Here is a 57,671-nt window from a genome sequence, read left to right on the forward strand (position 1 = left end):
CAACCTACGGGGGGGCTGCAGGTCTTTGGCCGACGACCGAGCATCGCCAAGCGCTGGCTGCGTGGCTACTGCAGCATCAGGCAAGACGTGCAATGCCCAGCGGGCGGCGTCGTTCATCTTGTGCATCAGCAGCTGGAGCTTGCCCAGCAAATCGTCGCTCAAGCGCAAGCTCAGGTTTTGGCCTCGGGCCAGTTGCAACACCAGCATCGGCACCTCGCCCTGCAAGCCCGCCTGCAGCGCTTTGACCAATATCGGCTCGGCCCCCAGCGGAAAACGCGCTGCCCCTTCAAACTGGGTGTAAACAGCGCTTTGCTGCAAAGCCTGCTGCTTGAATTGCGCCACCGCCTGGGCCTGCTGCACCTTGTGGTTGGACGTGAGTTTTTTCACTGCCAGGGCCTCGGTTTGCTGCATCAAAGCACCCACCACCGACCGCGTGAGCCACAGCCGATACTCCTCATTGGCCAGGGTGGTAAAGCGCAGCATCACCCTGTCCTCATCGGCCACATAACTCGCATTGATCTGACGGATGCTCATGTGAACAAACCCAGCAAGGCAGTATCTGTCACGCGCTGCCCCAGTCCCTGGCGGGCACGCGCCTTGAACAGGCTGCGGTCTTCGGCTCGCACCGTGGCGCGGTCCTTGCCCCAATCCACTTCCATCAACACGCTGTCGGGCTCATACACATACGCCCCCTGCTGGCGCGCCACCAAGGTCAGTTCCACATCCGCAAAGTGGCTGCGATAGCCCGGAAAAAACAAATCGCCGCCATACACCGTTTGCGCCCAGGCCCGCGAAGCCAAACCAAACGAAGCCAATTGACCATGCCACTTGCCATCGTTGAAGCCCAGCAAGGCGGCCGACGGCTTTTGCAAAGCGCGCAGCGCCAGGGCCATCCAGTCCCGGCCTGCAAAAGCATCTTGGGCCAGATAACCAAACCAGGGGCTTTGAGAAGCTCGAAACACCTGATTGGCCACCGCCACAAAGCCCATGCGCTCGGCATCCAGCACCGCCACCATCAAGCCTTCGGATTGGGCGCGAGAACATGCCAGGGCCATGGCCCGCTGCGCAGCTTGCATATCGGTGCATGGCATCACCATCAAAGGCCCTGGACTGACCAGGTGGGAGGCGGCTTGGGCCAGCTCACGGGCCTCGATCAAGAGCGATTGCACGGCCGACCTCCGAGACAGCGAAGCCCCAAAATCCTGAGCAGGACAAGAAATGTGTACATTGCAAACAAGTTTACCCCTTGGCAATAACCCGATTCATGTCCCAGCCCCTCACCTGCATACAACCCATGACCTTCATATGGAACCGCTTGCGCCGGGCATCACGCCACGGCTTCGATCTGTGGCTGTGCACACTGATGGTCTTGCCCCTGCTCAGCCAGGCACAAGACAGCGAAGCACCCACCGTGCTACCGACCACCAACGCAACACCAGCACAGCCCATGAGCTGGGGCACCGGTTTTGTCGTTAGCGAAGGCTACGTTCTGACAGCGCTGCATGTGGTCAAGGGCCGCACCAGTGTGCTGATCGGCCCTGTGGGCCACAACCCCGTCGGCCAGCCGCGCTGGGTGTTGGCGCAAGTGCTGCAAACGGACGCTGCGCTCGATCTGGCCTTGCTCAAGGCACGCATCGAGCTGCCGCCACTGCCCCTCTACCCGGGCATGCAAGTCCCGCTGGGTCTGGAAGTCAGCGTCATCGGTTACCCACAACCGCGCATCCAGGGCATGAGCAAAAAAATCACCCAAGGCATCATCAACGGCTATCGCAACGAAAACTCGAACAACACCGACAGCGGTTTCATGCAGATCAGCGCCGAAGTCTCACAAGGCAATTCGGGCGGCCCGGTGCTGGGACCCGACGGCACCGTGGTGGGCATGGTGCAACGCAAACTCAACAGCGCCAAAATCGCAGAACGCACCCAGGACCTGCTGGTCAATGTCAACTACGCCCTGCGATCTTCCTTGCTGATCCAGTTCTTGCAAACCACACCGGCCACCATCCGACAGCAAAACCTGTCACTGAGCACCGTGCTGCGGCCCTATCAGCTGTACGAACAAACGCAAGGCTCGGTCGTGTCCATCATCGCCAGAGGCGGCAGCCCAGCAGCCGAGCCCAAAACGACGCCGTAGGTCGGCACTCAAAGAATCCGACGTTTTCGGCTTACCTTCATGGTCGAACATGCCATCGTTGAGCGCGCCCGCATGCGGGTTTGCTTGCATGTGCGCAGGGGTCGGCGACCACGATCACGACTTTATTTTTTACTTAAACGCTCAATGATTTGTCCTGCGACGACGGTCACTAATTTGGCATTGAACTCGTTTTTTTGAAAATGCTCAGAACGCATCATCTGCGTCAAAGCTTGCTCTGCTGACTGACCGGGCAAAGGCTGCAAAGGCAGGGCCTGGGGCTCTGGCCAAAAAATTCTTTTTGCTGCCTCAATATCACCCTCTGAGACCGCAGGCATCCCGACTAAATTGTCTGGAATTTTCTGCCGCACTTCGATGGACTGTGCCACCTCCAACAACAGTTTAACGTGCTCAGGTCTTTGCAAAAACTCCGGCGACATGACAAAAGTGCTCAGCAAATTTTCTCGCGACATGCCCAGTCGCGGCGCAATCACCGCATCCGACTCCGGATCACGCCGCAAGAACAAGCGATACGCTGCGATCACTTCATCTCTACCGATAACCGGCACCACAGGACTGTCAACGACTACCGGTGCTGGCTCGGGTGCTGGCTCGGGTGCGGGTGCGGGTGCAGGTGCAGGTGCAGGTGCAGGTGCTGGTGCTGGTGCTGGTGCTGGTTCGGGCTCGGGCTCGGGCTCGGGCGCTGGCTCCGGTGCTGATGCTGGTGCTGACTCGGGCTCGGGTGCGGGTGCGGGTGCTGGCGCAGGCGTGCCAGCAAAACCGGCCAATACGCCTGCGGCTTCTTGCAAATCAGCGTTGGCTGAAACTCGCAATTGCGCTTGAACCTGAGCCACCGCCTCCTCTACCGGAAATGGTGCTGGCACCTTTTCTTGCGTCGCCATGACAGGGGCCGCAATGGGTGGATTTTTTTTACCAAAAAAAGATGACAAGAAACTCATACACAACCTCTACTTCATCACAGCCAGATGGCCGCAAGACTCATGATGACCCAAACTTGACTTCTGTGGGGGTGATGGCTCTCAAATACTTTTCACACCAGGCCTTGCCATTGGTCTGACTCAAGTACAGGTTGCGGTAATTGACCCAACAGGCCGCCAACCAGGCGGACTGGGTTTTGTGCGCAACATCTTTCATCTCGCGCAACAATTTCAAGTGAACATTCAATTCCCGTTCACGCTCCGGCAAGGCCACTTTGTAAGCCTTCAGTCCCTTGCCCTCGCTGCGCATGAACACCATGAACAAGCGCTCCACAATGAATGGAATGTAAGTTGCCCCGGCGTGCAAAGCTTTGTCATCAGCCACTTTGGAGTGAATCAGATCCCGAATTTTCGGGTCCAATCGCTTGTCAGCCGTCACCAACACCCGCTTCACGAAGGGTATGAACAAACTCCAGAATTTGGGGGAAGCCACAAAATAATTAGCCGCTGAAAAATTGCTCGAAGGCTCAATTGCAATCAATTCCTTGTCATCCAAACCCGCCGCTGCATAAAACAAACGCGCCAGTTCCAGGAACTGAGGGTGAGACACTTCTCCTTGCACCCACATGTTGTGATAAACACCTTCATTATTGGGGTGTGGGTTGCAAAAATAAACGTCATATCCCGGATGGTCCACAATCTGTTTGACCAACTCGGCACCTTGCATGCCCGTCTTTTCTGCAAATCGCCAAGACAGTGCGCCCCAAAGTACAGCACCTTGAGTCGCTGCATTGCGCTGCAATTGTTCAAATACATTGAACTCCATCAACTCCGATGAATTGCGGCTGTTGTCCAGAGGATAAAAAGCCGGGTCCAATAATTCACGCTGCCAACCCTCAAAATAAATCTGAAAAATCCTGATGGGTGAATTCAATGCGCGAGGCGGCTCTTTAGACAGCTTGCGCTCCAACTGCCCATCAACCTCAGGTGTTGGGCCTGGCGCAACAGGTAAATCGGCCACTCTTGTTTTTTCATCCGCTTCTTCAGATTGGGGCGCAGATTCCATCGATGCAAGCGATTTGACCGCAGCGACATTGGATGGAGTGTTAACCGCTGGCGCAACGCTCGAAGCATCTGCAAGGGTGCCGATCTCGCTCACAAGCTGATCGGATTTGGCTGACCCTGCATGAATGGACTTTGCATCAGCGAGAACCGCTTTCACTGATGCAGACTTTGAGGGCGTCTTGACATTTAAAACGGGTTTTCTCGCGCCGGGTTTAACCGCTGATTTTTTCTTGGTAGTGGCCAAATTTTTCTCCTGGCCTGCATGAATTTGTGCAGGCATTGATTCTGATTGCAACGAGTTTAAACCTACACTGACGGCATGAGCAGCACATCCGGTTTCAATCTCGTTGGCTACGCTACATCCCCCATGGGATTGGGTGAAGATCTACGCACCTTTGCCGCCATGCTTGACCACCTTGGCATTCCATTTTCGGTCATTGATGTTCCCACCGATGTGCAAGGACGTGTCCAAGTGGCATGGCAGCACATGACCACCCAAGACTACTCGACCAGCATTTTTTTCATGGCAGCAACAGAGTGTGAACGCCTGGTCAGGTTGCACCCCCAACTGCTGACACAACCGAAAAAAAAGGTCGGTTATTTTCTGTGGGAACTTCCAGATTTTCCCGCCGATCAAGTGCCAGCACTCAAACTGATGGACCACATTTGGTGTCCAACCCGCTTTGTACAGCAATCATTCTTTGCGCAATCGAGACAACTCACCTTGGCATTGCCCCTGCCCGTTGTACAGCACGCGAGTGTTGGCATCGACTTCAGGAAAAAACTCAAAATACCAGCCAATGCATTCGTGTCACTTTTCATGTTCGACCTGCATTCGACGCTGCAAAGAAAAAACCCGCAGGCGGTACTGCGGGTTTTTCTTGAAATGGCCAAAACATGTTCTGATGCTTATCTGATCCTCAAGGTCAGTCGCTGGCAAAACATGGGGGCTGATGCACTGAAATGGCTCCCTCGGCACCCGCGCATCAAAGTCATCAAAGACACCTTGCAACCTGGCGAGCTGACCGATCTGTACCTCTGCGCCAATTGCTACTTGTCATTGCACCGCAGTGAAGGCTTCGGCCGCACTTTGGTTGAAGCATTGCAAAACGGCCTGCACCTGGTGTGCACGAATTTTTCGGGGCCACAGGATTTTGTAACGACAGATAACAGCCTGCTGGTCAACTGGAATCGAATCGAAGTGGGCGTCCATGACTACCCCAACCTCACAGTGACAAGCTGGTGGGCTGATCCCGATGAAACCCACGCCTTACAGCGCCTGCATGAAGCACGAGAGCGGTCTCAAAGAGGACGCAATCTCGCGGGGTTGACACTGACGAAACAGTTTTCTTACGAAGGTCTCGCGAACAAGTACAAACCTGTTCTGCAAACCTACATGTGCTGAGTTTCCTGCGCTGTGCGCATCCACAGATGCTCCCCATCCAACTCAATCGGAGCCAAACAAATCCCGCGTATAGACCTTGGTCGTGACATCAGCCAAATCTTCTGTATGACGGTTAGCGACGATCAGATCGGCTCGCTGCTTGAACACATCCAGGTCCTGGATGACCTCGGAATTGAAAAAGTGGGACTCATTGAGCACGGGCTCATAAACCACCACCTCGACCCCTTTGGCCTTGAGCCGCTTCATGATGCCCTGCACGCTGCTGGCCCGGAAATTGTCGCTGCCCGCCTTCATGACCAAGCGGTAAATGCCCACCACCTTGGGTTTGCGCTTCAAGATATCAAAGGCCACGAAATCCTTGCGGGTGCTGTTGGCATCGACAATGGCACGCATCAAGTTTTGCGGCACATCAGCATAGTTGGCCAACATCTGCTTGGTGTCTTTGGGCAAGCAATACCCGCCATAACCAAAAGACGGGTTGTTGTAATGGTTGCCAATGCGCGGGTCCAGACATACCCCGTCAATGATCTGCCGCGTATCCAGCCCCAAAGACGAAGCGTAGCTGTCCAGCTCATTGAAATACGCCACGCGCATGGCCAGATAAGTGTTGGCAAACAGCTTGATGGCCTCGGCCTCTGTGCTGTCGGCAAGCAACACAGGCATGTCTTTTTTAATGGCCCCTTCGACCAACAAATCAGCAAAGGCCTGCCCCATCTCGGAGCGCTCCCCCACCACAATGCGGCTGGGATGCAAGTTGTCCTGCAAGGCCTTGCCTTCACGCAAAAACTCTGGTGAAAACAACACGTTGTGCGTCATGAACTTCAAGCGCATGCGTTCCGTAAAACCCACGGGCACAGTGGACTTGATCACCATCGTGGCCTGGGGGTTGATGGTCAACACATCCGCAATCACCGACTCGACCGACTTGGTGTTGAAATAATTGCTCACCGGGTCGTAATCCGTTGGTGTGGCAATGATCACAAAGCTCGCCCCCTTGTAAGCCTCTTCCTTGCTCAACGTTGCCTTGAAATTCAGTGGCTTGTTGGACAAATAGTCCTCCATCTCCACATCCTCAATGGGCAACACTTTGCGATTGAGTTGATCCACCTTGGACGCGACCACATCCAAGGCGACTACCTCATGGTTTTGGGCCAACAAAATACCATTGGACAAACCCACATAACCTGTTCCGGCGATTGCAATTTTCATCTGAATTCCATTTTTAAAAACCATCAGCTGAGCAGTTTTAGCTCAAGCACCTTAAAAGACAATTCACGGTCATCGGTAGAACCAGCATCATGCTTGGCAGGCACAAACCCCTGATCCGTCTGCACAGTCCACATCATCAAGCCAGGCAAATCTGTGGCGGGCACCTCGAAGCGCAAAACAAATTCTTCAGGCACCTCAATCTCGGAAACCTGTTCTTCCCCATGAGGGCTACGCACACGCAAAGTCATCGTGCCCGCCTCGGGCCAACTGGCCACACAACGCAGCAACACTGCACTGGCCGCCTTGTCGGTCCAGCGGTATTTCACGGCCACCTCATGACTCACCCAAGCATCGGGCTGCACGGTGGCCATCAAACCAGGCTTGACCAAATTCAAGCGCGTATCCGTTCGCAACTGCAAACCCACGAGCTTCAAATCTTCTGCAGACAAAAACCCCTTCGACTCAAGAATGAAGCTCTGCAATTGCTTGAGCAAAGGCTCCTGATCCGGACCGAAGGGATAGGTCTCACACATTTCGTCCACATGCGTCCAGAACCAATGTTGCGGCGCAACAGTCAAATGCTTAGCAACAACTTTCATTCCGTCCAACGCTACAAGGCGCCGCTGTTTTTGGGTCAAGCATGCTGCGTGCAATCGCGAATAAGCCTGAATCCGTTGGAGCCAAGAAATTTGCCTAGGAAATCTTTTGAAAAATCTGAGCCAGAGATCAAAATCAAATGCGGTTTTGATGGACTCATCCAATGGACCAATGATGTCCAAAGCTTCTCGCCGCAGGAACACAGTAGGCTGGCAAATAAAACTACCATCTGAAAACTTCTCTATCGGTGTTGAAGGCGGCAAGCTCGGGTACGTGTTCAATACATGGCCAGAAGCATCTATGTGCTCTGCCAAGCCATACAACATCTCGACCCAAGGGTTTTTCACAAAATGTTCAACCGCATTTACAACGGCACCTTCAGCATACAAATCGTCCGAATTGAGCCAGCCGATGATCTCGCCTTGAGCCAAAGAAATCGCTGTATTGATGGCCTGCGCAGGCCCCGAGTCTTGTTGGCTGACCCAGCGTAAGCGGTTACCAAACTCACGCTGCAAATGCACCAACAACTCCACGGTGCCATCGGTGGATTGACCGTCCGCAACAACCAACTCCAGCCTGTCATAAGGCTGCTCCAGCACACTGCGAATGGCAGCCTCCAAAAACGGGGCCTGATTCAAGCTGGGCATCACCACCGACACAAATGGCAGTACTTGTGGCTCGTCTTGGGGCACGCTGGGCACTGGTGCTTTTAGCGTCTTGGAAGAGGCATTGGATTTTGTTTGGCGGGCAGAAGATGTTGCGCTTTTGGACACTGCCTTACGCTGTGTCCCTGAAGCCGGCAAATCTGACTGAGCAAGCCCAACTGTTGAATCTGTCTTTTTTTTGGAAACCATATCACCCATCACACACGACCATACTGGTCAGAAAATCTCACAATGTCGTCCTCGCCCAGATACGACCCCGACTGCACCTCGATCAAATGCAAAGGCAGCTTGCCCGGGTTTTCGAGCGAATGCACCACACCCACCGGAATATAGACCGATTGGTTTTCGGTGATCAACTTCGTCTCGTCGCCAATGCGCACCCTGGCCGTGCCCGACACCACCACCCAATGCTCGGCACGGTGGTGGTGCATCTGCACCGACAACTTGGCACCGGGCTTGACCACAATGCGCTTGACCTGAAAACGCGCACCATTGTCCACCGAATCATAAGACCCCCACGGCCTGAACACCTCTCGGTGCACATCCACCTCGGGCCGTTTTTGTGCCTTCAGGCGATCCACTACTTTTTTCACATCCTGGGCTTTGTCTTTGTGGGCCACCAGCACAGCGTCTGATGTTTCTACAACCACCAAGCCATCCACCCCAATCAAGGCCACCAAACGGCTGTCTGCATGCACATAGCTGTTGGTCACGCCTTCCAGCAAAACATCACCGCGTGTTGCATTGCCCTGACCGTCTTGCGGCAACACTTGCCACACCGCAGACCATGCGCCCACATCGCTCCAGCCCGCATCAAGCGGCACCACCACAGCCTTGGCGGTCTTTTCCATCACCGCGTAATCGACCGAATCAGATGGGCTTTGGGCAAAGGCTTCTTTGTCCAGTCGCACAAACTCCAGGTCTTTGCTGCCCAGACGCCAGGCGGCCTCGCAGGCTGCGAGCATGGCCGGATTGTGCTGCGCCAACTCTTGCAAAAACACCGATGCCTTGAACATGAACATGCCACTGTTCCAGGTGTAGCTGCCGTCTTTCAGATACGCCTGGGCCGTTGCCAGATTGGGCTTTTCAACAAACTGGGCCACGGGCACTGCCGCATTGGCGTTCAGCACCTGTGCAGCCTTGACGTAGCCATAACCCGTCTCGGCATGTGTGGGCACAATGCCAAACGTCACCAGCGCCCCTGCTTCAGCCGCCTGCAGCCCCACACGCACAGCATGGTGAAAGGCGGGCACATTGGCAAACGTGTGGTCAGACGGCAGCACCAACAGCACCGGGTCACCCCCCGACTCTTGCGCAGCCAATGCAGCGACGGTGATGGCGGGCGCCGTATTGCGAGCGACAGGCTCGAGCAAAATGCTCAGGGGCTCGATGCCCGCCTCTCGGCATTGCTCGCCCACCAAAAACCGGTGGTCGTTGTTGGCCACCACAATGGGCCGCATGACATCGGCCGTGATGCCCTGCAGCCGCTGCAGCGTGAGCTGAAACAGCGAGGCACTTCGGTCACCCCCAAAAACTGCTTGGGGCGCAAGGAACGCGACAGCGGCCACAAACGTGAGCCACTGCCACCAGACAACACCACAGGAATTAACTTTGACACCTAAACCCCTTTAAAGAAGACGCTCTTCTAATAGTTTTTGCACGATCCCAGCCTGCCGCTGATCCCGCCTACGCTTGATCGGATCACGTGCCTCTGCTTTTTCTGCCAACCAATACTTGAATTCAACGAATGTCTGAGGAGAAACCGTTCTCATCTTTGCCATCCGTCCCGTTGAGCTAACCACCACACATTCAAACTTGGGGGCGCTGGTCAGCACTGACGCTCGCATGGCTTGCACAGGCCAAATGTCATCTTCATCATCCGAGAATCTAAAAGGGTGCGGATCATCGCCTTCTTGCATGCGCCGCAAAAAATCAACTTCAAAACCTGTGTTATTGATTGCTGACTCGTTTTGCCCTTCCTTACGCACAAACGTGCGGTCTGCACGTTGCAAAACGCTTAGAACAGAATCATCCAACTTGGCCATGTCGCTTAAAAACTGCACCTTCTTTCGGGCATCCCACAGCAAATCTACGTCCAAAGTCGCCATTGCAGCCTGCTCTATACGCACACCTGCTGCCATTTCGTAGGCATAAAGGGCATGCGTGCCCACCACAGTGAAGTGATTGGCCAAACCGCTGTCTTCCAACGCCTGAAGTATGTCAATCAAGAGGACTGGAGCGCGACCTACTTTCAGCGCTTTATTCAGCCGTTCTGCTTCTTTTAGAGCGCCACGCAGAGAGCTCAAGCGTGCCTCAATAGCGTTTTTTTGTACGTTGAACTCAGTAGTGTCCGGTTAAAAAGTGAACAAATTCAACTGCTTAGCGCAGTCAGGTGGTGCGGTTGTGTAAGCATCGGTCTGCAAGGCGCATGAAATCGAGGTTTTCTCGAAAACAGACACCGACAAAATCTGTAGGCAAGTGTAGAGCGAGGCCTTCAATTGCAACTCCTTCTTGACAATGGCAATCAGCACGTAAGTGGCCACGGCGCACCAAATTTGCGTCTTGACTGCGTTCTCACTGGTGCCCAGAAACTTCTTGATGCGCAGATGCTGCTTGATCCATTTGAAGAACAACTCCACCTGCCAACGGTTCTTGTACAGGGCTGTGATGGTCAACGCTGGCAGTGTCATGTTGTTGGTCAGAAAGACCAGCACCTTTCCCGTCTGGGGGTCCTTGAACTTGATGCGCCGCAAGTGCTCGGGGTAGTCCTTGCTGGCGTAGTGCCCATTGAGCGCAATGGTCTGATCGCAGACAAGGCCTGTTGTTCTGTCTACAGGCGCCGAGTACACACGCCGGGCGTTCATATTGCTCTTGGCACGGGTCACGAAGAAGGCGGCGCACTGGTGCATGGTGTACAGGCGAGAGAAGTCCAGATAGCCCCTGTCCATGATGTAGAAAGCGCCCGCTTCCATGGGCAGCATGTCCAGCACATGCACATCGTGCATCTTGCCGTCGCTGATGTGGATGAAGGCGGGGATGGAGCCGCGCAAGTCCAGCAAGGTGTGCATCTTCACAGCGGCCTTGGTGGAGCGAAACGGTGCCCAGTCGAACAAACCCAGACACAGGTCGATGGTGGTGGAGTCCAAGGCGTAGACGGTGGCATCCAAATCCACGCCCATGGGTTCTTGGGCGTACAGTCTGCGGGCTCGGTCGATCAATCGCATCGCCAGAGCATGGTAAATGCGCCAGTCTCGAGAATTCAGGGCATCGGCCAGCGTCGAGCGTGCAGGAATGTGGCGCATGCCCATGTGAAAAAGTTTGGACTGATTGGCCGTCAAACACGCTTCGATGTCGCGCAAAGACTCGCGCCAAGTCAGTTGGGCAAACGCCATGATGCGAAACAGCTCGGTACAGCTGAGCGTGCGCACCCCGGTATCGCCTCGATGGCGCTCGATGATGCGGCCAAAGGTCTTCCAAGGCACAAAGTCCATGACCTGCGCGAACAAGGTTTTGCCTGCGTTCATGGGCATCTCCAGGTGATTGAACCCCTGGAGCATGCCTAGTGCGCAAAATCAAATTCAAATCGTGGACACCCATGAAACCTCTGAAACCCTTGCCGTTACTGGCTTGCAGCGGGTTGGCTATCAAATAAACCGGACACTACTGCGTTGAACTCTTGATAGGTGCGTTCAGTCTCTGTGCTTCTCGCACCTACCCGTTGCTGCCGGTTGTCGCGGTACGTTTTCACAAGGTACTCATAGCCACCTTGTTTTTTCCAATACATCCCACCGACATAGCGTTTGGCTTTTAACTTGGTCGCCTGAAACTCTTGGAAAATGGTTGACGAATCAATCCATTGCCTCGCGGCGTTATCGGGTATGTGTATCCAATCCATTGGCCGTATAAAATTAATTTTTTAACATTTTACGGCCAAAATCACCTTATCAAGCCAGCCTTGGGCGGCTGCGGCAGACACGTTGAGTAACTTGCGCGGCACGTTGTAGCCATGTTGCTTGCATGGCCTGCTGGGCATCAGGCGTTTTTCGAATCAGTGGGCAAAACGCCCGCGTGCCCGGCAGGTTGTCGCGCACCCGCCAACGCTTATTGGGCTCAGCCAGCCCCTCACTTGCGGCCACCAGCTTGTGGCTGTCCACCACATCCACATAGCTACCGGCGGGCATCACATCCAATGCCAGCTCTCGCCCTGTGAGCCATTCAAACAAGAAACCAGCACGCCTAGCGTACTGGCCGCTAGGTTCGGCAGATATCCAGCTGGCCAGCTCTTGAGGCTCGATTTGCGCAAACACACGCGACAGAAGCTCTAAATGAAGCACCTCGTGCTTGAGGTGAAACGTCAAATGCCCACGCAAGTCTGAACTTGGACGCATGCTTTCCACATAGGTCTCTGTGGTGATGCCGTCTGCCACATGCGTGGACCGACGCCCCCCTATGCGGCTTTGCACAGCCAAAGGCATCACCAGCTCCACGCCAGTGTGTGTGGCCAACCAGGCCCCACCGATCAGGTTGTGTGTTGTCATCGAGCGATTATGCGAAAAAACACCTTCGACCGCACAAAATCAATTTCAAAACCAGATATTTGCACAAAAATGAATGCAAAGACATGGTTGTCAAACTGCACCATCGGGGGGGCAAACGTTCGATGCGGGCCATACTGAATCGACTGCCCTGATCAAGTTAGCTTCACCACTTCATCATCCATGACAAAGTGGCTAATCAACACGGCAAAACCTGCGGTTTTCCGTAGGTCGGTGGTCGAAGACTCCGACAGGGGCCTGTGTTGCCGAGCATGAGCCACCCCAAAAACCGGGGCATCCCCAAAGATCAGACATTCGATTGACAGCTGCAGCGGCCAAGGACAAATACCCCATCTCCTGCGTCTTATAGAGGCGGCAGCGGCCAAGCATACAAGCCACTGACAGTTTTGACCATAACGCCTGCTTAGCTCTTTACACCCATCTATAGTTCTTTATAGACCATCCAAAAACCCTGAACTTCTCAAAAGCTCTGCGGTAGTGCTTTCTTCTAGGGCATACACCCCTCTTTTTTCGCGCCAGACCAAGCCTTTATCCTGCAGTGCAGCCAACGCTTGCTGAACGTTGGAAACATCAGGCACAAGCGTTTCAGCAGGAGCAATTTTTTTAATTACTGCCGCATACGAATTCATGGCCGCCTCATCGAATGGGGCATATTTCTCTGCCTTCGCGGCCATGACCCGCAAAACAGATGATTGAAGCGGCGTCAGCGCATCAATGACCCGCATCGTTTGAGCATCTGCCATCTCAATCTGGCCTTGCACCGCTTTGACAAATGCCTCACTCACCATATTGGACTCTAAAGCGAAATCAAACCTCACATGATCCGCCGCCGCCGCCAAAAGCTCTGGTCTAAATGCGGCTTGCTCAAATAATCGGTATACCATGTCCACCTCTAACTGAGCAGACAGACCCACCCCCTCACAAAACCACGCGACATAATCTTTTCCTAGAGGAGGAAAGGCCACAAGCGGAGCCCCAAAAAAAGCTTGATCCTTGCTGTTTCTCAGCATCGCCAACTTATCGCGATTTGAACCAGTCGCCACAATACGCAAGCCAAAGTGCGCGCTGCTGTTGAGCTCATCCCTGGCTGCCTTTAGCGCAAACAAAGCTGCGAAACCGGCATCTGTTGTGATGGCGTGTTGCGCTTCGTCGATCAACAAAGCAATAGGCGCCTTGACTTCATCAGACAACGCCGCCAAGGCGGCGCTCAAGGCAACATCTTTTCCTAAACTCGCGTGACTCCAAGAAATGCCTATACCGGCCAAATTCACCTTGTCGATGCCCGCACTTTTAGAAAGCCGCTTCACGACGCCATCGTGTTTTGACAGCTCGTCTCGAATGGCGCTCGCAATCAAGTCACCGGGGTCAGCTTGCTTGTTTGCCCACAAATCCACATAAATCACAACTGCACCAGCCTTTGACAGCGTAGGGCGCAAGTCTTCCCTCATGAATGTGGACTTCCCGGTTCGGCGCGGGGCAGCCAAAAAAAGTCCAGACGACGACGACACCCCGACACCGGTCGCCAGCACCTGCTGCGCCATTTTTTCGGCCAGAGCCGATCTATGAAATACGGACATTGACATGTCGAACTCCTACGGAGAAAGCTATTTATAGTCAACTATAGAGGATTACATCAACCTCCGTATTGCTGACCCACCTACTGTCGGCAAGCGCCAACACCCACACGATGGAATTTTCAAGGCCAACACCCACACTGCCTCGTAGGTCGGTGGTCGAAGACTTCGACAGGGGCCTGTGTTGCCGAGCATGAGCCACCCCAAAAACCGGGGCATCCCCAAAGATCAGACATTCGATTGACAGCTGCAGCGGCCAAGGACAAATGCCCCCACCTGCACCTCTCGCGTTGACCCGTCCACGTTGTAGCCATGTTGCTTGAGCAATGCGTGCTGCTTGGCTTTGCTCAGGTCGTGCGCCAACATCTCTTGCACCATCTCGTCCTGGGTGATTTCTGGCACCCAGCCTAGGCTGGCTTTGGCTTTGCTGGGGTCGCCCATCGTTGCACTTCAGCCAAGTTGGGGGCTTCTGATTTGAGTTGCCCGATGCGGGCTAAATTCGCCAATGCTTCAGTGGCCATCTTGATCGCCTTCAAGCAAATGGATGATCGGCTGCGCCAACACCTTGTTGACAAATGAATCCGGGTCGACCCGACGCATCTCAAACTCCCGGATCGTGTAGCAAGTCGGGTTCACTTTGCGCCCCAGCGCCTCTTCGGTTGTTTGCAGATGCTGCAGCACCTCGGCCAAGGTCAGGTCTACGCCAACCAACATCAGGTCGACATCGCTCGCAGAAGTGTCTTCCTGCTTGGCCACTGAACCATAAATGAATGCACGAGCCAGCTTAGGCCGTAAGGGCTCTAGCGCCTGCATCAGCGCAGCTTGCACACCGCAAGTCTTGTGCGTCAGCGAAACCAACTCGTGAAACAAGGGGCTCTTCGGATTAGCTTGAAACACCCGCAGGTTTCCCATGCGTGTGCTCAGCACCACTCCGCTGAGCGTGAGCCGCTTGAGCTCTTGCTGCAACGATGCACTGCTCAAACCCGACAGCCGCAACAGCTCGTTCAAGAAAAAAGAGCGCTCTGGTTGGCCAAACAGCCAGCGAAACAAACGGGCTTGACGGTCAGTAAAAATGGCATTGGCAAGTGACATACCATCAATTTAGCACAATCATGCTTATATTTGGCACGATCATGCCAATTTAAGGGCCTACCTCTCCACTCCCACTCCCACTCCCACTCCCACTCCCACGGCACGGCACGGCACGGCCACGGCCACGGCCACGTTGTAGCCATGTTGCTTAAGCAATGCGTGTTGTTTGGCTTTGCTCAGGTCGTGCGCCACCATTTCTTGCACCCACGTAATTTGGGGCACCCGGGCCAAGTCGGCTTTGGCTTTGGCTTTGCTGGGGTCGCCCAGCGGGGTTTCCTCCTCAGTGGGGCGTAAATAGCGGGCCTCGACACAGGCATGTCGGGGCTGAAGCCACCGACCTACGAATACCCTGGCTCCCCGCAGGTCACCTCCAGGTCCGACGTTGTCCGCTTCGGAGCAGGCTGCATGTCGGGGCTGAAGCCACCGACCTACGAATACCTTGGCTCCCCGCAGGTCACCTCCAAGTCCGACGTTGTCCGCTTCGGCGCAGGCTGCATGTCGGGGCTGAAGACACCGACCTACGAGCCTCGGCCTCTGAATAAAGGCTCATTTCATGTGTAATACAACGTTTTTTTATCCACATTACAAATCAAAATTTGCAAAAAAAAAGCGCGACACCTCGGTGCCGCGCTTTGTAAAAAGTAAATGCCGCTTAAGCCGCTGGCTGCCCTTGCTTAGCGGGCGCTGCACCTTCGGCTGCAGCTTACAAAATTTTTGCCTATTGAAGACTTTACAGGGCCGGATCAATAGGTTGCTAAATGCAAAACTTAAACGCGACCGTACAAATCTTCGAACCGAACAATGTCGTCCTCACCCAAGTAAGAGCCCGACTGCACCTCTATCAAATGCAGCGGCACTTTGCCTGGGTTTTCTAGCGAATGCGTCACACCCACAGGGATGTAGACCGACTCGTTTTCTGTGACCAGCTTGACCTCGTCGCCCAAGCGCACCGATGCCGTGCCCGACACCACCACCCAATGCTCGGCGCGGTGATGATGCATTTGCAGCGACAGCTTGGCCCCGGGCTTGACGGTGATGCGCTTGACTTGAAAGCGGCTACCACTGTCCACGCTGTCATAGCTGCCCCATGGCCGGAACACTTCGCGGTGCAGGTCTGCCTCTGGGCGTTTTTGAGCCTTCAGGCGGTCTACCACCTTCTTCACATCTTGGGCTTTGTCTTTGTGGGCCACCAGCACTGCATCGGTGGTTTCGACCACCACCAAGTCGTCCACACCAATCAGTGCCACCAGGCGGCTGTCGGCATGCACATAGCTGTTGCTTGCGCCTTCTAGCAGCACGTCACCACGGGTGGCGTTGCCTTGGCCGTCTTGCGGCAGCACTTGCCACACGGCAGACCATGCGCCTACATCGTTCCAGCCTGCGTCTAGGGGCACGACCACGGCTTTGCTGGTTTTCTCCATCACGGCGTAGTCCACGCTGTCGGATGGGCTGCTGGCAAAGGCTTCATTGTCCAAGCGCACAAACTCCAGGTCTTTTTGCGCCTTGGTCCATGCGGCTTGGCAGGCTTGCAGCATGGCTGGGTTGGCCTTGCCAAGCTCTTCTAAAAACACAGAAGCTTTGAACATGAACATGCCACTGTTCCAGGTGTAGCTACCCTCTTGCAGATACGCTTGTGCGGTGGCAAGGTCGGGCTTTTCTACAAACTGTTGCACGGGCACTGCGGCATTGGCGTCCAGGGCCTGGCTGGCTTTGACATAGCCATAGCCTGTTTCGGCATGCGTGGGCACGATGCCAAACGTCACCAGCGCCCCGCCCTCTGCTGCCTTTAGGCCCACGCGCACGGCATGGTGAAAAGCGGGCACATTGGCAAACACATGGTCTGAGGGCAGCACCAGCAGCACGGGGTCAGCCCCGTTGGCTTGGGCGGCCAGCGCAGCGGCTGCAATGGCGGGCGCGGTATTGCGCGCCACGGGCTCTAGCACGATGCTGTGCGGCTCTACACCTGCTTCGCGGCATTGCTCGCCCACCAAAAAGCGGTGGTCGTTGTTGGCCACCACAATGGGCCGCATGGCATCAGCCGTGATGCCCTGTAATCGCTTCAGCGTGAGCTGAAACAACGAAGCATCTTCGGTCACACCCAAAAACTGTTTGGGGCGCATCGCGCGTGACAAGGGCCACAAGCGTGAGCCACTGCCACCAGACAAAATCACAGGCACTAATTGCGTCATGTGTAGTTCTTTAAAAAGTCTTGGTACGCCAGCTGAATGCCATCGGCCAAAGCCACCTTGGCACGCCAGCCTTGGGCGGCGGCGGCTGACACATCGAGCAGCTTGCGCGGTGTGCCATCGGGCTTGGTGCTGTCAAACACAATGCGCCCTTCAAAGCCCACCACTTTCATCACCTGCTCGGCCAGTTCGCGGATAGTCACATCCACGCCTGTGCCAATGTTGAGCAAGGGGCCGTGGTAGCCCGCTGTCATCAGCTGCACGCAAGCGTCGGCCAGGTCGTCTACATACAAAAACTCGCGCATAGGCTTGCCGCTGCCCCACACCACGTATTCGGCATCACCGCGCAGCTTGGCTTCGTGGGCTTTGCGGATCAGCGCGGGCAACACATGGCTGTTTTGCAAGTCGTAGTTGTCGCCGGGGCCATACAGGTTAGTCGGCATCACGCTGGTGTAGCGAGTGCCGTATTGGGCGTTAAAGCTCTCGCACAGCTTGATGCCCGCAATCTTGGCCAAGGCATAAGGCTCGTTGGTTTGCTCTAGCGGGCCTGTGAGCAAGTATTCTTCCTTGATGGGCTGCGGGCAGTCACGCGGGTAAATGCAGCTGGAGCCCAAAAACATCAGGTCGTTGATGCCTGCGGCATACGCGCCTTGAATCAGGTTGGCTTCCATCATCAGGTTTTGATAGATGAAGTCGGCACGGTAGGTGTTGTTGGCATGAATGCCCCCCACCTTGGCCGCTGCGATGAACAAATAGTCGGGCTTTTCGGCTTTGAGAAAAGCCTCTACCTCGGTTTGGCGCGTCAGGTCTAGCTCGGCATGTGTGCGGGTGATGATGTGCTGATAGCCATCCGCCTTCAGGCGCCGCACAATGGCCGAACCCACCATGCCACGGTGGCCGGCTACGTAAATTTTGGAGTCTTGTTTCATCACTTCATTCATTCAACTATGGCAAACAACCTCTGCCATTCATCCTCTAGGGCGTCAAACACAGCCGCTTGCACAGTGTCTGAAAACTTTTTGCGCTGATTCGCAGAAACTTTGCCCTTGTTTTGCAAACAGCTCAGCACCAGTGTTGTTAAATCGCGGCCTCGTACATCAAACCGCTCATCCACGGTCTTGAACAGTGCATCAAACTGTGCCAAAAAATCTGTTTCTTCTTTTAAATCTTTTTGCAGCGCTTGCTGCGCCATTTCCAGCCCAAACGCCACGCATGCTGTAGCGTCCCAATACCGATACACAGAGGCATCTGCCTTGAGCGCAAAGTCAAACGCATCATCACCCAGCCATGTCACATTCCACGCTTGACGGGCTGGCTTTGAATAGCTCTGCAGCGCAGCCAAATACGCACTCTCGTTGCGCTTCATCGCCACTGAAACCGGCAGCAGCAGGCCATCGCCCCATTGCCCCGAGCGGCACAACGCGTGGTGAAACAAAAACCGCGACAAACGCCCGTTGCCATCCATGAAAGGGTGAATAAACACAAACGCAAACGACACCACAGCAGCACACACCAATGGGTTTATTTGCTTGGGCGCTTCATTGGCAAACGCAAGCAACTCATCCATCAGCTCAGGCACCCACTCAGGCGGCGGCGGTACATAGGTAATGCCCACCGCACCACGCAAAGGCCCACGCAGCCAGTTTTGTTGGTGTCTGTACTCGGCCGCATGGTCGAGCTGGTTGGTCATGCACACATTTTGCAAGTCAACCAAATACGCCTCATCCAATAAAGCGGCTTGGCTGGCTTGCCTTAAAAGCGCCACAAACGCCTCGGCCTTAGAGTGCGATGGCAGCTCTTTTTCGATGGCAAACGAACTATGCGTTTCGTGCAAATAAGCCCACGACATGGCGCGCTCTGCCGCCATAGGCGCCAAATCGGCCACAAACCGTTGGGCACTGCCCAAAATATCTGCCGCTAACAAAGCCTCAATGGCAGGCGTGCGCTCTACAGTCACGCAATACCGCAGGCTACCTAAGCCATTGAAATTGACCCGCCATTTGGCGTTGCGCGTACCCTTGGTGGTGATGTAGCGGCGCGTATCAAACACGTCAACCGTTGGCCCCGCAATCGCAGGCAGGCCTTGCAGCTCTGTGTTGTTAAAAAACTCCCACAAAAAACACGCCACGCGTATATAAACCCCTGTTGGCGCAGCGTGAATGGCCGTCACCATGTCTTGGGCTGGAACCTTGGGCAGCGCTTGGGCCAACACCTGCATGTTGACGCCCTCGTGCTTGAGCGCAAACAACACATGGTCCAACAACGTTTGGGTTTTGTTGGCAACTTGAGCGGGCACCAACATGCCATTGGGCACCTCGGTGACCCGTGTGACCGCCCCAAGACGGGCGTGCGTGGCTGGCTCAAATGCTGTCAGCCCCATTTGCATATGAAGTTGGGCGTAGCCTAGGAAGCTCATATTTTCTTTCGGAGTCTAATATTTTCTTAAAATATCATTATCCGCCGGATATTTTCTTAAATCCAGACCAAAATTTAGCGCTCCACCCCCACGGCCACGTTGTAGCCATGCTGCTTGAGTAATGCGTGTTGTTTGGCTTTGCTCAGGTCGTGCGCCACCATTTCTTGCACCATCTCGTCCAGGGTGATTTCTGGTACCCAGCCAAGGTTGGCTTTGGCTTTGCTAGGGTCGCCCAGCAAGGTTTCTACTTCGGTGGGGCGGAAGTAGCGTGGGTCAATCTTGACCACCACTTGGCCAACCTTCAGTGCGGGGGCGTTGTCGCCGGTGATGCTGGCAACCTTGGCCACTTCGTTCACGCCCTCACCTTCAAAGGCCAAGGTCACGCCCAGTTGATGAGCGGTTTTGCTGATGAACTCACGCACAGAGTATTGAACGCCTGTGGCAATGACGTAATCTTGCGGTTTGTCTTGTTGCAGCATCATCCACTGCATGCGCACGTAGTCTTTGGCGTGGCCCCAGTCGCGCAGGGCATCCATATTGCCCATGTACAGGCAGTCTTCCAAGCCTTGGGCAATGTTGGCCATACCACGGGTAATTTTGCGAGTGACGAAGGTTTCGCCACGGCGTGGGCTTTCGTGGTTAAACAAAATACCGTTGCAGGCATAAATGCCATAGGCCTCGCGGTAGTTGACCGTAATCCAATACGCATACATCTTGGCCACGGCATAGGGGCTGCGTGGGTAAAAAGGCGTGGTTTCTTTTTGCGGTATTTCTTGTACCAAACCGTATAGCTCGGATGTGGAGGCTTGGTAGAAGCGCGTTTTCTTTTCTAGCCCCAGCATGCGAATGGCCTCTAGCAAGCGCAGTGTGCCCATGCCGTCTACATCGGCGGTGTATTCGGGTGACTCAAAAGACACAGCCACATGGCTTTGCGCGCCTAGGTTATATATCTCATCTGGCTGCACCTCTTGAATGATGCGCGTGAGGTTGCTGGTGTCTGACAAATCACCATAGTGCAAATGCAAGTTTTTGTTGTTTGCATGTGGGTCTTGGTAAATATGGTCAATACGGTCTGTATTGAACAGCGAGGCCCGGCGCTTGATGCCGTGAACGATGTAGCCTTTTTCTAAAAGAAATTCGGCTAGGTAAGAACCGTCTTGACCTGTTATGCCAGTAATTAATGCGACCTTCTTCATGTTTTTAATCCAATTTTAAATAGTCAATTATTTCTTTACGCCCTGAAAAATCTGGAGAATTAAGCAAAGGTTGAGCATGCAATATCGCACTTTCTCGATCTCCAATATCTAACAAAACCAATACCAAGTTATACCTAACCCAATAGGAAGAAGGCGACTCTTCCAATATGCCTTTAAATAACGAGGCAGCAATTCCCAAGTGCCGTGTTTTTTTAAAAAAAAGACCAAAATCACGAGCCAATGCATTAATATCAGAAAGATTTTGAAAATTTTGATTGATTGACAATACTAAATCCGCCTTCATCTCCTCAAAGTTTAGATTAGGAGCATGATTAACTTTTGAACTTAAATTAAAATACGGAGAGTTACTGAGTACTGAAGAAGCCAAAAAATCAGAAAATTTATTAGAATTATTTGACACACATGAACTAATTATTGCGCTTTCAAAGAAATTCCCATGAAATTTAAATAAAAATCCAACAAACTCCAACTGCTGATCAAGAGAGGAGTCTTGGCTTAACTTTAAGGTATAACCATTCGATATTGGCAATTTCCCAGAAGGGAAAGTTTGAAACATTAATGTTAACTTCCCCCTCGGATTCGCAGTTAAATATCTATTGCTATGCGATATAGTAAAATAATCACCTTGCGACCCCCATTCGGTTGATGATATTGAATTTGAACTCATTTCACCGAAATTACCCATCAAGCCAATAATTTCAATCTTTGAATTAACATTAATGGAATAGCTTTTATTGGGCCTCAATCTCACCGTATCAAAGGCAGCTAGAGAAGTAGACCTGCTGAGTGCCTCAAAATCCCCATTAATGCTCGTAGCACTTATAATGCCGTATTTTTGCTTAAAATTTGAAACCGGATAAATTTTATTCGAGACATCATACATATAGGCTGAATGATAATTGAGCAAAACTTTCACAATCCAGCTATGGAACTCTGGCTTATGATGACCCTTATCATCCCTAAAAAACAACGAATAATCATCGATGCTATATTTTACAGAGAGTCGATCAATGGCATTGTAACAATCAACTACACAACCATCATAATGATTAAAAGCATCGCGCCAAACATTAGATGCTGAAGAAGCCTTCTTGATTGTTTGCGGCCAAGGCAAATCCAACAAATAAAAGGGTTTATTAAGGGATCTAAGAGCACTTACAAAATCGTTAACATAACCCTTTAATAATTCTATTCCTTGTGCACTTCCCCCAAATCGAAGATCGATAATACTGGGCTCAACAACAATAAAATCACACTCCATCAGCCGATCCCAGTTAAGAAGAAACTGATAAATATGTGATGGAGTTGGACTACCACCTAGAGCCAAATTTAATACATCACAATTATTTTTACGAAACTGCGAAGCGATCCCATCAACTAATATGCAATTCGAACTACCAAACAATCCGATCTTGTATGAGTAATTTTTCATAGCATATTAATTGATATCATTCTTGATGTCATAATAATCAAGAACACTTTTATATTGAATCGACAATGCCTTGCGCTTCAAATAATAATCATTAAAATTAAAATTGCAACACTCCTTCATGTCTTCAAGGGACTTTAACTCCAAAAATTTTTCCAGACTTAAGTTTGGCAAAGCCATCGTTTCAACAAGCTCTGAGGTTCTTGAATCATGAGTAATCCATATTGCTGGACAACCTGATTGAAAAGGAACCATGTTGCCGTGTAACCTCAATCCTATTGAGAGATCAAACTTGGACATTTCCTCCAACCATTGATCTACACTAATGTATAACCGAACTGAGGATGTTAAAAATTTACGAAACTGACTTTCATCCATACCGGGCGCAATTGATAGATTAAGTGATTTAATCAACTCTGGAGCACAAGATTCAACTTGGTAAGGATTATTCTCCCTCAATATCCTAACAAACGGTTCTACTGATTGCTGAACATAAACGCCCCCCATTTCCTTAGTTAAAGAAATTAATTTTTGTTCAGCAAGTTTTTTAGTACCATTTTTTGGCCAAGGTTCATCACCAGTAGCAGAAAGTGTCCTAACAGGAGACTTCCATTTCTTTTCTAGCTTTTCATGTAGATTTTCATCTTTATTTAAAAAATTACTAGGACAACCCATAATGTGGGTATTTAAAACTCCATACTTATTCAACACATTTTTAGTATAGATTCCACGAACAGCAACCCTACAATCCATCCCCTTCATTAATTCAATTAACTTTAATATACTAGGATGAAAATTAAAATCTAGTTTATTATAGTCATCAGCCTGTGCACCCAGACCAATAAATACAAGTGGTAAATTACAAGCCTCCAAGAAATTTACATAACCAGTTAGGTCAAAATTCTCACGAATAAAATTAGCAACTGGCAGCACTAACACACGACACTTATCCCGTATGACCTTCGGATCCCACGGAATATCAATGCCAACAATCAGCTTAGGCTCAGTTATTGCATTGTAGACAGCGTACTGAAATACTAAATTACCAGTATTATGTCCAACAGATGATAAAAAATCTGCTGTACTTAAAAATGAGGCTCCTTTAACTACACCTGAAGAACCTAATATCGCAACACTTTTCATTTTAATCCTTAAAAATCAACCCCACTCATTTCGACTTTTTTCATGCAGGTTGAAAGCCTCATCGCTATCTCACTGAATGAGCTCCATGTGCTACCAAGCAAATGTGTACTTTGACTCAGCAAAATTGCATCCGCTAAGCCGTAGAGTATTTGCTCCTTAGAACGGTCGTATACCGTCCGCGGCAAGTACAACAACTTTTCTTTGTAAGTTCCAATAAATACCTCATAGTTTTCAGGCAGATCTGTGGCCAAGAAAATCCTTCTGTCAGGCTCATCTTCTAAGAGGGTATCTATTCGCTTTAAGAAAACTGAGTAATGACTTTTTTCACGCCAATAATGAATCTGCTCATGACTGTCCTTGCTCCAATTCTCCTGAGAGTCATAGGCGTTGTTGTCGCGACCTTGCCCTGCTTCCATACGCACATGCACACCTACAGAATTGGCTGGTAATTGAACGCTATTAACCAAATCCATCACAGCTTTTACGGGTTTGAGTCGTTGTATTTCAGCATTTTCTGTGTCCCAGTTAGATGCTTCATGCTTCAACACAAAAGCAGAACGCACCAAGATATCTTTACCTTTATCTAGGACGATTTCGGCGTCTTTAACACCGCCATCTTCAATCTCCATATAGTTATATCGTTTGATGTCCTGCGGCAAATCTGCATATGATTCGACAACCGATCCGTCATAGTCAAACAAATCGCTAAATCGGCATTCACAATGGACATCCGGCACCCAGACTACCACCAATTCTCTGTCAGTTGCTCTGGCAATTGCTGCAGCAGATCCGAATGCTCTTAAACGATTTCCTAATCCGTGCTGTGCATCGATATACAAACGCTCACGTCGTTTTTTAGAAGTTGTCGGTTTACTTGAAGCTAGCGCATTCAAAAATTCAGAATTAACCTTAATATGACACCCTGATCCATTGGTAACCAAATTCGCTAATTCATGTACGTTTTCTTTATCGACGAATTTCAAACCACTTGATCTGACCCATCGTTTAAGTCGGACTGCTTTATTGCCTGATTCATTTGCAAAACTCTCTGATCCTGCACCGTATGAACTGATAAACACTCCGACACTATCATTCTTAGAAAAATGAAGAATTAAATTCTTCAACGGAGTTAAATCGTATTCTTGTGTATTTATTTCAAACTCTAAATAAATACTGTGTCGCTTAATTTCTTTAGGCTCGTTCAAACCTTGAACAAGCAAATCGACGTCAAACTGAGAAATTTCTGATAATTTCTTAGTTGAAAGTAGCTTTTCCAGATCTGCCCTTTCAAGGTGAAATGCAGATGGGCCTAAGCGCCATGAAAGTATCTCCGTAGCAGAATAGATCTCTGCATCGCGACGCATGGTTGCACTTACATAGTGAGGCATATCGATGACAATTCGCTCAACCGTCAACAAGCCAGTTTCGTGATTTAATATCCTAAAAGGTGCAAATGCCCTGTCTTTATTCCAAAAAGGCATGACAGTCGCAATATAGCGGTTTGCCCTTATTTTGAATAAAGGATCGCCTTGAAGCTCTGTCCATGCATTGCTGTCTTTTTTACTTACGCCATCTAAACGAGAGGCGTCATCATGGGGAATGTGATAGATGCTCTTTGTGTCAACACAAACACGCTGCAAGCCTGATGTAGCTAATCTTGAGTAAATATCATCATCATCCCAGCCATAGGTTGTGATGTACTCATTAAAACCTTTGATTTTTAATAGATCTTTAGAGCGCAGATAAAAGAACCCGTTGATATGTTCTTGACCTTTTTCTGCCTTAGTCCAATCACCAGCAATAAATGTACCGGCCATCAAAGGGTTTTTATCAAAGAAATCAGGTTTTAAGGTAATGTCTGCATCAACCTTCAAGATAAGTTCATGTTTTGCCAACCTAAAACCAAGGTTAAATGCATAAGATAGAATCCATCTAGGCTCGTTATCCACACGAACTACTTTAATACGCTTGTCTTTAAAACCATTTTCATCCAGGCTTTGACGAACAGATTCATCTGAAGTCCAGTCAACAATAATCACTTCCCGAACCGTTTGATGTGCCAACCATGTAGGCAATGCTTTTAGCAGGTTTTCTGTTCTATTTCGACAACAGTTGACAATACTTACACCAGGCAATGTGGCTTCGACACCAGAACCAACCTTACCTGTTAGTTTTTCCTCTGGCGTAATAGCCTCAGCCGTGGCATTTAATCCGTAACGATCTCTGATTAGGTTAATCAGCTTTAAGTTTGAATCGCTTGTTTTATTTCTTTTCTTTAAGATTTCACGCTCAACACCATTAAGCAAATCGTTCGCGTGATTTCTTTCACCATCTTGCGCAGATTTAATGGCTTTTGAAATAATCAAGCCGAGTGGTGAGTTATTTTCGTTTAGTACGTTCATATTGATACATGCATGCTACTAATGCAAAGCTTCTGTAAGAATTTCTGAAATTCGCTTTGGTGAAAAGTTAAATAAAGATTTTTCCGGTTTATTTTCAATTGATTTAATAAGTTGACTGGCAGCTGAAGAGATAGAAACATCGGCCCATACTTGCTTATCTTCTAAATCTGACCATTGATATTCAGAATCTTTGACATTAATTAACTTAGCGTCTACGAGATAGGTTGAACTCTGAGTCATGTAGTCAACATTGCCCGAGTAATTGGTAGCCACGACGGGCTTGCCCAATAACATAGCCTCAGCCAAAGTCCGCCCAAACCCCTCTGCCCTGTGCAACGACACATAGGCATCGCAGGCATTGATCAGGCCCAGCACTTCCGGTCGGTCTAGGGTTTCGGTAATCAGCTGTATGCGCTTGTCGGTTTGGCATTCTTTTAAGAAAGCCTGCCATTCAGGGTTGTTTGGCTTGGTGTTCATGGTTTTCAGCACCAAGCCCACGGTGTTGTCGGTGGGCTTAAAGGCCTGCTTAAATGCCTGCACAGCAGCCATGGGGTTTTTGCGGGCCACGGATGAGTTGAAGTCAAAGATGTACAGAAACAAGAACTTTTTCTCAGGCAGGCCATAGTGCTTGCGTGGGTAGGGTTTCATGCGCGCTACGCTCACGGCCAAGGGCACTAGCTTCACAGGCTTGTCTGTGGACTGCTGATACATGTCATACAAAAACTGGCTGCTGGCCCACACCTCGTCTACCAGATCAAAGGCATAGGGTTTCCATGCTTTGGGGAATACAGCCAGCTCCCACGGCCACCAGCCGATGTTGCGATAGCCTTCAAACACGGCTGCGCCTTTTTGCATAAACACGCGGCTGACGGTATCAAACGCGGGCAGGCAAAACAGGTTGGTGTTGTAAGGGGGCAGCTCTGTGCCGTCGCTCACCTTGCCCTTGAGGTGCAGGTCGGCTTGGCGGGCGTCGCCCGCATCCACATTCACCACATGGTAGGCAATGCCTGCGGCTTCGCAGCATTCCACGGCCATGCGCAGGTCTTCGCCAATACCCAGCTCGCCGTAGGCGAAGCCATAGATGTTCAGGCCAAAGGGTTTGTCAGCCGCGGTGCTTGGGCTGGGTGTGTTTGCTGTTGTTTGCTCTTTGGCATTGCGCAAACTGTTGGCCAATGGCATGGCTGACTGGCCTAAATGCTGCGTGGCTTCTGCGCTTTGCAACCATGACAACCAACGCCCTGCAATCAGTGGCACCAAGCCCAGTTGGGGCGCCACACCAAAAAACCACAGCATGAATGACTGCCGCCCAGCAAGGGTGTGTATGTCTTTGGCCTTTTGGGTGGATTCGTCCAGCAATGACCAAAGCAAATACATGAGCAATGATGCTGCGGGCATTGTGGTGTCTGTATGGGCCGGCAGGGCTTGGTCCAGCATGACAAGCAGGCTTCGGGGGGCGTGTTGCGCCAGCTTGTGTTCGCTCAGCCCACGGGCCAATGCCCAGGCAACAAACTTTTGCGGGTTGAGCTGTCCATTGAGGCTAAGTTCTTTGACAGCATCAGGCCTGTGCTTGGCCAGCATGGACACGACCTTGGGGACCTGAAGGGTCAGCCCGCCCATATTGGCTGTGCCAGCAGGTTCAAACAAAGCGTTCAGCGTGCTTGGTGGCAGGTCGTCTGCCCATGCAGGAAACTCCATGCGGCCTTTGATGAGCCACCATTCGTCAAAACCGGGGTTGTCTTGCGTGGTGTAGACGTCGCGCACGTCCTTGCGCAAGAGCCAGGCAAACTGTTTGGCCAGCTTGACGTCGAGAACGGCTTTGGGCAGCTGTTGTGCAGGCGTTTGCCGCGCTGTGTCCGCTTTGGCGATGGGTTCAGCAATGGCGACAGCAGCGGGCATCAGGCCTTTTGAAACACAAAACTGTTGGAGAGCATTTGGTCTTCTGCCCCGACCATGCCGTCTTCTCGCACTTCCAGGCAATGGCAACCCGCTTCAGTCATGATGCGAAAGACTTCTTGCTGCGGCAAAAAGTGCATCTCCAGCGTGTTGGGGGGGGTGGAGTGCAAGTACCGCTCCACCTCAAAAAAGTAGCCGTTGCGGTAGGTGGGTATCTGTATATAGGCCACCCCCCCAGAGCGCAGTTGAGTCAGCAAGGTTTTCAACATCCAGGCCATGACGGGTGGCGGGTTGTGCTGCAGGGTGATGACCGAAAGGATCGCATCAACCTGCGGCAACTGGTGCATTTGTTGAACCTTGTGCCAGTGTTGAAATTCAACGTTGTGAATCTCTTTGCTTTGCAGGTGGTTTTTGGCGATGGCAATGTGCTGGCTGGAGATATCTGCCGCAATGACCTTGGCAAATGCAGCGGCCAAATATCCGGTCACGCGCCCCACGCCACAACCCACCTCGAGGCAGGTGTGCAGCTGGGCCGGGTTCACACCGCAACGGCGCAAGGTGGCCAAAAAGATCTGGCTGGTGTAATTGCCCGAGGTGTAGAACTGTTCGCGGTGGGCTTCAAACTCTGCCTGGTAGTACTGGGGTTGCGTGACCACGGACCAATAGGGTTCGGTTTGGCCCAAGTGTTCCCACTCTTTGTGAATGCGGTCAAACATTTGGTCCATGGCATCGTCTGAGACGATGGTTTCAACCGGTATTTTGGGCAGCGTGAAGGGGTGGCGTTGGCGGATGGCCTGGGGTTTTTGCAGTACTTCAGTCATGCGCTGAAGGAACTCTGGCGACTTGATGAAAATGTCGCGCAGATGTTTGGGGGTCTGCGCGGTTTGGCAGAGGTTGTTGACCACGTCGGTGTTTTCGGGGTCTCGACCCAAAAACAACTGATAGGCCAAGGTGACTTCTTCTGGAGTGCTCAATTTGAATAGCGAATTTTGGTTTTCGTCAGTCGACTTCTATGAAGTCGACACATTTTGTGATTATCGATTAATTTTGAAGCATTTTTTATGCTTGTCGATTCACTGACGAATGTTTGAATTTTTTTGAGGCGGTTTTTTGGGTCTGCCCTGAGGGGTGTTGAATGTTCAAAGATGTTGTTTGGCGCTGGCAACAGAGCTGACAGGGGTCTTTGCTCAACTAGCCATGTCGGAGCTAAAGCTACCGACCTACGGGGGTCTTTGCTGAACTACCAATGTCGGAGCTAAAGCTACCGACCTACGGGGACAGATGTACTGATGGATTTAAGGTTTACTTTTGCTTGCGGGGCGTTTGGCAGGGGCTGCGCCGGGTGCTTTGCTGCCAACGCTGATCACTTTGGGGCCGCTGGGTCTGTTGGTTTGAATTCGCCGGACAGCATCTTGCGCTTGTGCAGATGGCGGTTCGCCACCAGCATCAGTGGTTTGTGCATTTTGCTTGGCCGTAGGCAATGGATTGGTCGCTTGCTTTTGCAATTCCAGCACAGCGATTGACTTGGCAGCAAAGTCGATCCAGGTGGCCCAGGGGCGATGGATGGAGGCGTGCTGGGCCTCAAGCCGTTTAAGCACTTCTGGAAATGCATAGATCAAACGGACAAGCAGCAAACGATCTGCTTCGCTGAGTTTGGCAAAGACTGCCGCATCAAAAATGTTTTTTTCTATCGAAAAGCGCAGCTCCAGCTTGGCGCCCGAATCGTCTTGCGATTCGGCATACCAGCTGTCAAACGGCTTGTGTTTGCCATCAATGAGTGGGATTTCAAATTTGGGGAACTGAGAGAAACCACCGTCTTGAACAAGGGCCGCGCCTAAACGGGTTTCAAACTTTTTCCATGTGCGGCCGCCATGGGTCATGCCGTGCAACTCGATCCACAGGTGTTCGTAGTCGGGGTTGATGAGTTCGCGCTTGAGTTTGACGGCGTCATAGCGCAGCACGGCTGGCAAAGCCAACAACTGGGTGGACAACAACTTGAGGGATGGACGCCAGAAGTTGGGGTCAAATCCCGCTGGAACGTCGATGCCTTGCCACTGCGTGGTTTCCAGTTGGGCCAATATGCTGGCCCCTGCCGTGAGATGACGAAAATCCGTGGTGCTCAGGCGCAAAAACTTTTCCACTTGCACCGTGCTGGTAGAGATGAGTTTGGGCACGAGCGCCGAGTCGTCTTTTGCCAGGGCTTGCTCATCTGCGACCAAGCCAATGCCCGGCTGGCCTTGCTGCAACACTGTTTGAAACAAAAACTCTGGCAAAACGAGCCCGGCTTGGGCATAGTCTTTGACGCGCCAGGTGATGGAAGGCACCTCGGAAACGCTGTCAAAAGCCAGCAGTTCTACAGAGCCAAAATCCACATAGTTGGGGTGCCGTTCTTCCAGGCGGGTCCAACGGTTTTTATAGGCTTCATAAAGCTGCTCAAAACGGCCTTTTTCTTCGTAATACTCCACCAGCTCTTCTTGTGCTTGCATGAGTTGCAACAGCAACAATTCATTTTCTTGATGGCTGTCTTCGTATTTCGCACTGGCTTGCTTGACTTGCTTGGAAAGTTTGTCGCGCTCTGCCTGAGTGGTGGTCAATTCTTTGGTTTTGGTTTCTAACTGAGATTTGGCGTCAAGCAATGCTTTTTGGGTGGCCTCATCCATTTTGGGCATGGATTGCAGCTTGGCCAGCTTGTTCGCCAAGTCGTCCTTTTCTGCCGCTAATTTGCTTTTTTCCTGCCGCAGGGCATCAGACTCTGCTTTAGATTGAGCCAAGGATTGATGGCTCAGTTGTTCTGCTTCAGTTTTGGCTTTTGTCAGTTGCTCTGCATGGGCTTTGGCTGCGGACAAGGCCTCTTCTGTGCTTTTTTGCTTCTTTTGGTTTGCCTCTAAGTCTTGCGTCAGTTTGTTCAATTGCTCCTGCAATTGCAGATGGCTTGTTGTTTGATTCGCTTTGAGCTTATCGGCTTCTGCCTTGCTTGCAGTCACGAGCGCTTGAGCATCTTTAACCGCTTTTTGACTGATTGCCAATTCCTGGTTGAGCTTGTCGGTCTGTTCTTTCAATTGCTGGCTGACGGCCAACTCGCTTGCACGGGCTTTGTCTGTTTCTGATTTGCTGGCATTGAGCAGCGATTCACTGTCTTTGTGAGCTTTTTGACTTGCTGCCAGGGCTTGGTTGAGTTTGTCGATTTGATCTTGCAGTTGCCTGCTGTTTGCCGACTGATCGTTTTTAAGCTTGTCTGCCTCTGCCTTGCTGGCAGACACGGCGGCTTCGGATGTGTTGAGCTGTGCCTGCAAAGCTTGCAGTTTGGCTTGCTGCGATTGAAGCTGCGACTGCAATGCTTGCATTTCGCTGGTTTGCTCAGCCAGCTTTTGTTCAAGCGCGTCTTTGGTGTCCAGCAGCTGCGCATATTGCGGCTTAAGTTCTGCCAGTTCATGGGTTGCACCCAACACCACAAACTCATTGCTGCGCAGAGTTTGTTGCAAATTCTCGACTTGTTCTTGCAAGCTTTGAATTTGGATGTCTATCTTTTTTTGGGCTTCTTTGCCGATGAGCTTCAAGATCTGTCCTTTTGCACCACTTGATCAGCCATCACTGTTTTGCAAACAGGTAGCGGTAGGTTTCTGTCACTGCGTCTTGGGGGTCTGTTGCCGCCAACAGAATCAAGCTGAGGATGTTTTCTGACTGCGTGGTAGCCAGGGTGAAATAGTCGCTTTTGACCTGAAACGACGTCTGGATTGCGTTGATGACGTCTACTGCTGTGCGCACACCGCCTTGGTAACTTTGGCGGTTGGCTTCCACACTGAGCTCGGCTGCGGCCATGGCTTCGCGCTGAATGCGCAGGGCTTCTATGCCAGTGGCCACCAAGGCGGCCAACCGGTCTGCTTCCAACCGGATTTTGGATTCGGTTTCGCGCAAGCTTTCCTGGGCTTTGACAACGCCGGCTTGCGCGGCGTCCATGCCATACAGGGTGCCTGCTTTCAGTGGCACCGATAAGCCCACACCGACATAGTTGTTGACTGTGGCTGCACCTGTGGTCTTGCTGTAGGAATATTGGGCAGTTACTGCAGGCAAGAAACTGGCCTTGATTTTTTTGACTTCGTATTCGGCAATTTCCACGTTGTAGCGAGCGCCCAAAACGTTGGGGCCGGAGCTCAGCGCCACTTGCGTGTAGTCTTGCAAGGGGCGAAGGCCGTAGGAGCCGTGGGTGGTGGGCAAAACAAAGTCACTGGCCTGTGGCATGACGCCGGTGATGGCTTCATATTGCTTGAGGGCGTTTTGCAGTTGGGTTTTGAAAGTCAGCTGCTGTGCTTTGGCTTGGCTGGCCTTGACTTCAATGTCGCGCAAGTCGGTGATGGTGCCCTGCCCCAGTTCTTGTTTGCGCTTGGCGGCCAGGGCTTGCTGGTCAAGCGCTTCCATTTTGGCGCCGTTGAGCTTGATGTTTTCATTGGCCAGGATGATGGCGTTGGCGGCTTTGACCAAGCGTATGGCCAAGTCTTGGCGCTTGCCCTGCAGGTTGACTTCGGCCAGCAGTTGCTGGGGGGCAGCCTGGCCCAGCATCATCCAGCGTTGTGCATCCAGCAAAGGCTGAGACACCGTGAAGGTGGTACGGCTGCCCGTGTCTGTGGCCAGGCGTTGGGTGCTGAAGTTGGCCTCAGGGAAGAAAACTGAGCGCGCTTGCTTGACATTGCGTTGACCGACTTCAAAGTCAGCTTTGGCTGACTGGTAAGTGGGGTCAAAGCTTTGGGCTTTTTCGAAGTCAAGCGGCAAATTTTGCGCAAACACCTGATTCGCCATAGCTACCGCAGTGGAGAGTGCCACCAGCACTTTTTTCAAAATTACCATATTTTGAATACACCCCAACAAATTCAACAATGATTGGCAAATTTTATAGTATTAAACTAATTTTTTTGAGTTCTCGACCAAAAACCAAAGCTAGATCATCATATTTGAGCGCTCTCGTTTCTAAAATAGATACTTTATAACTAAAAAATTAAGACTTGTAGTGGATGACCAAATGCAAGCCTACATACGCGCAACAAATGATCAATCCTTGAAGGCTCGGGCCATTTTGTCGGACAAGGGCTTGAGCAAATAGCTCATGAATGACCGTTCACCGGCTTTGATGACCACATCGACCGACATGCCAGGCTGTACTTTGAGACCGGCCAAAAGAGCGATGCCTTCGGGTGTTGTTTCGACTTGAGCCAAATAAAACTCACCCTCTTGGGGGTTCGTTGCGGGCTCTTTGTCGGCACCGACCACTTTGACCACGCCGGGAATGACGGGGGTGGTCACCTGGTTGAATCCGGTAAAACGCATGTCGGTGGGCATGCCCACACGGACTTTGTCGATGATGGAGTTGGGAATCTTGGCTTGTACGACGAGCTTTTCATCTTTGGGCACGATTTCCATCAGGACCAGACCGCTGGTGATGATGCCGCCCACCGTAAACACCTTCAGGCCCACCACGCTGCCACTGACGGGGGCTTTGATTTCTGCCAATTCACGGTCAAATTTGGCGGAGTCCAGACGGCTGGACATGGCGTCGCGGTTTTTTTGGATGTCTTGCAGCTGATTGTCGATGTCCTTGAGCAAGGCACTGCGCACTTGGCTGATTTGCAAGCGGGCACGCGAGATGTCGGCTTGGGTATTGGCCAGGCTGGAGTCGATGTCACTTTTTTGCCGCTCGGCCTGGTTGGCCTGGTTCTGCGGCACGAAGCCGTTTTTGGCCAGCTCTCGGGTGTTTTTCATTTCCTCATCAAGCGTTCGGGCCTGGATTTGACGGGATTTGAGAACTGCACTGAGGCCGGTGATTTGCTCGTTGAGGCTGGCCACCTGACTGTTGTACTCGGACCGGCGAGAGTTGAACAATTGAATTTGCAGCTTCTTGGCTTCTTCAACGCGGGCATCTCCGGGTTTGAAGCGTTTGCGCAATTCATCCGACCAGTTGATGCCGCCCAGGTTGTCGCGCTCAGCCTTGAGTCGTGATTCAGAGGCCAGCAGGTTGATGTAGGTGAGCTCTGCCCCCGTCATTTCGACTTCGGTCTTGAGCGGGTTGACACGCAAGAGGACATCGCCTTGTTTGACTTCAGCCCCTTCGGTCACGTTGATTTCTTCGACCACGCCACCCGTGGGATGTTGTACGGTTTTGCGGTTGCCCAGCACAGAGACGTTGCCCGGCACGGTCACACCGGCATCAATCGGAGCCAAAAACGCCCAGGCCAGGAAGACGCCAAAGAAGATCAAAAAGAAGCTGGCAGCTTTGCGACGGATTGCAGACTCTTCGACCTGAACCGGTTGCAGGCCGTGGTGGCTGAGTTTGCTGGGTTCGTAGGGATTCCAGCCTTGGACCCAACGGCTCAGGCTGGCATCGAGTCTGGCCCAGAAGCCGGGCTTGGTCGTGGCATTTGATTGAGCTTCGTTGGGCTCTGAAATATTTGTGGATGAGGTTTGCGGAATAACTGGAGTCTCGGCGCTCATGACTTTGCCACCTGCAAAGTTGGTACGATGGGTGCCCCAGGTACTGGCAAAGGTACATCAGATGCTGTAGCACCTTCAGTGGGGACCACTTGCAGCTTGCGCACAGCGTCGAGCATTTCGCGGGCATCACCAAAGGCGACTTGTCGACCGGCTTTGAGTACGAGCATTTTGTCGACCACCCCGACCAAACGAGGCCGGTGCGTGGTCAGGACCACGGTCGAGCCACTGGCTTTGAGCGCCTGCACGGTTTTGACCAACGCGCTTTCGCCGATCTCGTCGAGGTTGGAGTTGGGTTCGTCCATGACCACATATTTGGGCATGCCATAGACGGCGCGAGCAATGGCCAAGCGTTGACGCTGCCCACCGGACAAGGCAAAGCCTGTTTCACCCAGCTGCGTGTCGTAACCTTTAGGGAAGGTCAGGATTGTTTCGTGCATGTCGATCAACTGGGCGGCCAAGACCACTTTGGCGGGTTCTACCTCGCCCAGACGGGCAATGTTATCGGCCACGCTGCCTTCGAAGAAGTCGATTTCCTGAGGAACATAGCCCACCAAGGGCCCCACTTCGTCGTGACTCCAGTCATTGAGTTCTACGCCGTCAAGGCGGATGGAGCCTGTTGCAGGCTTCCACAGGCCCATGAGCATTTTGGCCAGCGACGACTTGCCCGCCGCACTCGGTCCTACAACGGCCAGCACCTCACCGGGGGACAGGGAAAAATTAATGTCTGCCAGCACAGGTTTGTTGTGACCTGGCGGGATACCAACGGCTTTGGAGACATCCAGCTTGCCCTGCGGTGCCGGCAGTTGCATTTTTTGAGTGTTTTCAAAATCATCGGCCAGCAGTTCATTCAACCGGTCATAAGCTTGGCGGGCTGTGACGATGTCTTTCCAGTGTCCGACCAGTTTTTGGATGGGCGACACAGATTTGCTGATCAACATGCTGGCAACCATGATCATGCCGCCAGTGATCAAGCCTTCCATGGCCAAAAAAACACCCAGTGCCATTTGCAATGAGGGCAATGCCTTTTGTAAGAACCCAGACACGCCCCCCATGAGCCCTGTGGCTTCACTGGCATTGACCTGGTTCGTCAAGTAGGTGCGGTGTTGGTCATACCAGCGTTGTCGCACTGCACCCAGCATACCCAGGGCCAATGTAGCCTCGGCATGACGCAGGCTGTTGCCCGCCACGCGACTGGCTTCAGCATTGGCGTTGTTGGCTTCCTTGAGGATAGGGGTGGTGACTTTGGTGGTGAGGTAGCTGACGACAAGCATCAAGAGCGACGCACAAAATGCAAAAACCGCCAAATAGGGATGAAAAAATGCACCTATGACAATAAAAATCAATGCAAATGGCGCATCAAGTAAAGCAAGTAATGGCGCACCGGTCAAGAACTGCCGCAGTGACTGCAAGTCGCCGAGCAGCTGTTGAACGTTGACATTTTTGCGACCGACATAGCGACGAAATGAGGCGTCGAACACGTCTGCAGCCAAGTCCCAGTCAATACGCAGGGACAAGCGAATCAAAAGACGTGAGCGAATCCACTCCAACGCGGACCAAAACACATAGAAAGCAATGACTACGGTCGTGAGCGACACCAAGGTGACGCCACTGCGACTGGACAGGACGCGGTCATACGCGTTCATCATGTACAGGAGTGGAGTGATGCTGAGTAAGTCGATGACAAAAGTCAGACCCATTGCAAAAATGAAAGCCTGACGCGCCTGCATCAGGACTTTGCGAACTGGTCGTTTGTCACCAGTTGTTTGAATATTGGCTTTTTGATCAGACATGTTCAAATTGTGCGCCAATTTTTAATACTTTAGAAATCAAATTATCAGACAGACTTCTTAACGATATCCATCGCGAACACATCCACCTGTTGCTCACTACCGCCCAAGAACTCGACTGGCGGCAAGACGTACTGTGCCACAACCTTGGTCACGCCCAATTGGGCCAATTGATCGGAAACACCGTTCTCAAGGATCTGCTGCAATGTCTGAACATCGCTGGCACTGATCTGACCAAAATCAAGCTCTGCACCATGATCAAAAATGGCTTTGGTGGTACCTGGCACAGAGTCGCTGGCGAAGTGACCAATCAAATCAACCAAGTCACTGACATTGCTTGTGCCTGCGTCAACATGCACTGGCGAGATTTGGCTGGTCAACACATGGTCAACGCCCAATTCGGCCAAAGCCTTGAATGTGGTTTGCATATGGTCTGCCGCAACAGCGTCGATCTCCACACCTGCTTGAGGCAACGCTTCCAGCATGCCTGCGGCGTGAAGCGCAGAGGCCAAATCGTCACCAACCGTGACCAAATCTGGTGTGGCCAGCTCGATGCTGCGGACACCTGCGTCTTGCAGCGAACGGATCAAATCTCCCATGCTGGCGTCAGACTCCAACATGCCATGCAAAATGTCGACACCATTGTTCATGATGTTGACAACATCATCGAGTGTGGTCATGCCACGTGCATAGGCAGGTACCGAATCAACGATCACGTTGAAGTCAATACCCGCATTGATCAAGGCAAAAGTTGCTGCATCGCTCGTCAGATCTCCCAATTGACCTTGGGACAAAGTGATGTGATCGATGCCCGCATCTGCCAAAGCCTGAGCAACTGGCGAAATATCGTTCAGCGACTGATCAGCAAGATTCAAAGTGACATCCAGCTGCGTATCGAAGTGAGGCAGTGATCCAGAAGTCAATACCCCATGGTCACCCAATTCCAGATTGACCGCACCATGCTGCGTGGTGACGGTATCAACACCCAGCTTCTGAAGGTCTTTCAAACTTGTCGACAGATGTGTACCCGATGCATGGAAATCAATTGCATCGGCCATTGCAAAGTCCAGTCCAGCATGGATCAAGGCGTTGGCCTCGACCTGATCGATGCTCACTGACACGTTGTCGCTGCCGCCCAGATTGATGTGGTCGATGCCCATCGCGGACAAGGCGTTCGCCATGTGTGCAATGCCCGCCACATCGTCTGCACTGGCGTTCAAGGTCACGCTCAAGGCGGCGTTTTCTTCTGCGCTCAGGACGTGGTCGCCGTTGAGGTCACCGAACAGGCCTGGCAGTTGGAAGTTCGCACCGCCTGTGCCATTTTGGCCAAAGGCGCCTGTGCCCAGGTCCACGTTGATGTGGTCGCCGCCTGTCACCTGGATCGCATCCACGCCCAGCTTGCTCAGGTCTTTGAGGCTGTTGCTCAGGTGTGTGCCCGATGCAGCCGTGTCCACGTTCAGCGTGATGGTGTCGCCCGCTGCAAAGTCCAGTCCAGCATGGATCAAGGCGTTGGCCTCGACCTGATCGATGCTCACTGACACGTTCTCGCTGCCGCCCAGATTGATGTGGTCGATGCCCATAGCGGACAAGGCGTCTGCCATGTGTGCAAGGCCTGCCACATCTGTGGCTTGAGCGTTCAAGGTCACGCTGAGAGCGGCGTTTTCTTCTGCGCTCAGGACGTGGTCGCCGTTGAGGTCACCGAACAAGCCGGGCAGTTGGAAGTTCGCACCGCCTGCACCGTTCTCGCCAAAGGCGCCTGCGCCCAGGTCCACGTTGATGTGGTCGCCGTTGACTTGGATCGCGTCCACGCCCAGCTTGCTCAGGTCTTTGAGGCTGTTGCTCAGGTGCGTGCCCGATGCAGCCGTGTCCACGTTCAGCGTGATCACATCACCGGCTGCAAAGTCCAGTCCAGCATGGATCAAGGCGTTGGCCTCGACCTGATCGATGCTCACTGACACGTTGTCGCTGCCGCCCAGGTTGATGTGGTCGATGCCCATCGCGGACAAGGCGCCTGCCATGTGTGCAAGGCCCGCCACGTCGTTTGCACTGGCGTTCAAGGTCACGCTGAGAGCGGCGTTTTCTTCTGCGCTCAGGACGTGGTCGCCGTTGAGGTCACCAAACAGGCCTGGCAGTTGGAAGTTCGCACCGCCTGCACCGTTCTCGCCAAAGGCGCCTGCGCCCAGGTCCACGTTGATGTGGTCGCCGCCTGTCACCTGGATCGCGTCCACGCCCAGCTTGCTCAGGTCTTTGAGGCTGTTGCTCAGGTGTGTGCCCGATGCAGCCGTGTCCACGTTCAGCGTGATGGTGTCGCCCGCTGCAAAGTCCAGTCCAGCATGGATCAAGGCGTTGGCCTCGACCTGATCGATGCTCACTGACACGTTCTCGCTGCCGCCCAGGTTGATGTGGTCAATACCCATCGCCGACAGGGCGTCTGCCATGTGCGCAATACCGGCCACGTCACCCTCTTGAGCGTTCAAAGTCACGCTCAAGGCGGCGTTTTCTGCATCGCTCAAGAAGTGGTCGCCATTGAGGTCACCGAACAGGCCGGGCAGTTGGAAGTTCGCACCGCCTGCACCGTTTTCGCCAAAGGCGCCTGCGCCCAGGTCCACGTTGATGTGGTCGCCGCCTGTCACCTGGATCGCGTCCACGCCCAGCTTGCTCAGGTCTTTGAGGCTGTTGCTCAGGTGTGTGCCCGATGCAGCCGTGTCCACGTTCAGCGTGATGGTGTCGCCCGCTGCAAAGTCCAGTCCAGCATGGATCAAGGCGTTGGCCTCGACCTGATCGATGCTCACTGACACGTTGTCGCTGCCGCCCAGGTTGATGTGGTCGATGCCCATCGCCGACAAGGCGTTGGCCATGTGTGCAATGCCTGCCACATCGTCTGCACTGGCGTTCAAGGTCACGCTGAGAGCGGCGTTTTCGCGCTCGCTCAGAACGTGGTCGCCGTTGAGGTCACCAAACAGGCCGGGCAGGTTGAAGTTCGCACCACCTGCACCGTTTTCGCCAAAGGCGCCTGCGCCCAAGTCCACGTTGATGTGGTCGCCGCCTGTCACCTGGATCGCGTCCACGCCCAGCTTGCTCAGGTCTTTGAGGCTGTTGCTCAGGTGTGTGCCCGAAGCCCCTGTGTCCACGTTCAGCGTGATGGTGTCGCCCGCTGCAAAGTCCAGTCCAGCATGGATCAAGGCGTTGGCCTCGACCTGATCGATGCTCACTGACACGTTCTCGCTGCCGCCCAGGTTGATGTGGTCGATGCCCATCGCGGACAAGGCGTTGGCCATGTGTGCAAGGCCCGCCACATCGTCTGCACTGGCGTTCAAGGTCACGCTCAAGGCGGCGTTTTCTTCTGCGCTCAGGACGTGGTCGCCATTGAGGTCACCAAACAGGCCAGGCAGTTGGAAGTTCGCGCCGCCTGCACCGTTCTCGCCAAAGGCGCCTGTGCCCAGGTCCACGTTGATGTGGTCGCCGTTGACTTGGATCGCGTCCACGCCCAGCTTGCTCAGGTCTTTGAGGCTGTTGCTCAGGTGCGTGCCCGATGCAGCCGTGTCCACGTTCAGCGTGATCACATCACCGGCTGCAAAGTCCAGTCCAGCATGGATCAAGGCGTTGGCCTCGACCTGATCGATGCTCACTGACACGTTGTCGCTGCCGCCCAGGTTGATGTGGTCGATGCCCATCGCGGACAAGGCGTCTGCCATGTGTGCAAGGCCTGCCACGTCTGTGGCTTGAGCGTTCAAGGTCACGCTGAGAGCGGCGTTTTCTTCTGCGCTCAGGACGTGGTCGCCGTTGAGGTCTCCGAACAGGCCTGGCAGTTGGAAGTTCGCGCCGCCTGCGCCATTTTGGCCAAAGGCGCCTGCGCCCAGGTCCACGTTGATGTGGTCGCCGTTGACTTGGATCGCGTCCACGCCCAGCTTGCTCAGGTCTTTGAGGCTGTTGCTCAGGTGTGTGCCCGATGCAGCGGTGTCCACGTTCAGCGTGATGGTGTCGCCAGCTGCAAAGTCCAGTCCAGCATGGATCAAGGCGTTGGCCTCGACCTGATCGATGCTCACTGACACGTTCTCGGTGCCGCCCAGATTGATGTGGTCGATGCCCATCGCGGACAAGGCGTTGGCCATGTGTGCAAGGCCTGCCACGTCACCCGCCGAAGCGTTCAAGGTCACGCTGAGAGCGGCGTTTTCTTCTGCGCTCAGGACGTGGTCGCCGTTGAGGTCACCAAACAGGCCTGGCAGTTGGAAGTTCGCACCGCCTGTGCCATTTTGGCCAAAGGCCCCTGCACCCAGGTCCAAGTTGATGTGGTCGCCGTTGACTTGGATCGCGTCCACGCCCAGCTTGCTCAGGTCTTTGAGGCTGTTGCTCAGGTGCGTGCCCGAAGCCCCTGTGTCCACGTTCAGCGTAATCGTGTCGCCCGCTGCAAAGTCCAGTCCAGCATGGATCAAGGCGTTCGCCTCGACCTGATCGATGCTCACTGACACGTTGTCGCTGCCACCCAGGTTGATGTGGTCGATGCCCATCGCGGACAAGGCATCTGCCATGTGCGCAATGCCTGCCACGTCACCGGTGGCGGCGTTCAAAGTCACGCTCAAAGCGGCGTTTTCTGCATCGCTCAGGACGTGGTCGCCATTGAGGTCACCAAACAGGCCAGGCAGTTGGAAGTTCGCGCCGCCTGCACCGTTCTCGCCAAAGGCGCCTGCGCCCAGGTCCACGTTGATGTGGTCGCCGTTGACTTGGATCGCGTCCACGCCCAGCTTGCTCAGGTCTTTGAGGCTGTTGCTCAGGTGCGTGCCCGATGCAGCGGTGTCCACGTTCAGCGTGATCACATCACCGGCTGCAAAGTCCAGTCCAGCATGGATCAAGGCGTTGGCCTCGACCTGATCGATGCTCACTGACACGTTCTCGGTGCCGCCCAGATTGATGTGGTCGATGCCCATCGCGGACAAGGCGTTGGCCATGTGTGCAAGGCCTGCCACGTCACCCGCCGAAGCGTTCAAGGTCACGCTGAGAGCGGCGTTTTCTTCTGCGCTCAGGACGTGGTCGCCGTTGAGGTCACCAAACAGGCCTGGCAGTTGGAAGTTCGCACCGCCTGTGCCATTTTGGCCAAAGGCCCCTGCACCCAGGTCCAAGTTGATGTGGTCGCCGTTGACCTGGATCGCATCCACACCCAGTTTGCTCAGGTCTTTGAGGCTGTTGCTCAGGTGTGTGCCCGAAGCCCCTGTGTCCACGTTCAGCGTAATCGTGTCGCCCGCTGCAAAGTCCAGTCCAGCATGGATCAAGGCGTTCGCCTCGACCTGATCGATGCTCACTGACACGTTGTCGCTGCCACCCAGGTTGATGTGGTCGATGCCCATCGCGGACAAGGCATCTGCCATGTGCGCAATGCCTGCCACGTCACCGGTGGCGGCGTTCAAAGTCACGCTCAAAGCGGCGTTTTCTGCATCGCTCAGGACGTGGTCGCCATTGAGGTCACCAAACAGGCCAGGCAGTTGGAAGTTCGCGCCGCCTGCACCGTTCTCGCCAAAGGCGCCTGCGCCCAGGTCCACGTTGATGTGGTCGCCGTTGACTTGGATCGCGTCCACGCCCAGCTTGCTCAGGTCTTTGAGGCTGTTGCTCAGGTGCGTGCCCGAAGCCCCTGTGTCCACGTTCAGCGTGATCACATCACCCGCTGCAAAGTCCAGCCCAGCATGGATCAAGGCGTTGGCCTCGACCTGATCGATGCTCACTGACACGTTGTCGCTGCCGCCCAGATTGATGTGGTCGATGCCCATCGCGGACAAGGCGTTCGCCATGTGTGCAATGCCCGCCACATCGTCTGCACTGGCGTTCAAGGTCACGCTCAAGGCGGCGTTTTCTTCTGCGCTCAGTTGGTGGTCGCCGTTGAGGTCTCCAAACAAGCCAGGCAGGTTGAAGTTCGCGCCGCCTGCGCCGTTCTCGCCAAAGGCGCCTGTGCCCAGGTCCACGTTGATGTGGTCGCCGTTGACCTGGATCGCATCCACACCCAGTTTGCTCAGGTCTTTGAGGCTGTTGCTCAGGTGTGTGCCCGAAGCCCCTGTGTCCACGTTCAGCGTAATCGTGTCGCCCGCTGCAAAGTCCAGTCCAGCATGGATCAAGGCGTTGGCCTCGACCTGATCGATGCTCACTGACACGTTCTCGCTGCCGCCCAGGTTGATGTGGTCGATGCCCATCGCTGACAGGGCGTCTGCCATGTGGGCAATGCCGGCGACGTCACCTGTGGCGGCGTTCAAAGTCACACTCAAAGCTGCGTTTTCTGCATCGCTCAGGACGTGGTCGCCATTGAGGTCACCAAACAGGCCAGGCAGTTGGAAGTTCGCGCCGCCTGCACCGTTCTCGCCAAAGGCGCCTGCGCCCAGGTCCACGTTGATGTGGTCGCCGTTGACTTGGATCGCGTCCACGCCCAGCTTGCTCAGGTCTTTGAGGCTGTTGCTCAGGTGCGTGCCCGAAGCCCCTGTGTCCACGTTCAGCGTGATGGTGTCGCCCGCTGCAAAGTCCAGTCCAGCATGGATCAAGGCGTTGGCCTCGACCTGATCGATGCTCACTGACACGTTCTCGCTGCCGCCCAGGTTGATGTGGTCGATGCCCATCGCTGACAGGGCGTCTGCCATGTGGGCAATGCCGGCGACGTCACCTGTGGCGGCGTTCAAAGTCACACTCAAAGCTGCGTTTTCTGCATCGCTCAGGACGTGGTCGCCATTGAGGTCACCAAACAGGCCAGGCAGTTGGAAGTTCGCGCCGCCTGCACCGTTCTCGCCAAAGGCGCCTGCGCCCAGGTCCACGTTGATGTGGTCGCCGTTGACTTGGATCGCGTCCACGCCCAGCTTGCTCAGGTCTTTGAGGCTGTTGCTCAGGTGCGTGCCCGAAGCCCCTGTGTCCACGTTCAGCGTGATGGTGTCGCCCGCTGCAAAGTCCAGTCCAGCATGGATCAAGGCGTTGGCCTCGACCTGATCGATGCTCACTGACACGTTCTCGCTGCCGCCCAGGTTGATGTGGTCGATGCCCATCGCTAACAGGGCGTCTGCCATGTGGGCAATACCGGCCACGTCACCGGTGGCGGCGTTCAGGGTCACGCTGAGAGCTGCGTTTTCTGCATCGCTCAGGACGTGGTCGCCATTGAGGTCACCAAACAAGCCGGGCAGTTGGAAGTTCGCGCCGCCTGCACCGTTCTCGCCAAAGGCGCCTGTGCCCAGGTCCACGTTGATGTGGTCACCGTTGACCTGGATCGCGTCCACGCCCAGCTTGCTCAGGTCTTTGAGGCTGTTGCTCAGGTGCGTGCCCGAAGCCCCTGTGTCCACGTTCAGCGTGATGGTGTCGCCCGCTGCAAAGTCCAGTCCAGCATGGATCAAGGCGTTCGCCTCGACCTGATCGATGCTCACTGACACGTTCTCGCTGCCGCCCAGGTTGATGTGGTCGATGCCCATCGCTAACAGGGCGTCTGCCATGTGGGCAATACCGGCCACGTCACCGGTGGCGGCGTTCAGGGTCACGCTGAGAGCTGCGTTTTCTGCATCGCTCAGGACGTGGTCGCCATTGAGGTCACCAAACAGGCCGGGCAGTTGGAAGTTCGCGCCGCCTGCACCGTTCTCGCCAAAGGCGCCTGTGCCCAAGTCCACGTTGATGTGGTCGCCGTTGACCTGGATCGCATCCACACCCAGCTTGCTCAGGTCTTTGAGGCTGTTGCTCAGGTGCGTGCCCGAAGCCCCTGTGTCCACGTTCAGCGTAATCGTGTCGCCCGCTGCAAAGTCCAGTCCAGCATGGATCAAGGCGTTCGCCTCGACCTGATCGATGCTCACTGACACGTTGTCGCTGCCACCCAGGTTGATGTGGTCGATGCCCATCGCGGACAAGGCATCTGCCATGTGCGCAATGCCTGCCACGTCACCGGTGGCGGCGTTCAAAGTCACGCTCAAAGCGGCGTTTTCTGCATCGCTCAGGACGTGGTCGCCATTGAGGTCACCAAACAGGCCAGGCAGTTGGAAGTTCGCGCCGCCTGCACCGTTCTCGCCAAAGGCGCCTGTGCCCAGGTCCACGTTGATGTGGTCGCCGTTGACCTGGATCGCATCCACGCCCAGCTTGCTCAGGTCTTTGAGGCTGTTGCTCAGGTGCGTGCCCGCTGCCGAGTGGGTGTCCACGTTCAGCGTGATCGTGTCGCCCGCTGCAAAGTCCAGTCCAGCATGGATCAAACCCATCGCCTGGGTTTGATCGATGGTGACTGTTTCGTTGACATTGCCGCCCAGGTTGAGCACGGCGTGCAGACCGGTTTCGCCCAGCAAGGAATTGATCTCGTCGCTGTAACCGGGCACACCCAAGTCGTCCACATTGATTTCGACGCCGTCCTGCACACGCAGGCCCGCGGCAGTGTGAAGTGCTTGGAAGTCTGACAGCGAGATGCTTGGAGCCGTCAAGCTGTGGCCAGAAACATCAAATCCCTGGGCAATATAGGCCTTGGCCGCTGCAATGCTCAAAGAATCGCCGGGTGGTGCAGGCAAAGTCACTCCGTCATTGGCGGCAATCTGAATCTGCGCGTCAAATGACGTGGCAAAGCTTGCTGCCGCTTGCAAGGGGCGCTCACTGTGCAAAACGTTGGAAATCGCATTGAGCAACGATGTTTGGGCTGCTGCAACCGTCGATTTGGCCAGCGCGATGTAGATCTGGTCGTCGACAGACAACTCCAGACCATGAGCGCTGTTGGCCAGTCGAACGGCCAAGGCTTCGAAATTCTTGACCAATGCATCCGTGACATGGTCCAACATGTCACTGACGGCCTGTGTCATCGCAGATTTCAGAGCGTCGGGAATCGATGCCGAATGCGCAACGATCGAGGAGATGACCTCTTCATTGAGCGCATGCAGGAGTGCCATGCGACCCTCTGCAGTTGCTGCATCCGCCATGTGGCCAAGGCTGATTTCGGAGGCCAAATGCGCAAAGGAGCTTTGAATGTCCTGCACCACGCTGCCCGCAGAACCCAGCTTGATGGCTGTCTGCATCAAGGTCATCATGACCTGCTGAGCAGCAAACACCGCAGCACCGGCCTGTTGCAGCGCACTCAGACTCGCGCCATCCATGGGCGACACGATGGCGGCCATGGGGTCAAAATCGGTCACGCTGGAAATGCCTGCATCAGCCAGCAATGTGTCAAGGCCCAAGACCTTCAGCATGCTGGTCTCGATGGCCGCACGTTGCGCATCAGGCCCAAAGGCCAAGAGTGTTGTCAGGGGCGTGATCACCGACGAGCCAGCTGGCGCAAACAGGTAACCAACGACCTCGCCAGAGAATGCGTCTGTACCACCCGTTGAAACCCAGCGGCCACCGCTGAGAGGTGTATCCACGGAAACGCTGTAACGACCCAACGCATCCGTCGTGGCTGTCGCTTCGCCTTCGTCCTGAATCAGGTTGTTGTTCAGGTCGTAGAAAACCGTCGCGTTTTGAACATACCCGTCAATGACTGTGCTGGCACCGTCGATGGTGACCTTGAGCGTACTGGTGGATGTTGTCTCACCATCGAAGACGGTGTATGTGAAAGTCTCTGTGAATTTTTCACCGGCATTCAGGGCCACGCTGGCTGCACCGGTAGCCTCATAGCTATAGCTGCCATTGACACCCAAGGTCAATACGCCATGGCTGGTGACGATGCGGTACGTGTTCGACGCCGCATCAAACGAAACCGCATCTTGGCTCGCGTTGGAGATACCCGATATGGACAAAATCGAACCCTCGACATCGCTGTCGTTGGTTAGCAAGTTATAGCTGCTTTGGCTTGCGCCTTCAGTGATACGCAGGGTATCGGCAACGAGTCGCGGCGCATCATTGACTGCGCTCAGGCTGAAGCTTTGCTCAACCGCTGTATGGCCACCTTGACCATCGTTGATGGTGTAGCTCAGCGCCACCGGGCCGTAGTAGTTGGCATCGGGCGTGAAGCTGTAGTTGCCGTGGCCGTCATCCGTGAGGGTGCCGTGCTCTGCTGTCAGGTTCGTCACGCTCAGCGTGCCACCATCGACATCGCTGTAACCTTGCAGCAGTTGTGCGACAGTGAAGGTGTAGGCGGTGTCTTCAACGCCTGCGCTCAGAATGGCGGGGAGGCTGGTCAGCGCTGGAGCGTCGTTGACGCTGTTCAGGCTGAAACTTTGGCTGGCCGATGTGTCGCCACCTTGACCGTCGCGCACTTGGTAGCTGAGCGTGACGGCGCCGTTGTAGTTGGACGCTGGCGTGATGGTGAAAGTGCCATCGCCGTTGTCTGTGACTGTGCCGTGGTCTGCGCTCAGTGCGCCCACGCTCAGCGTGCCACCGTCCACATCGCTGAAGCCTTGCAGCAGTTGCGCCGCAGAGACTTGGTAGGCTTGGTCTTCTGAACCTGCAGCCAGGATGGCAGGCAGGCTGGTCAATGCTGGCGCGTCGTTGACCGAGTCCAGCGTGACGGTTTGTGTGGCATGGGTGCGACCGCCTTGGCCGTCCACCACTTTGTAGCTCAGTGTCAGCGTGCCGTTGTAGTTGGCATCTGGTGTGATGGTGTACACGCCAGGGGCCGTCAACTGCACTTGACCATGATCGACGCGCAGGTTTTCGACCGCCAGTGTGCCGCCGTCTTGGTCGCTGTAGCCTGTCAGCAGGTCTTGCACGCTCACGGTGTAAGTGCTGTCTTCTTGGCCTGCCGCCAGATGTGTGGCCGTGCCGGTCAGGGCTGGCGCCACGTTGTTGGCCGACAGACCAAAGCTTTGGCTGGCTGCTGTTTCCGCGCCGTTTGCATCCACAACCTTGTAGTTCAGCGTCACCAGACCTGCATAACCCGCATCGGGGGTGATGGTGTAGGTGCCGTCACCGTTGTCAGTGACACTGCCGTGATTGGCACTCAAGGCGGCCACGCTCAGCGCATCGCCCTCGACATCGCTGTAACCCTTGAGCAAATCAGCGGCAGAAACTTCGTAGGCTTGGCCTTCTTGGCCGTTGATCAGGTCAGCTGCTTCGCCGTTCAGTGCGGGTGCATCGTTGACGCTGTCCAAACTCAAGGTTTGTGTGGCGGCGGTGTGTCCACCTTGGCCGTCGGCAATGATGTAGCTCAGTGTGACGGCGCCGTTGTAATTGGCCGTAGGCGTGAAGGTATAGGTGCCGTCGTGGTTGTCCGTGATCTGGCCGTGGTCAGCCAACAGTTCGGTCACGCGCAGGGTGCCCAAATCGGCATCGCTGTAACCGGTCAACAAGTCGGCCGCACGAATGATGTAAGACTGGTCTTCTGTGCCTGCAGCCAAGCTGGCCTTGGAACCCGTCAAGGCAGCTGCGTCGTTGCTGGCGCTCAGGCTGAAGCTTTGCTCCACCGCTGTATGGCCGCCTTGACCATCGTTGATGGTGTAGCTCAGCGCCACCGGGCCGTTGTAGTTGGCATCGGGCGTGAAGGTGTAGGTGCCTTTGCCGTCATCCGTGAGGGTGCCGTGCTCTGCTGTCAGGTTCGTCACGCTCAGCGTGCCACCATCGACATCGCTGTAACCTTGCAGCAGTTGTGCGACAGTGAAGGTGTAGGCGGTGTCTTCAACGCCTGCGCTCAGAATGGCGGGGAGGCTGGTCAGCGCTGGAGCGTCGTTCGTGCCGGTAATCGTCACCGTCACGACCTGTTCAGTGCCGTCTGCTGCTTTGACGGTGATGCTGTCGGTGTAATCCGTGCCTGCAACGAACTCGTTGTGGGCGCTGCCCATCGAGTACGTCCACACACCGGCTGAGCTCACGCTGAAGGTGCCGTAGCCGTGGTTGCCTGCAACGTTTGTTTGCGCCTGGAACAGGTTGGCGGTGCCGTCCACATCGGTGGCGGTCAGCGTGCCTGTGGCGGTCAGCGCTGCATCGGTTTCGTTCAGTGTGGATGTACTGGCGCCGCTGATTTGCGCAGCATCGTTCGTGCCGGTGATTGTGATCACCACGTTTTGCGTGGCCGTACCGTCTTTGCTGATCACAGCAAAGGTGTCGGTCACTGTCGCATCTTTAGCCAGCGCTTGCACAGCCGATTTGGCGTTATCCAGCGTGTAGGTCCACTTCCCATCAGCACCAATGCTGAAACTGCCATAGATGCCTGCCACTTGGGTCTGTACCAAGACGGCTGATTCACCGGTGTCCACATCACTGATGACCAAGGTGCCGGTGGCGGTCATCGTCTGCGCATCTTCTGTCACAGCGCCTGTGGCTGTGCCGCTGATTTGCGCGGCGTCGTTGACAGCCTTGATGTTGAGCAGTTGATGGGCCGCAGTCACAGCCACGCCATCACTAACGCCATAACTCAGATGCACTGAGCCGTTGTAGTTTGCAGGGGCTGTGAGTGTGTAAGTGCCGTCGTTGTTGACAGTGACCTTGATTTCAATGCCCTGATCGCCTTTGGCGATCAGGTTGACGATACTCAGTTTCTGGCTTTCAGCGTCTGAATACCCCTTGAGCAAGTCCGATGCTTTGAGAGTTGTGCTGAGGTCTTCTACGCCATCGACCAAGACCGCCTGCGCACCCGTCAAAGCCGGCGCAAAGTTACCAGCGCTGTACTCGAAGTTGATGTGCGACGCAGCCGATTCGTTGCCCGCCTTGTCAATTTGACGCAGCGTGAGGACAAAAGATCCCAGGGGGGCAGCAACAGGCGCCGTGTTGCCAGAGATTTGGGCACTCCAGGTAACCCCATTGTCCAGGCTGTACTGCCAAACGGCACCGGCTTCCAGACCGGTTACCGTGATCATCACATTGGGTTTGCCTGCACCACCGACAGGGTCGGCATAAGGGGCAATCTGCGCGCCAAGGGCATCAGCATGACTGTCGTACGTGATGGCCACAACACCCGAAGCCACAGCCTCATGCGTTTGCGAGTCTGTCACAACCACCGTCAGGGTGGCCGAGCCATCTTTTGTAAAAGGAGGCAAGTGGATATCGATGTACCCACGCGCCACGTCTTCTGGTGTCACCGTGACAGTGGTGGGCTCATGCCCTTCTTGCGTCAGCTTGATCGTATCGCCCACTTTGACCGTATCGGCCAGAGGCTTCAAGTCAATACGGACGGTGGGATCGGCCACATGGGTCAACAAGGCCGAACCATTGAGGCTGGTGTCACTGGAAGGCGCCAGCTTGAAATCAACCACCTTGTGACCATGAGAAACAAATTGCAAGAGCGCTTTAAGGCTCTGGAATGCTTCTGCGGACATGGTGCCGCCCAGGCTCAGGATGTGCGACAGGTCGTCTTGAACCAGTTTTTGGAATTCGTAAATACCGTCCAACGAATCCGCACTGATGGTGTTGCCTTCTGCGATCAGCAAAACAGCATCACCCGACAGACCTGTCACCGAGGTGATGATGGAAACGTCGTTGAGTGCAAAGGGCTTTTGAGCCCCACTTGCAACATCTGCAATCTGCTTTGTCAGGCCACTGATGATCTTGCCCATGGCATCCTGGATCGACAAACCAGGGTCGGATGCGCGCATGGCAGACGATGCCGTGATGAGCAAATTGGCCACTTGAGCAGCTTTGATTTGCAAAGCCAAAGCCAGGCTTTTTTGTTCAGCAGTGCCTGACATGGCGGCAGCAATCGGATCAAGCGTCAGCAGATCTTGGCTGTCTGGAATGCCCAAAGCCGTGCGCACTGCCTGCATGGCATTCGCGGCCGACATGCCCGGGTTCGCGTCAATGAAGCTTTGGACCAGTGTCGTCAACGGGTTGATGACTGTTGCCCCAGAGGGCGCACTCAGTTCAATCTCGAATTTCAGGCCTGTTGATGTATCCACACCACCCGACGCCACAACTTTGCTGGCTTGCTTGAGCAAAGATTCGTCAAATGTGTAGTGCCCCGATGCATCGGTTTTGGTCGTGGCAATGACCTTGCCGTTGGCATCGATCAGTTTGACGATCGAGCCTGAAATGTACCCATCGGCCACGATGCCGTTGGCATACAAAACCGCCTTGGCCACAATGGTTGCAGGCCCACCGCCCATGGTCATGGCACTGAACAGGAAGCCGCCACCCATCACTGCGAATGGCGTCAGACCTTGCTCACCCATTTTCAACTCAGGCCATTCAAAGCCTGTCGATTTCGCTGAACCGTTTGCATCGGCATTGGCCAGCAATGGATTGTCGGATGACGTCAGCGATGGTGATTGCGCAGCTTCTTGCTCCAGGGCATAACGCTGCTCAGCGCCGATGCCTCGCGCCTGAGCGGTGCTGGCAAGCTCCTCATCAATCAGAGCACGCAACTGGGCTGCTGCCTGTGCTGGATCCAGATTTTCTTCAGACTCAGCCGATTGTGATGATTCTTCACTCTCAACTGATGCAATTTGCAAAATTAGCTCATCAGCATCTGCCGGTAAAGTATCAGAATCAGCAGCAACACCATCACTCTTGAGAGCCGAAGACGGCTGAGCGGCCTTCACCTGCTCTGCAAACACATACAAAAGTGCAACTTGCAGGCTGACACGGGTGACATCAGCTTTTGCCGCCCCCAATAGCGCCCTGGCCCTCTGAATCAGAGAGCGCAATGTTTTGACGTGCAAAACACAGGAGCTTTTGGGGGAGTTCAAAGTGCGAATCCGCGTTTAGGTGAAGGTTTTTGCTGAAATTGCTGAATTGAAACGAATATTAGCATGATTCACACGACTTCAGTAGTTTCCGCAGAAAATATTTCAAAACACAAAAATAACTACTTTTTTAATTTTTTAACACTTTTATATGTAATTATTCGTTTTCAAATCCACAAACAATGATGGAATACAAAAAAATTTGCGTTTTCAAAGCAAAAATTGATAAAGATTTCTCAGTCACCTAATAATTGTTATTTACACCAAATATACTAAGCACATGATCCCTCGTCGTTATCATCCACTTGCGCTAACAGCTTTTTTGCTGGCAACCGGTTGTCACTTGACGCTAGCGTGGGCATCCAATCCAGAGCCGACCGCCCCTCTGCAACTCCTGCCCTCACCTTCTGCCAGCGGCGTCTCATCGGCGGATGCGGGCACAAAGTTCAGTAAAAACGTGCAAGCGGCATCACAAGCCACGCAAGAATTGCAAAACGGTTTCAGCAAATTGCAACGCCTGTGTACGTACGGCAATGACATCCCTGCCTCTTCTTCCAGCCAAGTCATGGATGTGTTGGCCCCGCTCACTGCCAAGGCACAATCAGACTTGGCCAACGTACAAGCAGGTCTTCAATCCACTGCGAAAACCTTCTCTCAAAGTTCCCGTATCACCAAGAACAGTTATTGCAGATACGTGCCCCCATTCGGGCCTTTGGCGTTTGTGTGTGAAGGCTTTCGCTATGACAGCGCCAAACTGCATCTGGCCTCGCGCGATATGCAAATAATCACGGCTGATGCCCATCAGCGGCTCTACTTGTATGAGCAATTTGTCAAGTTGGAAGAACAGGGTTGCACTCGTGCGGGTTTCACCATGAAGTTATGGGAGACCGAAACGACTTTCCTGTGGCCAGTCGTGCTGCAAGCACCCGTGGTGTTCAAGACCACACTGACCTATGCACCCTCGCATTGAGGATTTGAATCAACAGGGCTACTGGGCCAAGATTCGGCAGTCTGCCAACCGCTGGATGTCTCGCTCTGGCGGTCTTTGGCTGGCCTGTTTGAGTCTGCTCATGCTGATCACCACACCTTGGTGGGTTGAAAAAGCCATCACCAACGCGATGCAAAGCCGCACGCATCAAAGCGCTTTGCAATACACCCAACAATTGTCTGCGCGGCTTGAAGCAGCACAAACCAATTACGACAGAGCAGTTTCTGCAACAAGCAGCCCCAGAGAAGACTTCGAGCAGATTGCACAGCAGTGGGTGAAAAATTCACCGCATGTGTTGGCCGTGCAACTGTTGGATGCCTATGGCCATGTACTCAAGATCATCTCAAGGACCTTACCGCAGCAAATTGCCGATGAGCAGAGTGCTTTCACGCCTTTGAACCGCATATCACTGGCGCACGCCCTGGAACTGCAAACGCCCACTTACAGTGCCCTGTACAAGTGGCGCGATAAGCAAGTGGTTGACTTGTTCATTCCGCATGACGGACCTTCATCTGTGGCTTACGTACTGACCCTGGACACTCAGCCGTGGACACAGGTGGTTGGAGAAGACGATGACAAGATGCTGAGTGTTGAGGTGGTTCCGTTTCACAAAAAACCGTCCAAAGAAGTCTCCAGCTACTACCTCAACTTTCCTGAGTGGGAGGGTTTATGGACTTTGAAATTTCAGTCCAAAGATCCCATGCTCGGCATTTTGGCGGCCTTGCGGCCTGCATTTTTTGTCATCACGTTGATGGTCATCGGCATGTTCTTTTTACATTGGCGCAACTTCCAATTGCGACAAAAGACCGAAGCCCAATTACAAGAGCAGTCCCGCCTGCTGGATAAGCAAAGTCGCTTGAGCATGCTGGGCGAAATGTCGGCCAGCTTGGCGCATGAAATCAATCAGCCGCTGACATCGATCTCCAATTACGCCGTTGCGGGGCAGCTGCAGTTGCAGCGCACAGACCCCAACAGCCCTTTGCAGCCCTTGCTTCAAAAAATTCACGAGCAAAGTCAACGTGCCGCACAAGTCCTGGTGGCTGTGCGTGGCATGACGCAACCTGGCCCCATGGATGTGGCAGAAGTCGATTTGAAAGGGCTGCTTGCAGGCCTTGAGCCCCATTTGCGCTGGCTATGCGCTCAACACCAAGTGGGCTTGAAAATTTTGTGCAACGCACACTGGCGTGCACGGCTCAATCCAATTTTGTTCGAGCAAGTCATATTGAACCTTGTCAAAAATAGCCTTCAGGCTCTGGATGAGAGTCCGAGGAGCAGCAAGCGCATCAAAATCCAGGTCAGCAGTGCTCATGGCATGCTGGACATTGAAGTGGCTGACAACGGCCCTGGCATTGACCCCGATCATGCACCTCGAATTTTTGATTCATTTTTCACCACCAAGGCTCAGGGACTGGGCATTGGTTTAAAACTTTGCCGATCTGTCATTGAACGACACAATGGACGTCTGACTTTGCAAAAGAACAGTCTTGGCGGAGCTTGCTTCCTGATCAGTCTGCCTTTGCTCAGCGAGACAAACTCACAGGCCAAATCCACATGAGTGCTCATATTTTTGTCATTGAAGATGATGTCGAATTGGCTCAAAGCCTGAAGGTGTTGCTCACCTCGGCGGGCGTTGACAGCGTTCGTCTTTTTGGGTCTCCCCTTGAATTCATCAAAAGTTATCCCAGCTTGACAGAGACCCTTCAAGAGCCCGGATGTGTGCTGCTTGACATGCGCATGCCGGACATGACTGGCTCCGAGCTTTTTGCCTTGATGCAAAGTCAAAATTTCCCATGGCCTGTGATTTTCATGACAGGCCACGGCGACCTGTCGATGGCCGTGAACTTGATGAAGGCCGGCGCGTTTGACTATGTGACCAAACCGTTTGACCCCATGGGTTTGTTTGAAAAAGTGAAAGCGGCCACCCAGTTGTCTCGCGTGCGCATTACCGATCAACTGTTCAAGCGTGAACAGCTTCTGAAACTGAATTCATTGACACACCACGAGTCCTTGGTGTTCGCCAGAATCCTGAACAATCAAACCAACCGCGAAATTGCTGAGGCGCTTGAAAACAGCGTGCGCACGATTGAAACCCATCGGGCCAACATCTTGAAAAAGATGGGCAAGTCCTCGGCTCTGGAATTGGCCCAACTTCACGAGCGGTTCACGTTGTTGGGTGGCGTCACCCCTTTTCCCATGGCGCAGCAAACGCCTGGGCCATGATGGTGGCGCTCAATGCGCCCCGCCCGCATCCGACGCGCCTGAAGAAGCGCCACGCGCCTGAGGTCTGCGGGTCAACCAGATCATGCTGATCAGGCCCAGGAAGACCCAGGCCGACGCCATGAAAATGTCATCCGCCGCCCGCGTATAGGCCTGCTGGTCAATCAAGCGGTTGATCTGCAGCAAAGCTTGTTCTGCAGTCAGGCCCGAGGCTTGCAACGACGACACAGTCACGCCAAACACGCCTTGGCCCTGCACCAGGGTTTCAGTCAAGTGCGCGTGGTGCATGGCTGCGCGGCTGTCCCACAGCGTGGTAACGATGGAGGTGCCCATGGCCCCGGCGGTGATGCGGGTGAAGTTGCTCAAACCAGCGGCTGAAGGAATCCGTGCAGGCTCGATGCCTGCCAGCGTCAAGGTGGTCAGAGGGATGAAAAAAGCCGCCATGGCTGCGCCTTGCAGCAAAGTCGGCAGCAGAATGTGCGCCATGTCGGTCTGGGTGGTGAACTGTGAACGCATCCACAACACCACAGCAAACCCGATGAAGGCCACCGTGGCAATGCGCCGGGGGTCCCACACGGCAATTTTCTTGCCCACCACGGGGGTCAACAAAATGGCCAGCAAACCCACTGGCGCCAGCGCCATGCCGGCCGATGTGGCGGTATAGCCCATCCACTGCTGCAACCACAGGGGCAAGAGCACCACGTTGCCAAAAAACAAGGCATAGGCCACCGACAAGGACAGCGCACCAAACGAAAAATTGCGCCGTTTGAACAGGCGCAAATCCACCACAGGGTGCGCGTCGGTCAACTCCCAAACCACAAAAACCGCAAACGAGATCAGGGACACCAGCGCCAGCGTCAGGATCTGGCCCGAGGCAAACCAGTCCAGCGCCTTGCCTTGTCCAGCATGAGCTGAATGTCCTGGCGTTGCTGCTGCGTGCGCTCGGCCACAGCCAACTGCGCCAGCCAGCGGGCCAATGCCACATACGCATGCGCCACCTGACTGGCCAGCGCGTTGGAAGCCATTGCCGCATTGGCTTGCCCTGCGCGGGTCTACCCAATGGCCGAAGCCAGTTCGGCCGCATGTTGCCCCCACAAATCGGGCGACCAGCCCAACCCCAGCTGAACGGAGTCGTTGTCCCGGACATTGCCTGCAATCGGCTTGGGAAAAAGACCGTTGGCACTGTAGCGCTGGCGGCTGAAATCAGCCCCCAGCGTGCCCTGCGGCAAACTGGCCGCATCGACCACGCCGGACAAGGCCTGCATGCGCTGCACCCGGGCCTGCGCGTCGACCAGCGACGGGTTGTCTTGCAGGCTCTGGCGCATCAGTGCATTCAGCTGCGGATCGTTCCAGCTTTGCCACCAGTCATCGGTCACCCGTGATGTGCTGACCGCAGGCAAACCCAAAGCCGGGGCTTGCAGGAGCGACGCAGAAGATGCCCCATTGCCAGGGTTACAAGATTGCCGGTTTTTCGGTCAACGCCGATGCAGGCGCCACCTTGAAACGACAGCAAATGGTGGAGCGACTGCGCCACGTTCGCGGTGGCGATGTCATCATTGCGCACATGAACAAACCCAACTCTGATACGGCCGAAGTTCTGTCTGCAGGGCTGCTGGACCTCCTTCGGCGCGGCCTGGTTTTTGTCCGACTCGACGAAGTCGACTTGGTGGACGTCAAAGAGACTCCAGCCTCTTGAGCACCGCCATGACAACTGACCATCCAACAAAACACCCGGTCACCACACCATGTTGAGTGATCTGTTGGCTTGGAACTTGATTTCACTGCACGGGCTGGTCACGACATTGGCGTTGGGCATTTACCTGACGGCTTCACACGCCCGAAAGCAGCACAGGCACCCCTCTGCCGCCATCGCCTGGTTCCTGTCCTTGGCACTGATCCCCTACGTGGCGCTGCCGCTTTACTTGTTGTTCGGCAGCCGAAAAGTGACTCGAAGGCTTTCCGGGCCCCATGCACCGGCCGGTGTGCCAATCCGCTCACAAGACCATCCGGCGTGCTCGCGCATCCAGAGCTTGGCCTGCGCGCTGAACTTGCCCCCGGCTTCGAGCTACGACCACTTTGAACTTCACGAAGACGGCCGCCATGCACGGCAATCCTTGATGGCCCTGATCGACAGCGCCACCTCCACACTGGACATCTGCATGTTTGTGATTGGCAACGATGTGCTGGGCCAGGAATTGATGGCACATCTCTTTCAGAAGGCGCAGCAAGGCGTTCAGGTCAGGCTGCTGGTGGATGGCGTGGGGGCCTACCTGGGTGGCCACCTGAATGTGCGGGCACTGGCCGTGGCAGGTATTCGGGTTGCCAAATTTGTCTCGCCTTTTCAGTCAGCATTGCCCGGCAGGACAAACCTGCGCAACCACCGAAAAATGGTGATTGCAGACGGCACCCAAGTCTGGATGGGCGGACGCAACCTGGCGGCCGAATACTTTGAAGGCGACCCGGCCCTGCTCCGCGCCAAAGCGGCCTGGACCGACCTGAGCTTTGATTTGAGCGGCGCCATCGCCAGACAAGCGCAAGACCAATTCCATCAGGACTGGGCGTTTGCAACACAAGAGCAGCGCACCGATCTGGCACATCCGCCAGAGGCAAACAGGTCATCTCCCACCGTCCAATTGCTGCCCAGTGGCCCGGACCAGACCGAAGACACGCTCTACACTTTGCTGCTGTCCAGCTGCTTTGCAGCGCAAAACCGCATTTTGGCGGTCTCGCCCTATTTTGTGCCCGACGCTACGCTGCAAATGGCGCTCACCCTGGCCGCACGGCGCGGGGTCTTGGTTGATTTGATCTTGCCCCGCCAATCCAACCACCGACTGGCCGACATGGCTCGGCACGCGACACTCAGAGAATTGGCTGCCTCGGGTGCCCGCGTGTGGTTGGTGCCCGAAATGATCCACGCCAAAGCAGTGGTGATTGACGACGAAATCGCCTTGGCTGGCTCGGCCAATCTTGACGAAAGAAGCCTTTTCCTCAATTACGAAGTGATGGTGGCCTTCTACAAACCCACAGACATCGAACAATTTTCCCAATGGATGGCGCGCCGCCGCCAGGGCGCTCAAGGCTATGAAGCCAAGCCCCCGGGCTTGCTGCGCGAGTTGGGTGAAGGCATGGTGCGCTGGCTGGCCTTCCAGCTTTGAAATACGCCGTGCCGCTCATCGCCATGGCATAGATGCTTTAACGCACAGACTGCGGCCCCTTCACCCAGTACGTTCATGAGCCATGCCTCCAATACGTGGTCTATCTGCAGGACTGCCCCCCAATAAGCGCAGGCGTTCAGTGGCCTGGCGTCGGTGGCCGTTTTTGCGTTGCTGTTGGGCGTGTCCACGCACTTGTATCCGGGGCTGGTGCGCGGAAGAAAACCGCATCACCGTCACGCATGGGCAGCGCTTTGGACCGCCCCGAAGCCGCCCCTGAGCCGCCCCTGAGCCACCCGCAAAGGTCCGTGTGCGACAAGTCGCAAAAAAATCGACTCTCAAATTCCCATTGTGTGAGCGCCACCACAATACCGCCTGATTTTTGTCAAAACCGTGAATTTGCAAGTTTGTCAATATTGGAGCCTGACACCACAATGGCCGCACTTTCATGGACATCTCACCGATGGGCATCCCGCTGCATGAAAGTCATACACAGGAACAATTGACCATGAGCAATTCAAATTATCTGATGTGGTTGGGTGTTATCTCATTGGTGCTGGGCTTCCTCGCGTTGTTCAACCCCGTGGCATCCACTATTGCGGCT

General features: G+C 54.0%; 37 protein-coding genes and 2 pseudogenes (2 of these 39 cut by a window edge). 9 read left to right on the top strand and 30 right to left on the bottom strand.

From position 1 onward, the window contains the following. A protein-coding gene (locus tag B9Z51_RS01610) for a hypothetical protein (protein ID WP_108371227.1) crosses the window boundary here: on the bottom strand, positions 1–534 show its 5' portion. The gene continues 129 nt to the left of window position 1, outside the view; only the first 534 of its 663 coding nucleotides appear in the window; its start codon is at positions 532–534; its stop codon lies beyond the left edge, outside the window. Continuing rightward, positions 531–1,169 (bottom strand): hypothetical protein, encoded by a 639-nt coding sequence (locus tag B9Z51_RS01615; RefSeq protein ID WP_108371228.1) that lies wholly within the window; start codon positions 1,167–1,169, stop codon positions 531–533. Before B9Z51_RS01615 ends, B9Z51_RS01610 begins: the two co-directional genes overlap by 4 nt. A 125-nt stretch (positions 1,170–1,294) precedes the next feature. Between B9Z51_RS01615 and B9Z51_RS01620 the strand changes: the two genes are divergently transcribed. Beyond that, complete coding sequence (locus tag B9Z51_RS01620) at positions 1,295–2,134, top strand: serine protease (protein WP_158272798.1); 840 nt, start codon at positions 1,295–1,297, stop codon at positions 2,132–2,134. Between the two features lie 122 nt (positions 2,135–2,256). On the opposite strand, the gene B9Z51_RS18335 is transcribed toward B9Z51_RS01620, so the two are convergent. Further along, positions 2,257–2,571: a hypothetical protein gene (locus B9Z51_RS18335; protein WP_158272799.1), complete on the bottom strand. Its 315-nt coding sequence runs from the start codon at positions 2,569–2,571 to the stop codon at positions 2,257–2,259. On the opposite strand from B9Z51_RS18335, the gene B9Z51_RS18340 reads away from it, so the two are divergent. After that, positions 2,570–2,974: a hypothetical protein gene (locus B9Z51_RS18340; protein ID WP_158272800.1), complete on the top strand. Its 405-nt coding sequence runs from the start codon at positions 2,570–2,572 to the stop codon at positions 2,972–2,974. The two genes, B9Z51_RS18335 and B9Z51_RS18340, sit on opposite strands and share 2 nt — an antisense overlap. 156 nt (positions 2,975–3,130) lie before the next feature. Here the strand turns inward: B9Z51_RS18340 and B9Z51_RS01630 are convergent, their stop codons facing one another. Beyond that, positions 3,131–4,414 (bottom strand): hypothetical protein, encoded by a 1,284-nt coding sequence (locus B9Z51_RS01630; RefSeq protein WP_146187666.1) that lies wholly within the window; start codon positions 4,412–4,414, stop codon positions 3,131–3,133. A 39-nt stretch (positions 4,415–4,453) separates the two neighbouring features. Here B9Z51_RS01630 and B9Z51_RS01635 point away from each other — a divergent pair, with 39 nt between their 5' ends. Then, a complete protein-coding gene (locus B9Z51_RS01635; protein WP_108371235.1) occupies positions 4,454–5,539 on the top strand; it encodes a glycosyltransferase in 1,086 nt (361 codons plus the stop codon). Between the two features lie 42 nt (positions 5,540–5,581). Here B9Z51_RS01635 and B9Z51_RS01640 read toward each other — a convergent pair whose 3' ends face one another. The 24 genes and pseudogenes from B9Z51_RS01640 to B9Z51_RS01760 form a co-directional block, all read right to left on the bottom strand. Then, positions 5,582–6,748 carry a nucleotide sugar dehydrogenase gene (locus B9Z51_RS01640; protein WP_108371236.1) on the bottom strand — a complete coding sequence of 389 codons (1,167 nt, stop codon included), beginning with the start codon at positions 6,746–6,748 and terminating at the stop codon, positions 5,582–5,584. Positions 6,749–6,771: 23 nt separating this feature from the next. Further along, positions 6,772–8,208: a glycosyltransferase family 2 protein gene (locus tag B9Z51_RS01645; protein WP_108371238.1), complete on the bottom strand. Its 1,437-nt coding sequence runs from the start codon at positions 8,206–8,208 to the stop codon at positions 6,772–6,774. Beyond that, positions 8,208–9,628: pseudogene (locus B9Z51_RS01650) on the bottom strand (mannose-1-phosphate guanylyltransferase/mannose-6-phosphate isomerase). The gene B9Z51_RS01645 and the pseudogene B9Z51_RS01650 overlap by 1 nt, the downstream one beginning before the upstream one ends. Before the next feature lie 10 nt (positions 9,629–9,638). Then, complete coding sequence (locus tag B9Z51_RS01655; RefSeq protein ID WP_233254788.1) at positions 9,639–10,316, bottom strand: GSU2403 family nucleotidyltransferase fold protein; 678 nt, start codon at positions 10,314–10,316, stop codon at positions 9,639–9,641. A 48-nt stretch (positions 10,317–10,364) separates the two neighbouring features. Next, positions 10,365–11,534: an IS4 family transposase gene (locus B9Z51_RS01660; RefSeq protein ID WP_108372625.1), complete on the bottom strand. Its 1,170-nt coding sequence runs from the start codon at positions 11,532–11,534 to the stop codon at positions 10,365–10,367. 95 nt (positions 11,535–11,629) lie between these two features. After that, entirely contained in the window at positions 11,630–11,905 is a 276-nt protein-coding gene (locus B9Z51_RS01665) for a hypothetical protein (protein ID WP_108371241.1), read from the bottom strand. A 49-nt stretch (positions 11,906–11,954) separates the two neighbouring features. Continuing rightward, a complete protein-coding gene (locus tag B9Z51_RS01670) occupies positions 11,955–12,548 on the bottom strand; it encodes a hypothetical protein (RefSeq protein ID WP_108371243.1) in 594 nt (197 codons plus the stop codon). 449 nt (positions 12,549–12,997) lie between these two features. After that, positions 12,998–14,149 carry an ATP-binding protein gene (locus B9Z51_RS01675; RefSeq protein ID WP_233254789.1) on the bottom strand — a complete coding sequence of 384 codons (1,152 nt, stop codon included), beginning with the start codon at positions 14,147–14,149 and terminating at the stop codon, positions 12,998–13,000. Positions 14,150–14,368: 219 nt separating this feature from the next. Beyond that, positions 14,369–14,581, bottom strand: a complete 213-nt coding sequence (locus B9Z51_RS01680; RefSeq protein ID WP_199227422.1) for a hypothetical protein — start codon at positions 14,579–14,581, stop codon at positions 14,369–14,371. Positions 14,582–14,650: 69 nt separating this feature from the next. Continuing rightward, positions 14,651–15,232: a nucleotidyltransferase domain-containing protein gene (locus B9Z51_RS01685; protein ID WP_108371246.1), complete on the bottom strand. Its 582-nt coding sequence runs from the start codon at positions 15,230–15,232 to the stop codon at positions 14,651–14,653. 767 nt (positions 15,233–15,999) lie between these two features. Continuing rightward, positions 16,000–17,421, bottom strand: coding sequence for a mannose-1-phosphate guanylyltransferase/mannose-6-phosphate isomerase (locus B9Z51_RS01695; protein ID WP_108371247.1), 1,422 nt, complete (start codon positions 17,419–17,421; stop codon positions 16,000–16,002). Continuing rightward, entirely contained in the window at positions 17,418–18,347 is a 930-nt protein-coding gene (locus tag B9Z51_RS01700) for a GDP-L-fucose synthase (protein WP_108372627.1), read from the bottom strand. Before B9Z51_RS01700 ends, B9Z51_RS01695 begins: the two co-directional genes overlap by 4 nt. A gap of 8 nt (positions 18,348–18,355) precedes the next feature. After that, the gene (locus B9Z51_RS01705) at positions 18,356–19,834 is read right to left on the bottom strand and encodes a Fic family protein (protein WP_108371249.1); all 1,479 of its coding nucleotides are present in this window, start codon (positions 19,832–19,834) and stop codon (positions 18,356–18,358) included. 74 nt (positions 19,835–19,908) lie between these two features. After that, positions 19,909–21,030: a GDP-mannose 4,6-dehydratase gene (gmd, locus tag B9Z51_RS01710; RefSeq protein ID WP_108371251.1), complete on the bottom strand. Its 1,122-nt coding sequence runs from the start codon at positions 21,028–21,030 to the stop codon at positions 19,909–19,911. A gap of 4 nt (positions 21,031–21,034) precedes the next feature. Then, the gene (locus B9Z51_RS18125; RefSeq protein ID WP_146187667.1) at positions 21,035–22,483 is read right to left on the bottom strand and encodes a tetratricopeptide repeat protein; all 1,449 of its coding nucleotides are present in this window, start codon (positions 22,481–22,483) and stop codon (positions 21,035–21,037) included. 6 nt (positions 22,484–22,489) lie between these two features. Next, the gene (locus B9Z51_RS01720; RefSeq protein ID WP_108371254.1) at positions 22,490–23,623 is read right to left on the bottom strand and encodes a polysaccharide pyruvyl transferase family protein; all 1,134 of its coding nucleotides are present in this window, start codon (positions 23,621–23,623) and stop codon (positions 22,490–22,492) included. 8 nt (positions 23,624–23,631) lie between these two features. Next, the gene (locus B9Z51_RS01725) at positions 23,632–26,025 is read right to left on the bottom strand and encodes a galactosyltransferase-related protein (RefSeq protein WP_108371256.1); all 2,394 of its coding nucleotides are present in this window, start codon (positions 26,023–26,025) and stop codon (positions 23,632–23,634) included. An 18-nt stretch (positions 26,026–26,043) separates the two neighbouring features. Beyond that, positions 26,044–27,459: a glycosyltransferase family 4 protein gene (locus B9Z51_RS01730; RefSeq protein WP_158272801.1), complete on the bottom strand. Its 1,416-nt coding sequence runs from the start codon at positions 27,457–27,459 to the stop codon at positions 26,044–26,046. Positions 27,460–27,920: 461 nt separating this feature from the next. Beyond that, on the bottom strand, positions 27,921–28,892 hold the full coding sequence (locus B9Z51_RS01735; protein WP_108371260.1) for a class I SAM-dependent methyltransferase: 972 nt from the start codon (positions 28,890–28,892) through the stop codon (positions 27,921–27,923). A gap of 321 nt (positions 28,893–29,213) precedes the next feature. Further along, complete coding sequence (locus B9Z51_RS01740) at positions 29,214–31,475, bottom strand: hypothetical protein (protein ID WP_108371261.1); 2,262 nt, start codon at positions 31,473–31,475, stop codon at positions 29,214–29,216. 31 nt (positions 31,476–31,506) lie between these two features. Further along, positions 31,507–32,760 carry a TolC family protein gene (locus tag B9Z51_RS01745; RefSeq protein WP_108371263.1) on the bottom strand — a complete coding sequence of 418 codons (1,254 nt, stop codon included), beginning with the start codon at positions 32,758–32,760 and terminating at the stop codon, positions 31,507–31,509. A gap of 201 nt (positions 32,761–32,961) precedes the next feature. Beyond that, positions 32,962–34,398: an HlyD family type I secretion periplasmic adaptor subunit gene (locus tag B9Z51_RS01750; RefSeq protein WP_108371265.1), complete on the bottom strand. Its 1,437-nt coding sequence runs from the start codon at positions 34,396–34,398 to the stop codon at positions 32,962–32,964. Next, the gene (locus tag B9Z51_RS01755) at positions 34,395–36,188 is read right to left on the bottom strand and encodes a type I secretion system permease/ATPase (protein WP_146187668.1); all 1,794 of its coding nucleotides are present in this window, start codon (positions 36,186–36,188) and stop codon (positions 34,395–34,397) included. The genes B9Z51_RS01750 and B9Z51_RS01755 overlap by 4 nt, the downstream gene beginning before the upstream one ends. Before the next feature lie 44 nt (positions 36,189–36,232). After that, positions 36,233–50,389: a cadherin-like domain-containing protein gene (locus tag B9Z51_RS01760; RefSeq protein WP_146187669.1), complete on the bottom strand. Its 14,157-nt coding sequence runs from the start codon at positions 50,387–50,389 to the stop codon at positions 36,233–36,235. Between the two features lie 664 nt (positions 50,390–51,053). On the opposite strand from B9Z51_RS01760, the gene B9Z51_RS01765 reads away from it, so the two are divergent. From B9Z51_RS01765 to B9Z51_RS01775, 3 genes are read left to right on the top strand one after another with little or no spacing between them, the layout of a single operon-like run. Then, on the top strand, positions 51,054–51,680 hold the full coding sequence (locus B9Z51_RS01765) for a hypothetical protein (protein ID WP_233254790.1): 627 nt from the start codon (positions 51,054–51,056) through the stop codon (positions 51,678–51,680). Further along, a complete protein-coding gene (locus tag B9Z51_RS01770; protein ID WP_108371271.1) occupies positions 51,664–53,253 on the top strand; it encodes a sensor histidine kinase in 1,590 nt (529 codons plus the stop codon). The genes B9Z51_RS01765 and B9Z51_RS01770 overlap by 17 nt, the downstream gene beginning before the upstream one ends. Then, positions 53,250–53,918: a response regulator transcription factor gene (locus B9Z51_RS01775; protein ID WP_108371273.1), complete on the top strand. Its 669-nt coding sequence runs from the start codon at positions 53,250–53,252 to the stop codon at positions 53,916–53,918. Before B9Z51_RS01770 ends, B9Z51_RS01775 begins: the two co-directional genes overlap by 4 nt. A gap of 9 nt (positions 53,919–53,927) precedes the next feature. Here B9Z51_RS01775 and B9Z51_RS01780 read toward each other — a convergent pair. Together B9Z51_RS01780 and B9Z51_RS01785 are read right to left on the bottom strand one after the other, a co-directional pair. Continuing rightward, positions 53,928–54,832: pseudogene (locus B9Z51_RS01780) on the bottom strand (DHA2 family efflux MFS transporter permease subunit); the annotation flags it as partial. Between the two features lie 135 nt (positions 54,833–54,967). After that, the gene (locus B9Z51_RS01785; protein ID WP_146187670.1) at positions 54,968–55,321 is read right to left on the bottom strand and encodes a hypothetical protein; all 354 of its coding nucleotides are present in this window, start codon (positions 55,319–55,321) and stop codon (positions 54,968–54,970) included. Between the two features lie 29 nt (positions 55,322–55,350). Here B9Z51_RS01785 and B9Z51_RS01790 point away from each other — a divergent pair, with 29 nt between their 5' ends. From B9Z51_RS01790 to B9Z51_RS01800, 3 genes are all read left to right on the top strand, one after another. Continuing rightward, positions 55,351–55,611, top strand: coding sequence for a hypothetical protein (locus B9Z51_RS01790; protein WP_108371277.1), 261 nt, complete (start codon positions 55,351–55,353; stop codon positions 55,609–55,611). Positions 55,612–55,660: 49 nt separating this feature from the next. Then, positions 55,661–57,070 carry a phospholipase D-like domain-containing protein gene (locus B9Z51_RS01795; RefSeq protein WP_108371279.1) on the top strand — a complete coding sequence of 470 codons (1,410 nt, stop codon included), beginning with the start codon at positions 55,661–55,663 and terminating at the stop codon, positions 57,068–57,070. 445 nt (positions 57,071–57,515) lie between these two features. Further along, positions 57,516–57,671: the 5' end (the start) of an HdeD family acid-resistance protein gene (locus B9Z51_RS01800; RefSeq protein WP_108371281.1), read on the top strand. Its footprint extends 444 nt past the window's final position; 156 of the gene's 600 nt are visible here — the first part of the coding sequence; the start codon lies at positions 57,516–57,518; its stop codon lies off the right edge, out of view.

The sequence above is a fragment of the Limnohabitans sp. T6-5 genome (assembly GCF_003063315.1).
Lineage (GTDB): Bacteria > Pseudomonadota > Gammaproteobacteria > Burkholderiales > Burkholderiaceae_C > Limnohabitans_A.

Coding starts and splice junctions, on each gene's coding strand:
- B9Z51_RS01795 (WP_108371279.1), top strand. CDS start 55,661: ATGTTGAGTGATCTGTTGGCTTGGAACTTGATTTCACTGCACGGGCTG.
- B9Z51_RS01670 (WP_108371243.1), bottom strand. CDS start 12,548: ATGACAACACACAACCTGATCGGTGGGGCCTGGTTGGCCACACACACT.
- B9Z51_RS01635 (WP_108371235.1), top strand. CDS start 4,454: ATGAGCAGCACATCCGGTTTCAATCTCGTTGGCTACGCTACATCCCCC.
- B9Z51_RS01680 (WP_199227422.1), bottom strand. CDS start 14,581: ATGGGCGACCCCAGCAAAGCCAAAGCCAGCCTAGGCTGGGTGCCAGAA.
- B9Z51_RS01750 (WP_108371265.1), bottom strand. CDS start 34,398: ATGAGCGCCGAGACTCCAGTTATTCCGCAAACCTCATCCACAAATATT.
- B9Z51_RS01660 (WP_108372625.1), bottom strand. CDS start 11,534: ATGAACGCAGGCAAAACCTTGTTCGCGCAGGTCATGGACTTTGTGCCT.
- B9Z51_RS01705 (WP_108371249.1), bottom strand. CDS start 19,834: ATGAGCTTCCTAGGCTACGCCCAACTTCATATGCAAATGGGGCTGACA.
- B9Z51_RS01730 (WP_158272801.1), bottom strand. CDS start 27,459: ATGCTGGACCAAGCCCTGCCGGCCCATACAGACACCACAATGCCCGCA.
- B9Z51_RS01720 (WP_108371254.1), bottom strand. CDS start 23,623: ATGAAAAGTGTTGCGATATTAGGTTCTTCAGGTGTAGTTAAAGGAGCC.
- B9Z51_RS01755 (WP_146187668.1), bottom strand. CDS start 36,188: ATGTCTGATCAAAAAGCCAATATTCAAACAACTGGTGACAAACGACCA.
- B9Z51_RS01745 (WP_108371263.1), bottom strand. CDS start 32,760: ATGGTAATTTTGAAAAAAGTGCTGGTGGCACTCTCCACTGCGGTAGCT.
- B9Z51_RS01620 (WP_158272798.1), top strand. CDS start 1,295: ATGACCTTCATATGGAACCGCTTGCGCCGGGCATCACGCCACGGCTTC.
- B9Z51_RS18340 (WP_158272800.1), top strand. CDS start 2,570: ATGACAAAAGTGCTCAGCAAATTTTCTCGCGACATGCCCAGTCGCGGC.
- B9Z51_RS01640 (WP_108371236.1), bottom strand. CDS start 6,748: ATGAAAATTGCAATCGCCGGAACAGGTTATGTGGGTTTGTCCAATGGT.
- B9Z51_RS18125 (WP_146187667.1), bottom strand. CDS start 22,483: ATGAAAAATTACTCATACAAGATCGGATTGTTTGGTAGTTCGAATTGC.
- B9Z51_RS01645 (WP_108371238.1), bottom strand. CDS start 8,208: ATGGGTGATATGGTTTCCAAAAAAAAGACAGATTCAACAGTTGGGCTT.
- B9Z51_RS01630 (WP_146187666.1), bottom strand. CDS start 4,414: ATGCCTGCACAAATTCATGCAGGCCAGGAGAAAAATTTGGCCACTACC.
- B9Z51_RS01675 (WP_233254789.1), bottom strand. CDS start 14,149: ATGTCAATGTCCGTATTTCATAGATCGGCTCTGGCCGAAAAAATGGCG.
- B9Z51_RS01695 (WP_108371247.1), bottom strand. CDS start 17,421: ATGACGCAATTAGTGCCTGTGATTTTGTCTGGTGGCAGTGGCTCACGC.
- B9Z51_RS01700 (WP_108372627.1), bottom strand. CDS start 18,347: ATGAAACAAGACTCCAAAATTTACGTAGCCGGCCACCGTGGCATGGTG.
- B9Z51_RS01770 (WP_108371271.1), top strand. CDS start 51,664: ATGCACCCTCGCATTGAGGATTTGAATCAACAGGGCTACTGGGCCAAG.
- B9Z51_RS01725 (WP_108371256.1), bottom strand. CDS start 26,025: ATGAACGTACTAAACGAAAATAACTCACCACTCGGCTTGATTATTTCA.
- gmd (WP_108371251.1), bottom strand. CDS start 21,030: ATGAAGAAGGTCGCATTAATTACTGGCATAACAGGTCAAGACGGTTCT.
- B9Z51_RS01790 (WP_108371277.1), top strand. CDS start 55,351: ATGCCCCATTGCCAGGGTTACAAGATTGCCGGTTTTTCGGTCAACGCC.
- B9Z51_RS01665 (WP_108371241.1), bottom strand. CDS start 11,905: ATGGATTGGATACACATACCCGATAACGCCGCGAGGCAATGGATTGAT.
- B9Z51_RS01685 (WP_108371246.1), bottom strand. CDS start 15,232: ATGTCACTTGCCAATGCCATTTTTACTGACCGTCAAGCCCGTTTGTTT.
- B9Z51_RS01775 (WP_108371273.1), top strand. CDS start 53,250: ATGAGTGCTCATATTTTTGTCATTGAAGATGATGTCGAATTGGCTCAA.
- B9Z51_RS18335 (WP_158272799.1), bottom strand. CDS start 2,571: ATGTCGCCGGAGTTTTTGCAAAGACCTGAGCACGTTAAACTGTTGTTG.